At 72.1% G+C, this 53891-nt stretch carries 54 protein-coding genes (1 of these 54 running past the window's edge); 28 read left to right on the forward strand and 26 right to left on the reverse strand.

The features are described from left to right. Nucleotides 1–192, forward strand: partial view of a DUF397 domain-containing protein gene (locus ACIQK6_RS29050; protein ID WP_266599078.1) — the 3' portion only. The gene continues 30 nt to the left of window position 1, outside the view; only the last 192 of its 222 coding nucleotides appear in the window; the start codon falls outside the window, past its left edge; its stop codon occupies nt 190–192. An 80-nt stretch (nt 193–272) separates the two neighbouring features. On the opposite strand, the gene ACIQK6_RS29055 is transcribed toward ACIQK6_RS29050, so the two are convergent. Continuing rightward, entirely contained in the window at nt 273–1454 is a 1182-nt protein-coding gene (locus tag ACIQK6_RS29055) for an 8-amino-7-oxononanoate synthase (RefSeq protein ID WP_329104594.1), read from the reverse strand. Nucleotides 1455–1611: 157 nt separating this feature from the next. Between ACIQK6_RS29055 and bioB the strand changes: the two genes are divergently transcribed. Genes bioB through bioD form a run of 3 tightly spaced genes read left to right on the forward strand, consistent with a single transcriptional unit; the run spans nt 1612 to nt 4940 of the window. Further along, on the forward strand, nt 1612–2859 hold the full coding sequence (gene bioB, locus ACIQK6_RS29060; protein WP_329104592.1) for a biotin synthase BioB: 1248 nt from the start codon (nt 1612–1614) through the stop codon (nt 2857–2859). Then, the gene (locus ACIQK6_RS29065) at nt 2852–4174 is read left to right on the forward strand and encodes an adenosylmethionine--8-amino-7-oxononanoate transaminase (RefSeq protein ID WP_402695723.1); all 1323 of its coding nucleotides are present in this window, start codon (nt 2852–2854) and stop codon (nt 4172–4174) included. Before bioB ends, ACIQK6_RS29065 begins: the two co-directional genes overlap by 8 nt. Before the next feature lies 1 nt (nt 4175). After that, nucleotides 4176–4940, forward strand: coding sequence for a dethiobiotin synthase (gene bioD, locus ACIQK6_RS29070; RefSeq protein ID WP_329104588.1), 765 nt, complete (start codon nt 4176–4178; stop codon nt 4938–4940). Nucleotides 4941–5040: 100 nt separating this feature from the next. Here bioD and ACIQK6_RS29075 read toward each other — a convergent pair whose 3' ends face one another. After that, a complete protein-coding gene (locus ACIQK6_RS29075) occupies nt 5041–5463 on the reverse strand; it encodes a GNAT family N-acetyltransferase (RefSeq protein WP_329104586.1) in 423 nt (140 codons plus the stop codon). 206 nt (nt 5464–5669) lie between these two features. Here ACIQK6_RS29075 and ACIQK6_RS29080 point away from each other — a divergent pair, with 206 nt between their 5' ends. From ACIQK6_RS29080 to mug, 5 genes are all read left to right on the forward strand, one after another. Beyond that, nucleotides 5670–7004: a hemolysin family protein gene (locus tag ACIQK6_RS29080; protein WP_329104585.1), complete on the forward strand. Its 1335-nt coding sequence runs from the start codon at nt 5670–5672 to the stop codon at nt 7002–7004. Next, entirely contained in the window at nt 7001–8026 is a 1026-nt protein-coding gene (locus ACIQK6_RS29085) for a hemolysin family protein (protein WP_329104582.1), read from the forward strand. The genes ACIQK6_RS29080 and ACIQK6_RS29085 overlap by 4 nt, the downstream gene beginning before the upstream one ends. Before the next feature lie 65 nt (nt 8027–8091). Beyond that, the gene (locus ACIQK6_RS29090) at nt 8092–8874 is read left to right on the forward strand and encodes an SGNH/GDSL hydrolase family protein (protein ID WP_329104579.1); all 783 of its coding nucleotides are present in this window, start codon (nt 8092–8094) and stop codon (nt 8872–8874) included. A gap of 71 nt (nt 8875–8945) precedes the next feature. Then, on the forward strand, nt 8946–10379 hold the full coding sequence (gene purB / locus ACIQK6_RS29095) for an adenylosuccinate lyase (RefSeq protein WP_030008636.1): 1434 nt from the start codon (nt 8946–8948) through the stop codon (nt 10377–10379). After that, the gene (gene mug / locus ACIQK6_RS29100) at nt 10376–10975 is read left to right on the forward strand and encodes a G/U mismatch-specific DNA glycosylase (RefSeq protein ID WP_329108129.1); all 600 of its coding nucleotides are present in this window, start codon (nt 10376–10378) and stop codon (nt 10973–10975) included. Before purB ends, mug begins: the two co-directional genes overlap by 4 nt. Nucleotides 10976–11043: 68 nt before the next feature. Here mug and ACIQK6_RS29105 read toward each other — a convergent pair whose 3' ends face one another. From ACIQK6_RS29105 to ACIQK6_RS29115, 3 genes are read right to left on the reverse strand one after another with little or no spacing between them, the layout of a single operon-like run. After that, nucleotides 11044–11481 (reverse strand): hypothetical protein, encoded by a 438-nt coding sequence (locus ACIQK6_RS29105; protein WP_329104537.1) that lies wholly within the window; start codon nt 11479–11481, stop codon nt 11044–11046. A gap of 40 nt (nt 11482–11521) precedes the next feature. Then, complete coding sequence (locus ACIQK6_RS29110; protein ID WP_329104535.1) at nt 11522–12271, reverse strand: ABC transporter permease; 750 nt, start codon at nt 12269–12271, stop codon at nt 11522–11524. 37 nt (nt 12272–12308) lie between these two features. Then, entirely contained in the window at nt 12309–13220 is a 912-nt protein-coding gene (locus ACIQK6_RS29115) for an ATP-binding cassette domain-containing protein (RefSeq protein ID WP_402695724.1), read from the reverse strand. 108 nt (nt 13221–13328) lie between these two features. On the opposite strand from ACIQK6_RS29115, the gene ACIQK6_RS29120 reads away from it, so the two are divergent. The 3 genes from ACIQK6_RS29120 (at nt 13329) to ACIQK6_RS29130 (ending at nt 16414) form a co-directional block, all read left to right on the forward strand. Next, nucleotides 13329–14504: a histidine kinase gene (locus tag ACIQK6_RS29120; RefSeq protein WP_329104530.1), complete on the forward strand. Its 1176-nt coding sequence runs from the start codon at nt 13329–13331 to the stop codon at nt 14502–14504. 4 nt (nt 14505–14508) lie between these two features. Further along, nucleotides 14509–15159 carry a response regulator gene (locus tag ACIQK6_RS29125; protein ID WP_402695725.1) on the forward strand — a complete coding sequence of 217 codons (651 nt, stop codon included), beginning with the start codon at nt 14509–14511 and terminating at the stop codon, nt 15157–15159. A gap of 100 nt (nt 15160–15259) precedes the next feature. Beyond that, the gene (locus ACIQK6_RS29130; protein ID WP_329104526.1) at nt 15260–16414 is read left to right on the forward strand and encodes an ROK family transcriptional regulator; all 1155 of its coding nucleotides are present in this window, start codon (nt 15260–15262) and stop codon (nt 16412–16414) included. Nucleotides 16415–16573: 159 nt separating this feature from the next. On the opposite strand, the gene ACIQK6_RS29135 is transcribed toward ACIQK6_RS29130, so the two are convergent. Further along, complete coding sequence (locus tag ACIQK6_RS29135) at nt 16574–17344, reverse strand: GntR family transcriptional regulator (RefSeq protein ID WP_329104524.1); 771 nt, start codon at nt 17342–17344, stop codon at nt 16574–16576. Nucleotides 17345–17632: 288 nt separating this feature from the next. On the opposite strand from ACIQK6_RS29135, the gene ACIQK6_RS29140 reads away from it, so the two are divergent. The 4 genes from ACIQK6_RS29140 to ACIQK6_RS29155 all read left to right on the forward strand — a co-directional run bounded on the left by ACIQK6_RS29140 (nt 17633) and on the right by ACIQK6_RS29155 (nt 23853). Next, a complete protein-coding gene (locus tag ACIQK6_RS29140) occupies nt 17633–18484 on the forward strand; it encodes an alpha/beta fold hydrolase (protein ID WP_329104522.1) in 852 nt (283 codons plus the stop codon). Nucleotides 18485–18712: 228 nt separating this feature from the next. Then, nucleotides 18713–20281: an alkaline phosphatase D family protein gene (locus ACIQK6_RS29145; RefSeq protein ID WP_402695726.1), complete on the forward strand. Its 1569-nt coding sequence runs from the start codon at nt 18713–18715 to the stop codon at nt 20279–20281. 179 nt (nt 20282–20460) lie between these two features. Further along, entirely contained in the window at nt 20461–21921 is a 1461-nt protein-coding gene (locus ACIQK6_RS29150) for a GNAT family N-acetyltransferase (RefSeq protein ID WP_329104518.1), read from the forward strand. A 228-nt stretch (nt 21922–22149) separates the two neighbouring features. Next, nucleotides 22150–23853, forward strand: coding sequence for a DUF885 domain-containing protein (locus ACIQK6_RS29155; RefSeq protein ID WP_402695727.1), 1704 nt, complete (start codon nt 22150–22152; stop codon nt 23851–23853). A gap of 163 nt (nt 23854–24016) precedes the next feature. Here ACIQK6_RS29155 and ACIQK6_RS29160 read toward each other — a convergent pair whose 3' ends face one another. Next, nucleotides 24017–24547 (reverse strand): rhodanese-like domain-containing protein, encoded by a 531-nt coding sequence (locus tag ACIQK6_RS29160; RefSeq protein WP_402695728.1) that lies wholly within the window; start codon nt 24545–24547, stop codon nt 24017–24019. Between the two features lie 94 nt (nt 24548–24641). Here ACIQK6_RS29160 and ACIQK6_RS29165 point away from each other — a divergent pair, with 94 nt between their 5' ends. Next, complete coding sequence (locus ACIQK6_RS29165; RefSeq protein ID WP_329104511.1) at nt 24642–25088, forward strand: Lrp/AsnC family transcriptional regulator; 447 nt, start codon at nt 24642–24644, stop codon at nt 25086–25088. On the opposite strand, the gene ACIQK6_RS29170 is transcribed toward ACIQK6_RS29165, so the two are convergent. From ACIQK6_RS29170 to ACIQK6_RS29180, 3 genes are all read right to left on the reverse strand, one after another. After that, nucleotides 25078–28089: an AAA family ATPase gene (locus tag ACIQK6_RS29170; RefSeq protein ID WP_402695729.1), complete on the reverse strand. Its 3012-nt coding sequence runs from the start codon at nt 28087–28089 to the stop codon at nt 25078–25080. The two genes, ACIQK6_RS29165 and ACIQK6_RS29170, sit on opposite strands and share 11 nt — an antisense overlap. Continuing rightward, on the reverse strand, nt 28086–29255 hold the full coding sequence (locus tag ACIQK6_RS29175; RefSeq protein ID WP_329104508.1) for an exonuclease SbcCD subunit D: 1170 nt from the start codon (nt 29253–29255) through the stop codon (nt 28086–28088). Before ACIQK6_RS29175 ends, ACIQK6_RS29170 begins: the two co-directional genes overlap by 4 nt. 85 nt (nt 29256–29340) lie before the next feature. After that, complete coding sequence (locus tag ACIQK6_RS29180) at nt 29341–29967, reverse strand: YigZ family protein (protein WP_301372608.1); 627 nt, start codon at nt 29965–29967, stop codon at nt 29341–29343. A gap of 262 nt (nt 29968–30229) precedes the next feature. On the opposite strand from ACIQK6_RS29180, the gene ACIQK6_RS29185 reads away from it, so the two are divergent. Further along, nucleotides 30230–30754, forward strand: a complete 525-nt coding sequence (locus ACIQK6_RS29185) for a hypothetical protein (RefSeq protein WP_329104504.1) — start codon at nt 30230–30232, stop codon at nt 30752–30754. On the opposite strand, the gene ACIQK6_RS29190 is transcribed toward ACIQK6_RS29185, so the two are convergent. Beyond that, nucleotides 30743–31297 (reverse strand): hypothetical protein, encoded by a 555-nt coding sequence (locus tag ACIQK6_RS29190; protein ID WP_329104501.1) that lies wholly within the window; start codon nt 31295–31297, stop codon nt 30743–30745. The genes ACIQK6_RS29185 and ACIQK6_RS29190 overlap by 12 nt on opposite strands. 162 nt (nt 31298–31459) lie before the next feature. Between ACIQK6_RS29190 and ACIQK6_RS29195 the strand changes: the two genes are divergently transcribed. Beyond that, entirely contained in the window at nt 31460–31864 is a 405-nt protein-coding gene (locus ACIQK6_RS29195) for a CoA-binding protein (protein WP_327734403.1), read from the forward strand. Nucleotides 31865–31866: 2 nt separating this feature from the next. On the opposite strand, the gene ACIQK6_RS29200 is transcribed toward ACIQK6_RS29195, so the two are convergent. After that, complete coding sequence (locus tag ACIQK6_RS29200; RefSeq protein WP_329108127.1) at nt 31867–32490, reverse strand: XRE family transcriptional regulator; 624 nt, start codon at nt 32488–32490, stop codon at nt 31867–31869. Between the two features lie 107 nt (nt 32491–32597). On the opposite strand from ACIQK6_RS29200, the gene ACIQK6_RS29205 reads away from it, so the two are divergent. After that, entirely contained in the window at nt 32598–33464 is an 867-nt protein-coding gene (locus ACIQK6_RS29205; RefSeq protein ID WP_402695730.1) for an EamA family transporter, read from the forward strand. Between the two features lie 19 nt (nt 33465–33483). Here the strand turns inward: ACIQK6_RS29205 and ACIQK6_RS29210 are convergent, their stop codons facing one another. After that, nucleotides 33484–34275 (reverse strand): acyltransferase, encoded by a 792-nt coding sequence (locus tag ACIQK6_RS29210; RefSeq protein ID WP_329104497.1) that lies wholly within the window; start codon nt 34273–34275, stop codon nt 33484–33486. Nucleotides 34276–34413: 138 nt separating this feature from the next. Here ACIQK6_RS29210 and ACIQK6_RS29215 point away from each other — a divergent pair, with 138 nt between their 5' ends. Next, nucleotides 34414–34959 carry a gamma carbonic anhydrase family protein gene (locus ACIQK6_RS29215; RefSeq protein ID WP_329104495.1) on the forward strand — a complete coding sequence of 182 codons (546 nt, stop codon included), beginning with the start codon at nt 34414–34416 and terminating at the stop codon, nt 34957–34959. On the opposite strand, the gene ACIQK6_RS29220 is transcribed toward ACIQK6_RS29215, so the two are convergent. The 5 genes from ACIQK6_RS29220 to ACIQK6_RS29240 form a co-directional block, all read right to left on the reverse strand. After that, nucleotides 34956–35648, reverse strand: a complete 693-nt coding sequence (locus tag ACIQK6_RS29220) for an ankyrin repeat domain-containing protein (protein ID WP_329104493.1) — start codon at nt 35646–35648, stop codon at nt 34956–34958. The two genes, ACIQK6_RS29215 and ACIQK6_RS29220, sit on opposite strands and share 4 nt — an antisense overlap. Then, nucleotides 35645–36316, reverse strand: coding sequence for a DedA family protein (locus tag ACIQK6_RS29225; RefSeq protein WP_329104491.1), 672 nt, complete (start codon nt 36314–36316; stop codon nt 35645–35647). The genes ACIQK6_RS29220 and ACIQK6_RS29225 overlap by 4 nt, the downstream gene beginning before the upstream one ends. Before the next feature lie 58 nt (nt 36317–36374). Then, the gene (locus ACIQK6_RS29230; protein ID WP_329104489.1) at nt 36375–38885 is read right to left on the reverse strand and encodes a glycoside hydrolase family 3 C-terminal domain-containing protein; all 2511 of its coding nucleotides are present in this window, start codon (nt 38883–38885) and stop codon (nt 36375–36377) included. A 115-nt stretch (nt 38886–39000) separates the two neighbouring features. Next, a complete protein-coding gene (locus ACIQK6_RS29235) occupies nt 39001–39201 on the reverse strand; it encodes a DUF2191 domain-containing protein (RefSeq protein ID WP_329104487.1) in 201 nt (66 codons plus the stop codon). 78 nt (nt 39202–39279) lie between these two features. After that, the gene (locus ACIQK6_RS29240; RefSeq protein ID WP_329104485.1) at nt 39280–39732 is read right to left on the reverse strand and encodes a DUF4442 domain-containing protein; all 453 of its coding nucleotides are present in this window, start codon (nt 39730–39732) and stop codon (nt 39280–39282) included. Nucleotides 39733–39828: 96 nt separating this feature from the next. Here ACIQK6_RS29240 and ACIQK6_RS29245 point away from each other — a divergent pair, with 96 nt between their 5' ends. Then, a complete protein-coding gene (locus ACIQK6_RS29245; protein WP_329104483.1) occupies nt 39829–40866 on the forward strand; it encodes a hypothetical protein in 1038 nt (345 codons plus the stop codon). Nucleotides 40867–40932: 66 nt separating this feature from the next. Next, entirely contained in the window at nt 40933–42264 is a 1332-nt protein-coding gene (locus ACIQK6_RS29250; RefSeq protein ID WP_329104481.1) for an MFS transporter, read from the forward strand. A gap of 39 nt (nt 42265–42303) precedes the next feature. Here the strand turns inward: ACIQK6_RS29250 and ACIQK6_RS29255 are convergent, their stop codons facing one another. The 5 genes from ACIQK6_RS29255 to ACIQK6_RS29275 form a co-directional block, all read right to left on the reverse strand. Continuing rightward, nucleotides 42304–43095: a fused MFS/spermidine synthase gene (locus tag ACIQK6_RS29255; RefSeq protein ID WP_329108125.1), complete on the reverse strand. Its 792-nt coding sequence runs from the start codon at nt 43093–43095 to the stop codon at nt 42304–42306. A 100-nt stretch (nt 43096–43195) separates the two neighbouring features. Next, a complete protein-coding gene (locus tag ACIQK6_RS29260; protein ID WP_329104479.1) occupies nt 43196–44053 on the reverse strand; it encodes a patatin-like phospholipase family protein in 858 nt (285 codons plus the stop codon). A gap of 88 nt (nt 44054–44141) precedes the next feature. Next, nucleotides 44142–45323, reverse strand: a complete 1182-nt coding sequence (gene tuf, locus ACIQK6_RS29265; protein WP_329104476.1) for an elongation factor Tu — start codon at nt 45321–45323, stop codon at nt 44142–44144. A gap of 89 nt (nt 45324–45412) precedes the next feature. Continuing rightward, nucleotides 45413–45547, reverse strand: a complete 135-nt coding sequence (locus ACIQK6_RS29270; RefSeq protein ID WP_329104474.1) for a hypothetical protein — start codon at nt 45545–45547, stop codon at nt 45413–45415. A 52-nt stretch (nt 45548–45599) separates the two neighbouring features. Next, nucleotides 45600–46316, reverse strand: coding sequence for a DNA alkylation repair protein (locus tag ACIQK6_RS29275; RefSeq protein WP_329104472.1), 717 nt, complete (start codon nt 46314–46316; stop codon nt 45600–45602). Nucleotides 46317–46365: 49 nt separating this feature from the next. Here ACIQK6_RS29275 and ACIQK6_RS29280 point away from each other — a divergent pair, with 49 nt between their 5' ends. The 3 genes from ACIQK6_RS29280 (at nt 46366) to ACIQK6_RS29290 (ending at nt 48591) form a co-directional block, all read left to right on the forward strand. After that, nucleotides 46366–47094: a TVP38/TMEM64 family protein gene (locus ACIQK6_RS29280; RefSeq protein ID WP_329104470.1), complete on the forward strand. Its 729-nt coding sequence runs from the start codon at nt 46366–46368 to the stop codon at nt 47092–47094. Between the two features lie 47 nt (nt 47095–47141). Continuing rightward, the gene (locus tag ACIQK6_RS29285; protein WP_329104468.1) at nt 47142–48020 is read left to right on the forward strand and encodes an undecaprenyl-diphosphate phosphatase; all 879 of its coding nucleotides are present in this window, start codon (nt 47142–47144) and stop codon (nt 48018–48020) included. Between the two features lie 313 nt (nt 48021–48333). Continuing rightward, a complete protein-coding gene (locus tag ACIQK6_RS29290; protein WP_402695780.1) occupies nt 48334–48591 on the forward strand; it encodes a transposase in 258 nt (85 codons plus the stop codon). Nucleotides 48592–48604: 13 nt separating this feature from the next. Here the strand turns inward: ACIQK6_RS29290 and ACIQK6_RS29295 are convergent, their stop codons facing one another. The 3 genes from ACIQK6_RS29295 to ACIQK6_RS29305 form a co-directional block, all read right to left on the reverse strand. After that, the gene (locus ACIQK6_RS29295) at nt 48605–48940 is read right to left on the reverse strand and encodes a hypothetical protein (RefSeq protein WP_402695731.1); all 336 of its coding nucleotides are present in this window, start codon (nt 48938–48940) and stop codon (nt 48605–48607) included. Between the two features lie 1207 nt (nt 48941–50147). Next, nucleotides 50148–50309: a hypothetical protein gene (locus ACIQK6_RS29300; RefSeq protein ID WP_329104464.1), complete on the reverse strand. Its 162-nt coding sequence runs from the start codon at nt 50307–50309 to the stop codon at nt 50148–50150. Between the two features lie 397 nt (nt 50310–50706). Beyond that, nucleotides 50707–51216: a helix-turn-helix transcriptional regulator gene (locus ACIQK6_RS29305; RefSeq protein WP_329104461.1), complete on the reverse strand. Its 510-nt coding sequence runs from the start codon at nt 51214–51216 to the stop codon at nt 50707–50709. 424 nt (nt 51217–51640) lie between these two features. Between ACIQK6_RS29305 and ACIQK6_RS29310 the strand changes: the two genes are divergently transcribed. Next, complete coding sequence (locus tag ACIQK6_RS29310; RefSeq protein ID WP_329104459.1) at nt 51641–52033, forward strand: hypothetical protein; 393 nt, start codon at nt 51641–51643, stop codon at nt 52031–52033. Between the two features lie 138 nt (nt 52034–52171). Next, complete coding sequence (locus tag ACIQK6_RS29315; RefSeq protein WP_329104457.1) at nt 52172–53476, forward strand: hypothetical protein; 1305 nt, start codon at nt 52172–52174, stop codon at nt 53474–53476. Nucleotides 53477–53891 lie beyond the last annotated feature (415 nt).

The following is a 53891-nucleotide window of genomic DNA, read 5'->3' on the forward strand; positions in this document are numbered from 1 at the left end:
CTTCTGATCAGCGCGCGGTGGCGGCGGAGCAGCCGTAGCACCGGAATGAACAACTGCGTGGAAGCGGCCGTCCTGGACGGCGGTCTGCTGGCCGTCCGTGACTCCAAGCGGACGGACGGCCCGGCCGTGCTCTTCACCGGGCCCGCCTGGACCGGCTTCCTCGCCTCGGTAGGGGCTGACGCGCACGCATAAGCCCCGCCCGGAACCACTCGGGAACACCCGGCCCGGGGAAGGCCCAGGCCCGGGAATCCCCGGACCCCAGCCGATGTGCCCTACCGGCCCTGACCGTCCGTGGCTCCCGCGGGGGCGGTCGCCAGGATCGTCGCGACCGCCCGATCGATCTCGTCCCCCGTGAGATCGGCCCGGGCGGTCAACCTCAGCCGGGAGATGCCGTCCGGCACCGACGGCGGACGGAAGCACCCCACGGACAGACCTGCCTCGCGGCAGTCGGCGGCCCAGCGCAGTGCCGTCGACGCCGACGGGGCCCGTACCGACACCACGGCCGCGTCCGGCCGGGCCGCGGTCAGGCCGGACGCGGTGAGTCGCCCGTACAACTGGGCGGCCACCTCGCGGGCGCGGTGCGCGCGCTCCGGTTCCCGCTGGAGCAGGCGCAGGCTGGCCAGCGCCGCTCCGGCGGCCGCCGGAGCCAGTCCGGTGTCGAAGATGAAGGTGCGCGCGGTGTTGACCAGGTGCCTGATCACCTTGGCCGGGCCGAGCACGGCTCCGCCCTGGCTGCCCAGGGACTTCGAGAGGGTCAGGGTGGCGACCACGTACGGCGCGCCCGCGAGTCCGGCCGCGTGCAGTGCTCCGCGGCCGCCCTCGCCCAGCACGCCCAGCCCGTGGGCGTCGTCGACGACCAGGGCTGCGCCCTCGTCCCGGCAGGCGGCGGCGTGCGCGGCCAGAGGGGCGGCGTCCCCGTCGACGGAGAACACGGAGTCGCTGACCAGCAGCGCGCGGCCGTCGTGCGCGGCGAGCGTCTTGCGTGCGGTGTCCGGGTCGGCGTGCGGGACCACGGCCGTCTCGGCGCGCGAGAGCCGGCAGCCATCGACGATGGAGGCGTGGTTGCCGGCGTCGGACACGACCAGCGTGCCCCGGCCGCTGAGCGCGGTGACGGCGGCGAGGTTGGCCGCGTAGCCGGAGGACAGCACGAGCGCGGCCTCGAAACCGCAGAAGGCCGCGAGCTCCCGCTCCAGCTCGGTGTGGAGCTCGGTCGTACCCGTGACCAGCCGCGAACCGGTGGCTCCGGCGCCCCAGCGCGCGGCCGCCTCCTGCGCTCCCCGGACGGTCTCGGGGTGTCGGGACAGGCCGAGGTAGTCGTTGCTCGCGAGGTCCAGCAGCGGCGACACCTGCGGCCGGGGGCGCAGCGTGCGGACGAGGCCGGCCTCCTCCCGCGCGCGCTCCGCGTCGTCGATCCACGCGAAGACGTCCAGCGGTTCGGGAGTGAGCTCGGGCATCGGCACGTCCTCGTGTTTTGTCGGCAGTCCACAGACCTGCCCCGACCCTAGCTCGCGTGACCGCTGCGCCAGGTGTGGTGATACACACACACCCATCCGGCCATGTTGTGCGATCTCTCCTTGGCCGGGAGCGGGGGTGTGGTCCAGGATCGGGTCCATGGACCTGCTGAACACCCTGGTGGACAAGGGGCTGCGGCGCGAGCTGCCGACCCGCGAAGAAGCGCTCGCCGTACTGGCGACTTCTGACGACGAACTGCTCGACGTGGTGGCCGCGGCCGGCAAGGTGCGCCGCCAGTGGTTCGGCCGTCGGGTGAAGCTGAACTACCTGGTCAACCTGAAGTCGGGCCTGTGCCCGGAGGACTGCTCCTACTGTTCCCAGCGCCTGGGGTCGACGGCCGGCATCCTCAAGTACACGTGGCTGAAGCCGGAAGAGGCCTCCCAGGCCGCCGCCGCCGGTGTCGCGGGCGGCGCGAAGCGGGTCTGCCTGGTCGCGAGCGGCCGCGGGCCGACGGACCGGGACGTGGACCGCGTCGGCAAGACGATCGCGGCGATCAAGGAGCAGAACGAGGGCGTCGAGGTCTGCGCGTGCCTCGGCCTGCTCTCGGACGGCCAGGCCGAGCGGCTGCGGGACGCGGGCGCGGACGCCTACAACCACAACCTGAACACCTCCGAAGCGACGTACGGGCAGATCACCAAAACCCACACCTACGCGGACCGCGTCGACACCGTGCAGAAGGCGCACGGCGCCGGTCTGTCCGCGTGCTCGGGTCTGATCGCGGGCATGGGCGAGAGCGACGAGGACCTGGTCGACGTCGTCTTCTCGCTGCGCGAGCTCGACGCGGACTCGGTGCCGGTCAACTTCCTGATCCCGTTCGAGGGAACGCCGCTAGCGAAGGAATGGAACCTCACCCCGCAGCGCTGCCTGCGCATCCTGGCGATGGCGCGGTTCGTCTGCCCCGACGTCGAGGTCCGCCTCGCCGGCGGGCGCGAGGTGCACCTGCGCTCGATGCAGCCGCTGGCCCTGCACATCGTCAACTCGATCTTCCTCGGCGACTACCTGACCAGTGAGGGCCAGGCCGGCCAGGCCGACCTCGACATGATCGCGGACGCCGGTTTCGAGGTGGAGGGCGCCGGTACGTCGACCCTTCCCGCGCACCGCTCCGACGTCGCGGCCGCCGCCACCGGCGGGGGCTGCGGTTCGAGCGGCGGCGCCTCGCTCTGCGGTTCGAGCGCGCCGGCCGAGGGCGAGGCCGCGGGCTGCGGCTCTGCGTGCGGCGGTTGCTCCGGCCATGCGCCGGCGGACCGGACGCCCGCTCCGGTCCAGGCCGAGGCCGGCGAGGTCCGCCCGGAACTGGTCGCGGTCCGCCGACGGGGCGCGGGGACGGACGTCGCGCCCAATGCCTGATCAGCGTGGACCGCTGTCGGCCGGCGCGGAACTGCTCGCGCTGGACCGGCAGCACGTCTGGCACCCGTACGGCCCGATGCCCGGGCGGCAGGAGCCGCTGATCATCGCCTCCGCCTCGGGGGTGCGGCTGCGGCTCGCCGACCCGTCCCAGGGGCACGGTCACGAAGAGCTGGTCGACGGAATGTCCTCCTGGTGGTCGGCGATCCACGGCTACAACCACCCGGTGCTCAACGAGGCCGCCACGGCGCAGCTGGGCCTGATGTCGCACGTGATGTTCGGCGGGCTCACCCACGAGCCCGCCGTCAGGCTCGCCGCCAAGCTCGTCGAGATCACCCCGCCGGGGTTGGAGCACGTCTTCCTCTCCGACTCGGGCTCGGTGTCCGTCGAGGTCGCGGTCAAGATGTGCCTGCAGTACTGGCGTTCGCTGGGGTACACGGGCAAGACCCGGCTGCTGACCTGGCGCGGCGGCTACCACGGGGACACGTGGCAGCCGATGGCGGTCTGCGACCCGGACGGCGGGATGCACGAGCTGTGGCAGGGTCACCTGCCGCGGCAGGTCTTCGCGGACGCGCCGCCCGCCGGTTTCGACACGCCCGTGGACCCGGCGTACGCCGACCACCTGCGCGCCACGATCTCCGCTCACGCGGACGAGCTGGCCGCGGTCATCGTGGAGCCGGTGGTGCAGGGCGCCGGCGGCATGCGCTTCCACCACCCCGGCTACCTGCGGGTGCTGCGCGAGCTGTGCGACGAGTACGGGGTCCTGCTGATCCTGGACGAGATCGCCACGGGCTTCGGCCGTACGGGCGCGCTCTTCGCGGCCGACCATGCGGGGATCACCCCGGACGTGATGTGCCTGGGCAAGTCGCTGACCGGTGGTTACCTCACGCTGGCGGCCACCCTGTGCACGGAGCGGGTGGCGAGCGGCATCTCCCGGGGCGAGGTCCCGGTGCTGGCGCACGGGCCGACCTTCATGGGCAACCCGCTGGCCACGGCCGTGGCCCTGGCCTCCGTCGAGCTGTTGCTGGGCCAGGACTGGGCGACCGACGTCAAGCGGATCGAAGCGGGGCTGCGCGAGGGCCTGTCGGCCGCGACCGACATCCCCGGAGTGAAGGACGTACGCGTGCTGGGCGCCATCGGCGTGGTCCAGCTCGACCACGAGATCGACGTGGTGGCGGCCACCCGGGCGGCGGTGCGCGAGGGCGTGTGGGTGCGTCCGTTCCGGGACCTGATCTATGTGATGCCGCCGTTCGTGACCGGCGACGAGGACGTGGACCGGATCTGCCGTGCGGTGTGCGCGGCGGCGCAGGAAGGCTGAGATGTCCGTACTGATGGTGTCCGGGACGGGCACCGAGATCGGCAAGACGGTGGTCACGTCGGCGATCGCGGCCGCCGCGGTGGCCGCCGGCCGCTCGGTGGCGGTGCTCAAGCCCGCGCAGACGGGCGTCGGCCCGCTGGAGCCCGGGGACGCGGCGGAGGCGGTCCGGCTGGCCGGTCCCTCCGTCACGGCGGTGGAACTGGCCCGCTATCCGGAGCCCTTGGCCCCGGACACGGCGGCCCGCCGCTCGGGGCTGGCGACGCTGGCTCCGGCGCAGATCGCGGAGGCCGCGCAACGGCTCTCGCTGGACCACGACCTGGTCCTGGTGGAGGGTGCGGGCGGACTGCTCGTCCGGTTCGACGAGTCGGGGAACACCTTGGCCGACGCGGCCCGCCTGCTCGGCGCGCCGACGCTGATCGTCGCCCCGGCGGGTCTCGGCACGCTCAACTCCACCACCCTCACGGCGGAGGCCCTGCGGGCGCGGGAGCTGACCCCGCTGGGCGTGGTGGTCGGCAGCTGGCCGCAGAACCCGGACCTCGCGGCGCGCTGCAACCTGGCGGACCTCACGAAGTCCTCGGGCCTGCCGCTGCTGGGCGCCGTCCCGGAGGGCTCGGGGACCCTCGCGCCGGACCGGTTCCGCGCATCGGCCCCGTCCTGGCTGGCCCCGTCCCTATCGGGCACCTGGTCGGCGGAGTCCTTCCTGTCCACCTGGTCCCCGGCGCCCTTCACCCCCACCGGCGCCAACCCCAGCCCCGCCGGCGTTTGAGGCGCGGGGTCCGGGGCTGAGCCCCGAATCCTTGAGGCGCGGCCGCCCACCCACGGGCGGCCGCGCCCACCGGTGGAGCCACGGGCACCGGCAACGGCGGCTAGCCGAGCGGCTTGGCCCAGCGCGTCCACTGCTCCTGGGGCCCATAGCCCACCGCGGCCCACATCCGGTGCGCCCGCTCGTTGCGATCGAGCACCATCGCGTCCCCGCGCCGCCCGCCGAGCGCCACGAACCGCTCCTCGGCGGCGGCCAGCAGGGCGGCCCCGATGCCCTGCCTCCGGTACCCGGGGTGCACGGCGAGCCGGTAGAGGTGACAGCGCCACCCGTCGAAACCGGCGATCACCGTGCCGACGAGTTCGCCCTCACGGTGCGCGAGCAGCAACGCCTCGGGGTCGCGGTCGTGCAGTCGCTCGACCCCGGCGAGATCGTCGCTGATACTCGTTCCCTCTGCGGCGGTCTTCCAGAAGGCCAGGACCGCACCCAGGTCGGCGGCCGACGCGGAGCCGATATGAAGATCAGTCATGGCCGAATCCCACCATCCGGCCGCGCTCCGCCAAAAGAATGATCCGTTCCCTTTGCTCTTCCTTTACCATGTGGTGAAAGGTCCCTCTTGAGTGAAAGGTGTGAGCGTCCGCCCATGGGCGAGCCTCCCAGTCCCCGACATACGCGTTCGCGACATCGCGCGGTACCCCTCCTCCTGGCCGATCATGGGACGGAGGTGATCGACCGATGACCGAGGTGCTCCTGCTCATCGTGGCACTGCTGCTCTGCCTTGCCTGCGGAGTCTTCGTCGCGGCCGAGTTCTCGCTCACCACCGTCGAGCGCAGCGAGCTCGAACGGGCCGTCGAGCGCGGCGAGCGCGGGGCCGACAGCGCCCTGGCCGCCGTCCGCACCCTGACGTTCCAGCTCTCCGGTGCCCAGCTCGGCATCACCGTCACCGGCCTGGTCATCGGCATGATCTCCAAGCCGTCGATCTCCGCCCTGCTCCAGGGCCCCTTCGAGGCCATGGGCCTGTCGGCCGGCGCCGCATCCTCCACCGCCCTGATCCTCGGCACCGCGATCTCGACCGTCTTCCTGATGGTCGTCGGCGAGCTGGTGCCCAAGAACTGGGCGATCTCCTCCCCGCTGGCGATCGCCAAACGGGTGGCGACCACGCAGCGGGTCTTCAGCCGGGCCTTCAGGCCCCTGATCGGCCACCTCAACACCACTGCGAACCATCTGGTGCGCCGTTTCGGGATGGAACCGGCGGAGGAGCTGGCCTCCGCGCGCACCCCGCAGGAACTGGTCGCGCTCGCGCGTCACTCCGCGAAGGCGGGCGCCCTGGAGAAGGACACGGCCGAGCTGTTCGTCCGGACCCTGAACCTCGCCGACCTGACCGCGGAGAACGTGATGACCCCGCGCGTGCAGGTGACCGCCCTCGACGTGCAGACCACCGCGGAGGACGTGGCCAACGCGACGCTGGCCACCGGCCTGTCCCGCTTCCCGGTCTACCGGGGCAGCCTCGACACGGTCGTCGGCATCGTCCACATCAAGGACGTACTGGCCCTGCCGGCCGCCGAGCGCCGCCGCCGTCCCGTGTCGCAGCTGCTGCGCGAGCCCCTCCTCGTACCGGAGTCGCTGACCGTGGACCGGCTGTTGGACCGGCTGTCCGGCAAGCAGACGATGGCCGTGGTCATCGACGAGTACGGCGGCACGGCCGGGGTGGCCACGCTGGAGGACATCGTCGAGGAGGTCGTCGGCGAGGTCCGTGACGAGCACGACCCGCACGAAACCCCGGACCTGGCCCCGGCCGGTACGGACGACTCCGGGCGCCTGCTCTACTCCGCTGACGGCGCGGCGCGCACCGACCAGCTCCGGCGGATCGGCCTGCACGTGCCGGACGGTCCCTACGAGACCCTGGCCGGCCTGATAGCGACCGTGCTCGGCCGGATTCCGGCGGTCGGCGACCGCATGGAACTGAACGGCTGGCAGCTCGACGTGGTGGACGCCGGCGGGCGCCGAGCCGCGCGGGTGCTGCTACACGCCCCGATCGAGCCCGCCACAGGAACGGAGGAGGCCCGATGACCGTCATCCAGCTGCTGATCGGCCTGGCGACCCTGGTCGTCAACGCCTTCTTCGTCGGCGCGGAGTTCGCGCTGATCTCGGTCCGGCGCAGCCAGATCGAACCGTACGCCGAGCAGGGCGACCGGCGGGCCCGCGCCGTCCTGTGGGGGCTGGAGCACGTGTCGGCGCTGATGGCGGCGGCCCAGCTGGGCATCACGCTGTGCACCCTGGTGCTGGGCGTGGTGGCCGAGCCGGCCATCGCCCATCTGCTGACCCCGTTGTTCGACCTCGTCGGGGTACCGGCGGGCCTGACCCACGCGATCTCCTTCGTGGTGGCGCTGGCCCTGGCGACGTACCTGCACATGCTCTTCGGCGAGATGCTGCCGAAGAACGTGGCGCTGTCCGAGCCCGTACGCACCGCCCTGCTGCTGGGGCCGCCGCTGGTGACCCTCACGCAGGTACTGCGACCGGTGATCTTCACGATCAACGCCTTCGCCAACACCCTGCTGCGGCTGCTGCGGGTGGAGGTCAAGGACGAGGTCGCGGCGACCTTCTCCGACGACGAGCTGGCGCGGATGGTCAAGGACTCCAGTGATGCGGGGCTCCTCGACGACCGGGCGAGCGAGCGCCTGCACGACGCGCTGGAACTGGGCCGGCGGCCCGTGACCGATGTGGTGCTGCCCGAGGACCAGGTGGTCCCGGCCCGGGAGGGGATCACTCCGGCCGGGCTGGAGCTGCTGTCGGCCGAGTCCGGGTACTCCCGGTTCCCGGTGGTCGACGCCCAGCACAAGATCCTGGGCTACCTGCACGTGAAGGACGTCCTGGACGTGGACGACGAGGAGCGGGACGAGCCCTTCCCGGTGACGGCGCTGCGGCCGATCGCCCAGGTGCGGGCGGAGACCCCGCTGGACGACGTGCTGACGGCCATGCGGCGCAGCCGTACGCACCTGGCGGCGGTCCTCGGGGCGGACGGAGCCATGACGGGCCTGGTGACGATGGAGGACGTGCTGCGGGAGCTCTTCGGCAGGCCCGCGCCCATGTGATCGTTCGAGGTGCGCGGTCCCCGGCCCTGCAAGGCCGGGGTACCGCGCGGTAACATCACTCCGCCATGGAGATGAATGCCTCGTACACCAGTTTCGTCGCGATCGGTGACTCCTTCACCGAGGGCATGTCCGACCTGCTTCCGGACGGCTCCTACCGCGGCTGGGCCGATCTGCTGGCCGCCCGCCTCGCCGCCCGGGAACCGGGCTTCCGGTACGCGAACCTCGCGGTCCGCGGCAAGCTGATCGGCCAGATCGCCGAGGACCAGGTCCCGGCCGCCGCCGCAATGGGGGCCGACGTGGTGACCCTGGTGGGCGGACTCAACGACGCCCTGCGCCCCAAGGTGGACATGGGCCGGGTCCGCGATCACCTGGAGTCGGCGGTGGAACTCCTCGCCCCCTCCTGCAAGCGCCTCGTCCTGATGCGCTCCCCGGGGCGCAACGGGCCGGTGATGGAACGCTTCCGGCCGCGCATGGAGGAGCTCTTCGCCACCATCGAGGAGCTCGCCGCCCGGCACGGCGCCGTGGTGGTCGACCTGTACGGGGCCTCCGTGCTCGCGGACCCCCGGATGTGGGACGTCGACCGGCTGCACCTGACCGCCGAGGGCCACCGCCGGGTGGCGGAGGCCGTCTGGCAGGCACTGGGCCTGCCCGCCGAACAGGACTGGCGCACCGAACTGCCCGCCGCCGCTCCCCCGGGCTGGACCGTACGCCGGGCCCAGGACCTGAGCTTCGCCCGGCAGCACCTGCTCCCCTGGATCGGCCGCCGCCTGACGGGCCGCTCCTCCGGGGACGGCCGCCCGGCCAAGCGCCCCGAGCTGCTGCCGTACGGGGACTCTCCGCTCTCGTAGCAAGGCACAATCCCGAGTGGTGGCCCTACCTGCGTAAACACACAGCGGTGGCCCAAGTAGAATCCCTCCACGTGACTGCCAAGCCCCGCATCCCCAATGTCCTGGCCGGCCGCTACGCCTCCGCGGAGCTCGCCGTCCTGTGGTCCCCCGAGTACAAGGTGACGCTGGAGCGGCGGCTGTGGCTCGCCGTGCTGCGCGCCCAGAAGGACCTCGGTATCGAGGTCCCGGACGAGGCCCTCGCCGACTACGAGCGCGTCCTCGAGACCGTCGACCTCGCCTCCATCGCCGAGCGCGAGAAGGTCACCCGGCACGACGTGAAGGCCCGCATCGAGGAGTTCAACGCCCTCGCCGGTCACGAGCACGTCCACAAGGGCATGACCTCCCGCGACCTGACCGAGAACGTCGAGCAGCTGCAGATCCGGCTCTCGCTGGAGCTCGCCCGGGACCGCACGGTCGCCGTCCTCGCCCGCCTCGGCAAGCTGGCCGGCGAGCACGCCGAGCTGGTCATGGCCGGTCGCTCCCACAACGTGGCCGCGCAGGCCACCACCTTGGGCAAGCGCTTCGCGACCGCGGCCGACGAGCTGCTGGTGGCCTACGACCGCCTCGAGGACCTGCTGGGCCGCTACCCGCTGCGCGGCATCAAGGGCCCCGTCGGCACCGCCCAGGACATGCTCGACCTGCTGGGCGGCGACGCCGCCAAGCTGGCCGACCTGGAGCAGCGGATCGCCGCCCACCTCGGCTTCGCCCAGGCCTTCACCTCGGTCGGCCAGGTCTACCCGCGCTCGCTCGACTACGACGTGGTCACCGCACTGGTGCAGCTGGCCGCCGCCCCGTCGTCGATCGCCAAGACCATCCGCCTGATGGCCGGCCACGAGCTGGTGACCGAGGGCTTCAAGCCCGGCCAGGTCGGTTCCTCCGCGATGCCGCACAAGATGAACACCCGCTCCTGCGAGCGCGTGAACGGCCTGATGGTCATCCTGCGCGGCTACGCCTCGATGACCGGCGAGCTGGCCGGCGACCAGTGGAACGAGGGCGACGTCTCCTGCTCCGTGGTCCGCCGCGTGGCCCTGCCGGACGCCTTCTTCGCCTTCGACGGCCTGCTGGAAACCTTCCTGACGGTCCTCGACGAGTTCGGCGCCTTCCCGGCGGTCGTCGCCCGCGAGCTGGACCGCTACCTGCCCTTCCTCGCGACCACCAAGGTCCTGATGGGCGCGGTACGGGCCGGGGTGGGCCGCGAGGCCGCCCACGAGGTCATCAAGGAGCACGCAGTGGCCTCCGCGCTCGCGATGCGCGAGCAGGGCGCCGAGCGCAACGAGCTGCTGGACAAGCTGGCCGCCGACGAGCGGATGCCGCTCGACCGGGCCCAGCTCGACGCCCTGATGGCCGACAAGCTGTCCTTCACGGGTGCCGCGGGCGACCAGGTCGCGGTGGTGGTCTCCCGCATCGAGGCGATCGCCAAGCAGCACCCGGAGGCCGCCGGGTACGCGCCGGGGTCGATCCTCTGACCCCCGACGAGCTGAACGCCGCCCGCGACCGCGTCCTCCCGGACGTGGTCGCGGGCGGTCTGCGTGTGCTCTTCTGCGGAATCAACCCCGGACTCCTCTCCGCCGCGACGGGCCACCACTTCGCCCGCCCCGGCAACCGGTTCTGGCCCGTCCTACACCTCTCGGGCTTCACCCCGCGCCTCTTCGCCCCTGCGGAGCAGGAAGAACTGCTGGCCTACCGTCTCGGCATCACCAACGTCGTGGCCCGGGCCACGGCCCGCGCCGACGAGCTGAGCGCCGAGGAGTTCCGCGAGGGGGGCCGCATCCTGACGGCCAAGGTGGAACTGCTGCGCCCCCAGTGGCTGGCGGTGGTCGGCGTCACGGCCTACCGCACCGCCTTCGGCGACCGGAAGGCACAGATCGGCCCCCAGGAACTGACCATCGGCTCCACCCGCATCTGGGCCCTCCCGAACCCGAGCGGTCTCAACGCCCACTGGACCGCCAAGTCCATGGCCCAGGAGTACGCCCGCCTCCGCGCGGCCGCCGAAGCGGGCGAGGACCAACCGGACGCGTCCGATGACCGCCCCTCCGCCGGGCCGGGCGACCTCCGCAGCTGACGGAACGTCCCGCGCCTTCCCTGGTGGCGGTCGCTGAGGTCGCGCCACGGGCCAACCGAGAAGACCCCCTACGGCGGGTCGGTGACGGTGACCGCTGCCATCAACCGGTAGGGGTCCTCACCGTCCCACTGCGCCACGTAGACCACCAGCCAGTGGGCGCCGACCCGCCACAGGTGCACGTGGTCGGTGCTGCTACCCAGCTCGTCCCACGGCTGCGGTATCTCCTCCCCGGCGAATCCGCGGTCCCTCAGCGTTCCCAGGCTGAAGACCTGCGGCTCCCCCCACCGGTCGGTCGCGGCCTGGGCGAGCGCCCCGTACTCGGCACCGATCTGGTCGGCTGCCTCGATCCGCCCCGAACCGTCGTCGTCCCAGAACTCCCGCGTCAGGGCGAGCTGGACCAGGTGGAATCCCGGACCGCTGCTGTTCCCTCCGGCCCAGACCAGCTCGGTCGGGAACTCCTTCGCCCGGAGCCGGTCGATCGTGTCGAGATGGTCTGCCGTGGTCATACCGTCAGTATCCCGAGGGCCACTGACAACTGGCCCGTCGTCAAGCGTCCCGGCGGTGCACCGCCAGCCAGCCCCCCAGCGCCGCGGTGAGCGCCCACAGCGCCAGGACTCCCAGCCCGGCCCATGGACCGAGGTCACCGTACTGGTGGCTGCGCATCATCGCCTGCCCGGCTCGGTCCGGCATGAACTGCCCCACCCCGGTCGCTGCCGCGCCCACGATGAAGGACAGCATGACGACGAAGGGTATGAGGATGCTGAGGACGGCCACCCCGCTGCGCAGCACCGCCGTGAGCCCGGCCGCGAACAGCGTCATGAGCGTCAGGTAGAGGCCGCAGCCGACAACGGCCCGCACGGTGCCGGGGGCGCCCAGCACAAGAGCGTCCTGACCCATGAACGATTGGCCGGCCACGAAGGTGAGCAATCCCGCGAACTGGCCGGCCACGAGGGCGAGCGCGCCCAGCATCGAGAGCTTCGACCAGTAGAACCGCGTGCGACGGGGCACAGCGGTGAGGCTGGTACGCAGGGCTCCGTTGTGGAACTCGGCGGAAAAGGCGGTGGCCCCGAAGGCAATGGCCGCTATCTGGCCGAAGTTGACCCCGTAGAAGGCCGCGAGGAGCGGGTCGTCCCCCATGCCGCCCTCCTCGGACCGACCCAGGGCCGCAGCCGCCATCGTCTGGATGCCCACGGTGAGGACGAGGACGGATATCAGCGACCAGAAGGTACCCCGTAGAGACCTGATCTTGATCCATTCCGAGTGCAGTGCGGGGGTCGTGAGCCGTGCGGCGCTCATGGCGAAGCCTCCAGAGGGTACGGGAGCGGGTGGACGGTCAGTGGGCCGCGCTGAACTGCGCGTGATCGGCGGTGAGGTCGAGGTAGGCCTGCTCCAGCGAGGCGCGCTCGTCGGACAGTTCCAGCAGGGGAATCCCCTCACGGGCGGCCAGGGTGCCGAGCTGCTCGGCCCGTATGCCCTCGACGGTCCATCGCCCGTCGGCGGCGGCCACCAGCTCGACGTCGTGCCGGGCCAGCGCGGCCCGGAGCCGGACCGGGTCGGAGGTCCGCAGGCGCGCCCTCGGGGCGCTGCGGGCGTCGATGAACGATTCCATCGAAGTGTTGGCGAGCAGTTTGCCCTTGCCGAGCACGACCAGGTGGTCGGCGAGCGCCGAGGTTTCCGACATCAGATGGCTGGAGACCAGGACGGCACGTCCTTCGGCGGCGAGGGAGCGCATCAGCTCGCGGATCCAGATGATGCCCTCGGCGTCGAGGCCGTTGGTGGGCTCGTCCAGCAGGAGCACTCCGGGGTCGCCGATGAGTGCGGCGGCGATGCCGAGGCGCTGGCGCATGCCGAGCGAGAAGGACTTGATCCGCCGCCTCGCGACGGTGGCTATGCCGGTCTGTTCCAGGACCTCGCCCACCCGGCGCATCGGGATGCGGCCGGCCGCGGCGAGCAGGCGGAGGTGGTCGTGGGCGGTGCGCCCGCCGTGGGCCGCCTGGGCGTCGAGGAGAGCACCGACCCGGTGCAGCGGGTCCGTCAGGTCCAGGTACCGCCGACCACCGATCGTGGCCGTGCCGGATGTGGGCCGGTCCAGCCCCAGCAGCAGGCGCATCGTGGTGGACTTCCCCGCACCGTTCGGGCCCAGGAAGCCGGTCACCCGCCCGGGCAGGACATCGAAGGTGAGGCCGTCCACCGCACGGTGGGTGCCGTATCGCTTGGTGAGTTCTCGGATCTCGATGCTGTTCATGGCCCAAGACTCGCCGCCGGCCCCACCCCCTCTCCTCCCCCGTGCGGGGGTGGCGTCTCCCCCACGTGGGGGAGACGGCCGAGAACAGGGCGCTGCCACGATGGAGTCATGAACCGACTGCTGCGCGCCCCGTTCCAACCAGTGACCTATTCACGCTGGTTGCACCTCTGCGTGCCGCTGCTGCTGCTGGCGGTATGGATGTTCATCATGCCTTGGTGGCCCTGGGTGCCGCTGCTGCTCGTCCTGCCGTTCGGCCTGGTGCCCTGGGTGCGACTGGCGGAGGGGCTCCAAGCACAGTTCCTGCTCACCCCGTACGACCGCGACCCTTCCGACAGCGCCATAAGCCTCGCTCCGTCGGCCCACTGGGGGGACCGCTGGCGAACCGTGCTGTGGCTGGAGACGCGGATGGTCATCGCGGTCGGTGCGTTCGGCTCCACGGTCTGGCTGTCGGCGATGTCCGTGGAGCTCTTCGCGACGGCGATCGGGCACCCCTCGGGTCCGGACCACTTCCTGCCCTTCGTACCCGGGCGCTGGGCCGCCGCGCTGCTCGTTCCCGTGCCGTTGGTCGTGCTCATCGTCATCGTGGTCCTACTCGGCGAGTTGATCACCGCGGCTGCCACCCGCCTGCTGAGCCCGTCCGCTACCGAACGACTGACCGCGTTGGAAGCACGCACGGAGCAGCTGCTCGAGCGCACCCGCATCGCGCGGGAACTGCACGACTCCATCGGCCACGCGCTCACCGTGGCCGTCGTGCAGGCGGGGGCCGCGCGCGCCGCGGGTGATCCCGCCTTCACCGATCGGGCGCTGTGCGCGATCGAGGAGACGGGCCGGGCCGCGCTGGAGGATCTGGAGCGGGTATTGGGAGTGCTGCGGGAGTCGGGGCAGCCGCCGTCGCAGTGGCCGACGCTGGTGGAGGCCGACCGGCTCCTGGAGTCGGCCCGGGCCTCCGGCTCCACGGTGGACGCGCAACTGACGGGGCCGCTGGAGAAGTTGCCGGAGCCGGTCACCCGGGAGGGCTACCGGATCCTGCAGGAGGCGCTGACCAACGTACTGCGCCATTGCGGCCCGGTGCCGGTGCGCATTCGGGTGGAGATGACCGCGGACCGACTGGACCTGGAGGTGACGAATCCGCTTCCGGAACGCCCCGGTGTCACGGTTGGTGGCGGCAGCGGCCTGCGCGGGATCCGGGAGCGGGCCGCTCTGCTCGGCGGAGCGGCTGAAACCGGGCTGCACGAGGGCGGTTGGAGAGTGCGCGCCCGGCTGCCGCTGGAGCGAATACGCTGACCGGATGCCGGTTACCGTACTGCTCGTCGACGACGAACCCCTGGTGCGTGCGGGTCTGCGCGCCGTATTGGATTCCCAGCCCGACATCGAGGTGGTGGGTGAGGCGGCCGACGGGGCCTCCGTGATCCCGCTGGTCCGGCAGTTGCGGCCGGATGTGGTGGCGATGGACGTGCGGATGCCGCTCCTCGACGGGATCGAGGCGACCCGCGCGGTGCTGCGGACGGTGGACTCCCCGCCGAAGATCCTCGTGGTGACCACGTTCGAGAACGACGAGTATGTCTACCAGGCGCTGCGGGCGGGAGCGGACGGGTTCCTGCTGAAGCGGGCCCGGCCTTCGGAGATCGTGCACGCGGTACGGCTGGTGGCGGAGGGTGAGACGCTGCTCTTCCCGGCGGCCGTGCGGGCCCTGGCGGCGGAGTACGGGAACCGGCAGGCCCGGGCGGTGCTGGAGCGGGCCGCCCTGACCGAGCGGGAGGAGGCGGTCCTGCGGCTGCTGGCGCGGGGGCTCACGAACGTGGAGATCGCCGCCGAGTTGATCATCGGCACGGAGACGGTCAAGTCCCACGTCAGCGCGATCCTGGCGAAGCTGGGGGCGCGGGACCGGACGCAGGCGGTGATCACGGCGTACGAGTCGGGGTTCGTCTCCCCCGCATGAGGGAAGGTCTGCTTCCGGCCGATGGGGGGCTGCTTCTCGCCGACACACCGGGCGGGCAGTACGATCCGGCTGACAAGCTCGCTACCTGGGAGGACACACGTTGGGGCAGCTGACCGGCGGGGACCCCTCTCTGCTCCGGCGGATCAATTCCGCCGTGGTGCTGCGTGCACTGCGGACGGCCGGATCACCGACCCTCACCGACCTCACACGGCTGACGGGACTCTCCCGGCCGACCGTCGAGGGTGTCGTTGAGGGGCTGATCGCGACCGGGCTCGTCGTCGAGGCGGATGCGGAGGAGGGGGCGCGGCGGCAGGGCCGCCCGGCCAGGCGGTTCCGCTTCCGGACCGAGGCGGGACACCTGCTGGGCATCGAGATCGGCTCGCACCGGATCGCGGTGCTGCTGTCCGGCCTGGACGGCCGCGTCATCGGTGCCGGCACCAAGGACGTCGCGGAGACGGCGTCCGCCGATGAGCGGCTGGAGCGGGTACGGGCGGCGGTCGCCGATCTGCTGCGCCGCGCCGGGGTGCCACGGGACTCGCTGCGGGCGGTAGGCGTCGGTAGCCCCGGGATCGTCGAGGCCGACGGCACGGTCCGCCTCGGCACCGCACTGCCCGGCTGGACCGGGCTGCCGCTCGGGGAACGGCTGCGGCGCTCGTTCCGCTGCCCGGTCCAGGTGGAGAACGACGCCAATGCGGCAGCGGTCGCCGAGCACTGGAAGGGCGTCGCGCGGGACACCGGCGACATGGTGTTCGTGATGGCCGGGCTCAGTCCCGGCGCCGGCTCGCTGATCGGCGGCAGGCTGCACCGGGGCTTCGGCGGGGCGGCGGGCGAGATCGGCGCCCTGCACCTGCTGGGCCGTGAGGTCACGCCCGAGCGGTTGCTGTCGACCACGGGTGAGCCGCTGCATCCGCTGGACGAGGCCGCCGTCGCCGAGGTCTTCGCGATGGCCAAGCGGGGCGACGGGCAGGCGGTGGCCGCCGTGGAGCGGTTCCTGCAACGGCTGGTGCACGACGTGGCGGCGCTGGTCCTGGCGATGGACCCCGAGCTGGTGGTCGTCGGCGGCTGGGCGGCCGGCCTGGACGGGGTCCTGGAGCCCCTCCGCCAGGAGCTGGCGCGCTACTGCCTGCGCCCACCGAGGGTGGCCCAGTCCATGCTCGGCGAGGCCGCAGTGGCGACCGGCGCCCTCCGGCTCGCGCTGGACCACGTCGAAGAAGAGCTCTTCGCGGTGGAGAAGACCGTCACGGCCCGCCGCTGACCCCGCCGCCCGCCCCTCCCGTACGCGCAGCTACGGCCCGGCCCCGGCCCCGGCAAAAGGTGCCGGGGCCGGGGCCGGGCCGTAGCTGCGTCCAGACGCAGCCGCAGCTGCATCCGGACGCCCAGAAGGATCGGGGACCGGGGGCGCCCCCTGGCGGTGTCAGGAGGCGACGCGCGGCTCGTGGGTGATCTCGACGTTGCCCGAGTCGCCGAAGGTGAGGCGGCAGGTGTCCGCGCGGTAGGTGGCCACCGAGACCGCCGCCGTTCCCGCGGTGGTGAAGTAGCGCGTGGTGACCAGGAGCACCGGGGCGCCGGGCAGGCGGTCCAGTTCCTTGGCGTCGTCGGCGCGGGCGGAGCCGAGCTCCACCGAGCGGTCCTGGCCGTCGAGCACCAGCCGCTGCAGTTCGCGCAGGACGGCACGGGCACGGGCCGGGCCGGCCGGGGCCTCGATGGCGGGGAGTCCGGGCACCGAAGCGGCGGGGACGTAGATCAGTTCGGCTGCGACCGCCTGGCCGTGGGTGACCCGGGTCCGGCGCACCGTGTGCACCGGCTGGTCGGCGACGAAGGCGCCACCGGTACCGAGGAGTTTCAGCACTGCGGCCGTCGGCAGGGTCTCGGCCGCGTCGAGCGGCTCCCAGCCGTCGGCACTCTCGCCGGGCCAACTGTGCTGCGCGCCGCCCACGGCGACACCGACGCGCGGCGGGGCGACGGTGGTACCCACGCCACGACGGCGCTGCAGTCGGCCTTCGAGCTCCAACTGCTCGAGCGCCTGACGCAGGGTGGCGCGGGCGACACCGAAACGGGCCGCGAGCTCACGCTCGTTGGGCAGCACCTCGCCGACGGCGAAGTCCTGGTCGAGCGCCTCGCTGAGGACGGTCTTGAGGTGCCAGTACTTCGGCTCCGGTGCCGTTTCGAGCTGCGTGGTCCCCACCCTGACTCCTCCTGCCATCGCTGCACTCGCCGTGTGTTCCAGCGGCAGTTCCGCGCCTTTGTTTATTAAAGGTTCCTGCACTATCCCTGCGACGATAGGACGGCACACCCCCTTGGTCAAGACCAATGCTCATACCTTTGCCGGGCAGAACGGGCATACGTATCAAGCCGTTCACGGGATGTTCTCGCAGGCACGGAAGGCTTGTAGTCAAGGGCTACCGGACGGTAATCATGGCGGTAGGCACTACTGACATCCTGTCTCGCACGCGTCCAACCGACGAGGAGCAGCATGACCGCCACGGTCTCCTTCACGATCGATTCGCCGCTCGGCCCCCGCCCCACCACCCTCGCCTACGAGCGCAAGGGCGCTGGTGAACCACTTCTCCTGCTGCACGGCATAGGCCATCACCTCCAGGCCTGGCATCCGGTGATCGACATCCTGGCCGCCGAACACGACGTGATCGCCGTCGACCTACCCGGCTTCGGCGCCTCGGAGCCCCTTCCCCAGGGCGTTCCCTATGCGCTGGGGACCGTGGCTCCGGCCCTCGGGGCGCTCTGCACGGCCCTCGGGGTCGAGCGCCCGCACGTCGCGGGCAATTCGCTCGGCGGTCTGCTCGCCCTGGAAATGGGCCGGAGCAACCTCGTCCGCTCCGTCACCGCGCTCTCCCCCGCCGGGTTCTGGACCGAGGCCGAGCGCCGCTACGCGTTCGCCACCCTCCTCGCGATGCGCGCCGGCGCCAAGGCGCTGCCCCTGCCCGCCGTACGCCGGCTCGCCCGCAGCGCCCCCGGCCGCGCCGCGCTCACCGGCACCATCTACGCCCGCCCGTCCCGCCGCCCGGCCGAGGCGGTCGTCGCCGAGACGCTCGCCCTGCGCGATGCCACCGGTTTCGAGGACACGTTGGCCGCGGGCGGCTCGGTCCGGTTCACCGACGACGTGCCCGGCCTGCCGGTCACCATCGCCTGGGGCACCCGCGACCGGCTGCTGCTGCGCCGCCAGGGCATCCGCGCCAAGCACACCGTCCCCGGCGCCCGGCTGGTCCGGCTGCCGGGCTGCGGCCACGTCCCGATGAACGACGATCCGGCCCTCGTGTCCCGGGTGGTGCTCGACACGGCGCGCAGCGTGCGGCTCGTGGCCGCCTGATGGGGCAACCGGGCCGGCCCGGCCGGGCCGGGACCGCGGCTCACGGCTCACGGCTCTTCCGAGTCGGCGGGATCGACCGACCCGACTGAACCGGCCACGCACCTGAACAGCTGAACGAATGAGCGGCTGACGGTTGTTCATCCGCGGTTCGCGTGGGCGACGCGGCCGGGCCGGTGTGCGACGGCACGCTGGTCCGACCCGTCCTCGCCGCCCCCAGGAGACGTACCGATGGCATCGATTCCGCACACCCGACGGTCCCTCATCGGCGGTTCCCTCGCCCTGTCCTCCGCGCTGATCGCCGCCCCGGCACTCGCCGCGCCGGCCTTCGCCCGCTCCGGCCGGCCGGGCGCGCTGTGGGGCGTCCAGTCCGGCGAGATCACCGCCCACTCGGCCACCGTGTGGACCCGGTCCGACCGCCTGGCGCGGATGTACGTCGAGACCTCCCCGAGCGAGGCGTTCCGCTACGCCGTACGCCGCCACCGCGGCCCGCTGCTCGGCCCGTCGAGCGACTTCACCGGAACCACCGTGCTGCGCGATCTGCCGCCCGGCCAGGAAGTCCACTACCGGGTCGTCCTGACCGACCCCGACGACCCCCGCCGCAGCTCCCCGCCGGTCCACGGCACCTTCCGCACCACCCCCGTCTCCCGCCGCCACGACGTGCGCTTCCTGTGGTCCGGCGACCTGGCGGGCCAGGGCTGGGGCATCAACCCCGACCTCGGCGGCTACCGCGTCTTCGAGGAGATGCGGCTGCGCAACCCCGACTTCTTCCTCTTCAGCGGTGACACGATCTACGCCGACGGGCCGATCAAGGCCACCGCCCCGCTGCGCGACGGCAGCCTCTGGCGCAACGTCACGACCGAGGAGAAGGCGAAGGTCGCCGAGACGCTCGCCGAGTTCCGCGGGAACTTCCGCTACAACCTGCTCGATCGCAATCTGCTCGGCTTCAACGCCCAGGTCCCGGTCCTCGCCCAGTGGGACGACCACGAGGTGCGCAACAACTGGTACCCCGGCCAGCTCATCGACGACCCCCGCTACACCGTCAAGGACGCCGACACCCTCGCCGCCCGCGCCCGCCAGGCCTTCGGGGAGTACTTCCCCGTCACCGACCTGCGCGGCGGCCGCGCCGAGGGCCGGATGTACCGGGTGATGCGGTACGGCCCGCTGCTCGACGTCTTCGTGCTCGACATGCGCACCTACCGGAACGCCAACTCCCCCGACACCCAGGCCGAGGACCCCATCGGCATCCTCGGCCCCGAGCAGCTGGCCTGGATCAAGCGCGAGCTGTCCCGCTCGCGCGCCACCTGGAAGGTCATCGCCGCCGACATGCCCCTGGGCATCGTCGTCCCCGACGGGACCGCGAACTTCGAAGCCGTGGCCCAGGGCGACCCGGGCGCCCCACTGGGTCGCGAGCTCCAGATCGCCGAACTCCTGCGGCACATCAAGCACCAGCGCATCACGGGCACCCTCTGGGTCACGGCCGACGTCCACTACACCGCCGCGAACCACTACGCGCCGGAGCGGGCTGCCTTCACCGACTTCGCGCCGTTCTGGGAGTTCGTGTCGGGCCCGATCGGCGCCGGCGGCTTCCCGGCCGGGCGGCTCGACGCCACCTTCGGCCCGGAGGCGGCCTACGTGCAGTCGGCTCCCTTCGCCAACATGTCACCGTCCGAGAACCCTCCGTACTACGGCGAGGTCGACATCGACGGCGGCAGCGGGGACCTCACCGTCCGTCTGCGCCGCCAGGGAGGGGACGTACTCTTCACCCGGACGCTCCGGCCCGGACGCGTGGGCCAGTGACGCCCTGAAGCCACCGGAAGCCATCGGAAGCCCCCGTACCCCGCGGGGGCATCGGCCGCTCCGACCTTGTGATCCGGAAATGGCCCCGAAAACTGGGTGAAATCGGCCAGATGGACACTTAACCAGTCGGTCACAGATCGTTCGTGATCACGCAACACCCCTGCGCCACAGTGGTGCGCATGACTGACCGTAACCTCGCCTCCGCCCACCGTCCCCACCGTCACCACTGGCGCCGCGACGTCGTCGAACTCGCCGCAATGTTCTGCGCCGTCGCGGTCGCCGACGCCATCGCCAATCTCGTCGTGCACGGCCCCAGGGGCCCGGTCCTGCTCGTGGCCTCGGCCGTCGTGCTCCTGGTGACGGCGGCCTTCCACACCTGGTGGGCACGGCGCCACAGCCATGCGCCCCCGCCGCGGCACACGGACCTCGGCGATCCGGAGCAGCTCCCCGCGACGACCTCCGGCGCGGCAGCGAGTGCGCCCGCGGTCGCGAGCAGCACCGCCCTCTGGCGGATGCGCACGACCGTACGGGACGAGCCGGGCTCCCTGGCCGCCCTCTGCACCGCCCTCGCCCGCAACGGCGTCGACATCCTGACCCTCCAGACGCACCCGCTCCCCGAGGGCGGCACGGTCGACGAGTTCCTGCTGCGCGCCCCGCAGGAACTGCCCTCCGCCGACCTCGCCCGGGCGATCTCCCGGGCCGGCGGCCACAGCACCTGGATCGAGCGCGCCGACGCCCACGACCTGGTCGACACCCCGACGCGGGTCCTCGGCCTCGCCACCCGCACCGCCCTGGACGCCGCCGAGCTGCCCCTCGCCCTGCGCCAGCTGCTCGGCCGCTGCACGATCCACTCGATCCCGGCGACCACCCTCACCGGCCGCCCCAACGCCGGCGCGGACGCCCCCGTCGAGGGGGTCCTGGAGGCCACGGTCATGCGGCTGCGCGACCCGTCCGGCGGTGCGATCACCGTGGAGCGGCCCTACCTTCCCTTCACCCCGACCGAGTTCGCCCGGGCCCGCGCCCTCGTCGAGCTCGACGCCCGGCTCGGCCCCCGCGTCCCGCGCAGTCAGGACGTGCTGACCCTGCCCGAGGGCAACGAGATCACCGTGCGCCGCGCCGACGGCTCCGACCGGGCGGCGGCCCGGGCCATGCACGACCGCTGCTCCGAGCGCACGCTGTCGCTGCGCTACCACGGCCCCGTCAACGACGCCGACCGCTACCTCGGCCACCTGCTGAGCCCCCGCTTCGGCCGCACCCTCGCCGCGACCACCACCTCCGGCAAGCTCATCGCCCTCGGCCACCTGCTGTGGGACGGCGACGAGACCGAGGTCGCCCTGCTCATCGAAGACGACTGGCAGCGCCGCGGCATCGGTTCCGAGCTGCTGCGCCGGCTCCTCGCGATGGCCGTCGAGGCCGGGTGCGACAGCGTGTACGCCGTCACCCAGGCCTCCAACACCGGCATGGTCGCCGCCATGCGCGGCCTCGGCCTGCCCCTCGACTACCAGATCGAGGAGGGCACCCTGGTGATCACGGCCCGGCTGGACGCCACCCCGGTCAACTCCCGGCTGCCCTACGAACTTCCCCGCGAGCTCCCGCAGGAACTCCCGCACGAGCAGTCGGCTCCGCGGCGCCGCGCCTGACGATCCGTCCGGAGCCGGGACCCCGACCGGGTCCCGGCTCGGGCGGAATCCGGCCAAGCTGCGAGCGCCCCGTTCCCGAAGTTCTTTGCCCTCGGATCGTGAAGTGGCTTGTCCAGCACGGTGGTTGAAGATTCTTCGCACGCACGGCCGATCCCGCTCCGGCCCACGTCAGCAGTCCGACGGCAATCGGTGATGACGGGAACCCGTCCCACATACGAAGATGTCCGCATGTCAGAGACCCTCCACAACGGCAGTGCACCGCGGCTGCCCCGCCAGGTGGCCGACGCTTACGTCGACGACCTCATCGCCCTCGACCCGATCACGGGCACCTACCTCGGTGTCGCCTCGAGTTCGAGCAAGCTCCCGGACTACTCCCCGGCGGGCCGTGCGGCCGTAGCCGAGCTCATCCGCGAGACCCTGACCCGCCTCGACGCGGCCGAGTCGGAGGCCGGCGCCGACAGCGACGCCGAACGCCGCTGCGCCCGGCTGCTGCGCGAGCGCCTCAGCGCCGAGCTCGCCGTACTGGAGGCCGACGAGGACCTGTGCGCGGTCAGCAACATCCACAGCCCCGCGCACTCCGTCCGTGAGATCTTCTCCCTGACGCCCGCCGACACCGACGAGGACTGGGCGGCGATCGCCGAGCGCCTGCGCGCCGTACCGGCCGCCTTCGCCGGCTACCGCGAGAGCCTCGGGCTCGGCCTGGAGCGAGGCCTCTACGGCGGCCCCCGCGCCACCACCACCATGATCGGCCAGCTCACGACCTGGGTCGGCCAGGACGGCTCCGAGGCGCCCTTCTTCGAGGGCTTCGTCTCCGCCGGTCCTGACGCCCTGCGCGCCGAACTGGACGCCGCGGCCGCCGGCGCGACCGCCGCCGTCGTCGCACTGCGCGACTGGATGAGCTCGGTGTACGCCCCGGCCGTCGAGGGCAAGCCCGACACCGTGGGCCGCGAGCGCTACGCCCGCTGGGCCCGCTTCTTCAACGGCACCGACCTGGACCTGGAAGAGGCGTACGCCTACGGCTGGTCGGAGTACCACCGGCTGCTCGCCGAGATGAAGTCCGAGGCTGCCAAGATCCTTCCGGGCGCCGGCCCCTGGGAGGCGCTGAAGCACCTGGACGAGCACGGCACCCACATCGAGGGCGTGGACGAGGTCCAGGTCTGGCTGCAGGGCCTGATGGACGAGGCCATCGAGAACCTCGACGGCACGCACTTCGAACTCGCCGAGCGCGTCCGCAGGGTGGAGTCCCGCATCGCCCCGCCGGGCGGTCCCGCGGCCCCGTACTACACGTCCCCTTCCGAGGACTTCTCCCGCCCGGGCCGCACCTGGCTGCCCACCATGGGCCTGACCCGCTTCCCCGTGTACGACCTGGTGTCCACCTGGTACCACGAGGGCGTGCCGGGCCATCACCTGCAACTCGCGCAGTGGACGCACGTGGCGGACCAGCTCTCCCGCTACCAGGCCACCGTCGGCATGGTCAGCGCCAACGCCGAGGGCTGGGCGCTGTACGCGGAGCGGCTGATGGACGAACTGGGCTACCTCAAGGACGCCGAGCAGCGTCTGGGTTACCTGGACTGCCAGATGATGCGCGCGGCGCGGGTCATCGTGGACATCGGCATGCACGTGGACCTGGAGATCCCGGCGGACTCGCCGTTCCACCCGGGCGAACGGTGGACGGTTGACCTGGCGCAGGAGTTCTTCGGCCTGCACAGCGGCCGGCCGGCGGACTTCGTCGAGAGCGAGCTCACCCGCTACCTGTCCATGCCGGGACAGGCGATCGGCTACAAGCTGGGTGAGCGCGCCTGGCTCCTGGGCCGGGACAACGCGCGTGCCGCGCACGGCGGTTCCTTCGACCTGAAGGCCTGGCACATGGCTGCGCTGTCGCAGGGTTCGCTGGGGCTGGACGATCTGGTGGACGAGCTGTCGAAGCTCTGACGGACGGGCCGCTCATTCCCGGGGGGATGAGCGGCCCGTTCCCGTGATCCCGCACCGCCCCGTGAGCCCGCACCGCCCCGTGGGCCCGCACCGCCCCGTGGGCCCGCACCGCCCCGTGGGCCCGCACCGCCCCGTGGCACGTACGGCACGCACGGCACGTGCCTCAGCAGCCGCAGTCGTCCGAGTCGGTCGGCGCGGTCAGCGGGTCGGCCTCGGCACGCTGCTGGCTGCCCTGCCAGGTCTCGACCTCGAAGCCCTCCCGGATCCAGTACTCGATGCCGCCGAGCATCTCCTTCACCTGGAAGCCGAGTTCGGCCAGGGCGAGGGCGGAGCGGGTGCCTCCGTTGCAGCCGGGGCCCCAGCAGTACGTCACCACGGGGACGTTCTTGTCCAGGAGCCCCTCTGCCTGCTCGGGGATCAGGGCGGTGGGCAGGTGGACGGCGCCGGGCACGTGGGCCTGGTCCCAGGACGGGGTGGAGCGGGAGTCGACGAGCTGGAAGCCGAGCTCCGCGCCCTGCTCGCGGTGGGCCTTGAAGGCGGCGGCGACGTCCGACACGTCCGCGTGGAAGGCCAGGCTCGCGGCGAAGTACGCGGCGGCCGCGGCCGGGGAAGCCGGCGGCACCCGGAGCACGGGATTGGTGGTGGCGGGGGCGGCGGAGCCCGGCTGGTTCGTGTGCGTCTGCGTCGTCGTCATGGCAAGAAATCTATGATCCGTCGATCACCGTCGGAAGCGAGTATCCCCGGCCTTTTCCTTGTCTGACCGGGGAATCCCCTGCTAGACCTGCACCATGACCGACTATTCCCCTGATGCCACCGACTGGCGGATCCTCGAAGCCCTCCAGCGGGACGGCCGCGCCAGTTTCACCGAGCTCGCCCGCTCCGTGTCCATGTCCGCGAGCGCCGTCACCGAGCGGGTCCGCCGACTGGAGGAGACCGGCATCATCACCGGCTACACGGCGGTGGTGGACCCGGAAAGGCTCGGCAAGTCGATCCTCGCCCTGGTGCGGCTGCGCTACCCGCACGGCAACTACAAGCCCTTCCACGACTTCCTGGAGGCCACCCCGGAGATCCTGGAGGCCCACCACGTCACGGGCGACGACTGCTTCGTCCTCAAGGTCGCGACCCGCTCGATGTCACACCTGGAGGAGGTCACGGGCCGGATCTCGGGGCTCGGTTCGGTGACGACGAGCATCGTCTACTCCTCCCCGCTGCCCCGCCGGCCGCTCAGTCCGTGAGCGCCGCCGTACGGTGGCGCACCACGGAGCCGCCGCGCTGCTTGACGATCTCCAGCTGTGCCTGGACCCGGGTCCGCAGGTCGGCGACATGGCTGACGATGCCGACGCTCCGGTCCCGTTCGCGCAGCGAATCCAGGACGTCGAGCACCTCGTCCAGCGCCTGGTCGTCGAGGCTTCCGAAGCCCTCGTCGATGAAGAGGGTGTCCAGGCGCATCCCGCCCGCCTCCTCGGTGACCACGTCCGCGAGGCCCAGCGCCAGGGCCAGCGAGGCGAAGAAGGTCTCGCCGCCCGACAGGGTGGCCGTGTCCCGCTCGCTGCCGGTCCACGCGTCGACCACGTGCAGCCCGAGGCCGGAGCGCCCCCGTCCGCTCGCCCGCGCGTCGGAATGGACGAGGGTGTAGCGGCCGCCGGACATGCGCAGCAGCCGTACCGTAGCGGCGGCGGCCACCTGCTCCAGGCGGGCGGCCAGTACGTAGGCCTCCAGGCGCATCTTGCGCTCGTTGTCGGCGGAGGTGCCGGCGGTGAGTCCGGCCAATCGGGCGACCCGGTCGTAGGCCTCCCGCAGGGGACCGAGCGCCCGCAGTTCCTGCTCGGCCCGGAGGGAGAGCCGGTCGAGCTCCGTGCAGCGAACCCGGGCCGCGTCGGCCGCCGACCCCGCCGTACGAAGCTTCGCGGCAGCGGTGGCCGCGTACGCGTCGGCCGCGTCCGGTGCGGCCGGGGGCAGGGCTGCCGCTTCAGCGGCGCCGGTCTCGCGGCGGCGCTCCGCCAGCAGGGCGTCTTCCGCCTGCCAGGCGTCCAGCCGGTGTTGGAGGGCGGTGCGTTCGTACTCGGGGAGCACCGCGTCGGCGGCGGCCTCGATGGTGTCGAAGCCGGCCTTGAACGCGGCGTCGGCGAGCTGGTCGTCGGCCTCCTTCAACCGGGCCGCGGTGGTCTCGGCCCGGCGCAGCGAGGTGGCCGCGGTGGAGACCATCCGGACCCGGTCCTCCAGGGTGCGGGCGCGGGCCGCGACGGTGGGCGCGCCGTCCCGTACGAGGGCGAGTTCGGCCTCCAGCCCGGCCTGTTCGCGGTCCAGGGCCTCGCGCCGGGAGGACCTGGCGGCAGCCCGGGTCTCGGCGCCCTGCCGGTCGGCGCTGCGCGTGGCGTGCTCCTGCTCGGCCCGGGCGAGCTGCTCCCGGGCGGCGTGGAGGCAGGCGGCCGCGGCGTGGGCGGCGGCATGGCGGTCGCTCAGGTCGGCTGTCAGGTCCAGGAGTTCGGCGGTGGATGCCTCCCCGGCGGCGGCCGCGGCTTCGGCACGGGCCTCCTGCGCGGCGGCGTGCCGGCGCTCCACGGCGGCCCGGGCCTGCTCGGCCCGTTCGAAGTGGGCGTGGGCCGCGTCCTCGGCGGCGCGGTCCACGTGGCCGGGGGCCGGGCGGGCCGGAGCAGGGTGTTCCGCGGACCCGCACACGGTGCAGGCCTCTCCGGCCACCAGCGCCTCGGCGAGCTCGGCGGCGATCCCGCGCAGCCGGTCCTCCTTGAGCTCCAGCCAGCGTTCCCGGGCGGCGGCCGACTCCTCGCGCAGGGTGAGCAGTTCGCCCGCGGCGCGCGCCGCGTCGGCGTCGAGCTCGTCCCGCCGGCGGGCGGCGTTCAGCTGCATGCGGGCGGGTTCCAGTCGGCCCGCGAGCTGCTCGGCCAGCGTCGCGGCCTGCTGGGCGGCGTCCACCCGCTCCTGCAGTGCCGTTCGGGTTGCCTCCCAGCGCTCCAGCCACTCGGCGGACTCCTGGTGCTGCTCCTCGGCGGCCCGGGACTCCCGTTCCAAGTCGGCCCGTTCCCGGCCGATCTCGGCGCTGCGCTGTTCGGCCCGCTGTGCCGCGCCGAGCGCGCCGAGGGCCTCGCGCAGCCGCTGCTCCACAGCGGCCAGCTGCTCGGTTCCCGCCTCCTTCAGTGCTGGCGGGAGCTGCGTCCGGGCGGAGGTTTCGGCGTGGGCGGCGGCAAGGTGCGCGGCGGAGGCGGCGCCGCGCAGTTCCAGGGCGGGGGCCACCAGGGCGCCGCGCCGGGCCCGGTCCAGCAGGCCGCGCACGCGGTCCCGCTCGGGCGCCGCCCCGTCGAGCAGGGCGGCCCGGCGGAGGGTCTCCGCGTGCCGGCGCTGCAGCCGGTCGAGCTCCCGCGCGTCCTCGGCGGCCCGCCGGGCGGCGGCGTGCCGGCTCTCGACGGCGGCCAGGGCGTACTCGGCGACGTCGAGGCGCTCGCGGGCCGCGCACCGGGCGACGGCCGCCCAGGCCCGGACGGCCTCGGCGAGCCCGGGGTCGCCCGGCTGGTGTCCGGGCATCGGCCAGGCCCGCAGGTCGGCGCTGTCGCCGGCGGCCTGGGCGAGCCTCTGGGCGGTGTGCAGGACCTTCTCGTCGCCGGCCCGGACCTTGGCCTCGGCGGCCCGGCGGCGCTCCCCGAGCAGGGCCTCGACGGCGGCGAAGCGGCGGGTGTCGAAGAGCCGGCCGAGGAGACGGCCGCGGGCGGCCTCGTCGGCGCGCAGGAAGCGTGCGAACTCTCCTTGAGGCAGCAGGACGACCTGGCAGAACTGCTCGCGGCTCATGCCGAGCAGCTGCTCGATCTCCTCGCCGATCTCCTGGTGGGAACGGCTGAGCGGCTCCCAGCCCGCACCGGTGTGCTCGCGCAGCCAGCTCTGGGCCTTGTCCTTGGTGGTGCCCGTGCCGCGCTTCTTCGGGCGCTCCTGTTCGGGCCGCCGGGTGAGCTCGAGGCGGCGGCCGCCCGCGGTGAGTTCGAGGGTGACCTCGGTCGGGGTGCGGGCGGCGGCGTGGTCGCTGCGCAGGCTCGTGCCGGGGGCCTGGCGGGGGCCGGGCACGGAACCGTAGAGCGCGTAGCAGACGGCGTCGAGCACGGAGGTCTTCCCGGCGCCAGTGGGTCCGTGCAGCAGGAAGATGCCGGCGCCGGACAGGGCGTCGAAATCGATCTCCTGGGGCTCGGCGAACGGTCCGAAGGCTGTCACGGCCAGCCGGTGCAGCCTCATCGGTGAGCCTCCCGGTGGCTGTCGTCGGCCCGTACGTCGTCGAAGGCGCCCTGGAGAACGGCCCGTTCGGCCTCGTCCGGGTGGCCGCCGCCGCGTACGTGGGCGACGAAGTCCTCGGCGATCTCCTGGTCGCTGCGGCCCTTGAGGCGCTGGGCGTAGGAGGCGCCGGTCTCCTCCTGCCGGCCCTCGGGGTCGAACGCGAGGGTGAGGGTGTGCGGGAAGCGGGCGGCGAGGCGGGCCATGGGGTCGTCGGGGCGGACCGGGTCGGTGAGGGTGGCTTCGACCCAGGCGTCCTCATGGGCCTGGTGCGCAGGATCCTGCAGCAGGTCCTCCAGCCGTCCGCGGAGCCGGGCGAGGGTGCGCGGGACGGGGGTGTCGATCCGCTCGGCGCCGGTGATCTCGCCCTGTGCGCCGAGTTCGATCAGCCACATGCTCTTGCGGTGGTCGGCCTCGGAGAAGGAGTAGGCGAGCGGGGAACCGGAGTAGCGGACCCGTTCGTCGATGGTCTGGCTGCCGTGGAGGTGGCCCAGGGCGGCGTAGTCCACGCCGGCGAAGACGGAGGCGGGTACGGCTTCGACCCCGCCGACGGTGATGTCGCGCTCGCTGTCACTGGCCCGGCCGCCCGTGACGAAGGCGTGTGCGAGGACGATCGAGCGGGTGCCGGGCGCACGGGTGGCCAGGTCGGCCCGGATCCGGTCCATGGCGGCGCCGAGGACCGCCTCGTGGCTGACCTTCTCCGCGCGGAACTGGTCCTTGACCAGGGCGGGCTCCAGGTACGGCAGGCCGTACAGCGCCACGTCACCGTGTACGTCGGTCAGGACGACGGGGTCGGCGCAGCCGGCCGGGTCGGTCCGCAGGTGGATCCCGGCCCGACCGATCAGTCCGGCGCCGACTCCGAGGCGGCGGGCCGAGTCGTGGTTGCCGGAGATCATCACGGTGGGGACGCCGAGGTCGGCGAGGCGGTGCAGGGCCCGGTCGTACAGCTCGACGGCGGGCAGCGGGGGCACGGCCCGGTCGTAGACGTCACCGGCGACGAGGACGGCGTCGACCTCGCGCTCGCGCACGGTCTCGATGAGGTGGTCGATGAAGACGGCCTGGGCGCCGAGCAGGTTGACCCGGTGGAAGGCCCGGCCGAGGTGCCAGTCGGAGGTGTGCAGGAACTTCACTCGCCGGCCCCGCCGCACATGCCGTCTCCCCCTGGTCGTGTCCCGCTCGCTGAACCCCTCTACGCTAACCCGTCCCCGGGGGCGCTCAGGGCGCGTACGTCTCTCCGCCGAGGGTGAGGCCGGCGCTGCCCGCGGTGGTGTCGGCGAGCCAGGCCTCGAAGGCGGGCAGGTCGGCCTCGGGGAGGGCCACCTCGATCTCCACCTCGGCCCCGTAGCGCAGGTCCACCACGGTCCGGCCGGTGGAGCGCAGGTCGTTCTGGGTCTTGCCGGCCCGCTGGTGGTCGACGGTGACGGTGGCCAGCCGGTAGCGGCGCCGGGTGACGGTGCCGAGCTCGTCGAGGGCCTCGCCGACGACCCCGCCGTAGGCCCTGATCAGGCCGCCGGCGCCGAGCTTCACGCCGCCGTAGTACCGGGTGACGACGGCGACCGCGTAGCGGATGTCGCGGCGCATGAGCATCTGCAGCATGGGCACCCCGGCGGTGCCGCCGGGCTCGCCGTCGTCGCTGGCCTTCTGCACGGAGGCGTCCGCGCCGACGACGTAGGCGAAGCAGTTGTGCGTGGCGGTGGGGTGCTCCTTGCGGATGCGCGCGACGAAGTCCTGGGCCTCCTGCTCGGTCGCGGCGGGCGCGAGCGAGCACAGGAAGCGCGAGCGGTTGATCTCGGACTCGTGCACGCCCTCACGGGCCACCGTCACGTACTGGTCTGCCTTCACCTCACCACCCTAAGCGGTGCAGAACGGGCCCCCGCCCGTCCGTGGGAGGGCACGGCACTAAGGGCTGTCCCGTAATCCGCGGTGGGTCAGCGCGCGGCGTCAGATGCGGTGCATCTCCCCCAGCTACCGCTGGGAGGGGCCCCCGGGCGGAGGGCAGTCCTCATACTGGGCGTATTCGGGCGATCCCGACAACGCGGCGAGGTGCCGTAGCTGGCGCCGCGCGCCCGCCGGGGATTGCGGGACAGCCCTTAGGTTGGTGGCCATGGGGGAACAGGGGCGGGAGTACCGGTACGTGGGACCAGCCGAGCTGAGGGTGCTCGTCCGGCCGGAGGGCGAGGGGCGGAGCATCCGCTCGGCCGCGGAGTTCGAGGACTGGGCCGCGGGCCCGGCGGCGGCCGAGCTGGCCGAGCCCGTCACGTTCGTCGTGGACCGCGCCGGTGTGCTGCGGCTCGCGCCGCGGCGCAGCGAGCACGTGGTCTGCGCGGGTGGCGGCACGGTGCTGAGCGCCGGGGAGATCGCTTTCGGGCGGGAGTCCGGGCGGTGGGTGGTGTGGGCGGTGAGCAACCAGTCGACCGGATACTGCCCGGACACCGGCTCGTGGCCGGCGGTCGCGCAGGCCCTGGACGCGGCGGGGATCGGGCACCCGTCCGGCTTCACCCACGAGGTGGTCTTCCGCCGCTGCCCGGTCTGCGCGCAGTTGAACGTCGTCCGGGACGAGCACTTCGTCTGCGTCTTCTGCGACGCGTCCCTGCCGCTCGCCTGGAACGTGGACCGGTCAGCGGGGTAGGCAGCCCAGCACGGCCCGGAACCTCTCGCGCCCCGACGCGACGCTCGCTTCCCACAGACCCGCGGCATCACCGCTGGCCGAGCGGGCCTGCAGGGCTTTCTCCTCGGCCCGGAAGCCGGCGCCGCCGGGCAGGTTCTGGTCCAGCAGACCCATCGCGGTGAGCGCGACGTGCCCGCAGGACAGCGCGTGGTCGGCGTCCGCCGAGGCGTTGGCCAGCAGTGCGTACCGCAGGACGAGGACGCCGAAGAAGGCGTACGTCCCGGCGACATCGGTGATGCCGTCCTCGTACGGCCGCAGTTCCGGCAAGTCCTCCAGCGCGCGCACGCGCTCGGCGGCGTCGGGCAGGGGCCGGTCCGCGTACCAGAGGCCGCGCAGGGACTCCACGCAGAGGTCCACATCGGCCTCGCGGTCCGGCGTGGCCCCCCGCATGCCGATGAACAGGGGCACCGCGCGTTCGGCGCAGGCGGCCGCGTACAGGCGGACCGCCCCGTCGTCGCCCGTGCGCAGGGCCTCCGCGACGGCCCCCTCCACCAGCCTGTCCACGTCCCACCCCTCGCACCGTTCGAACGGATCGACAGACTACAGAGCGGACCCGGGGAATCGCGCCCGGGAGTTTTCGGTTGATGCGGCTGAGCGCCGGTCCGACGCGGTGGAGACGCAGCGGACGGGGTCGGCGGGTTCGTAGCGCATCAGGAGGCGGCACACGTGTACGGCGATCCGGCAACCATCCGCAAGATCCTCACCGAGCTGGGCGACACCTGGGCCGTGGTGGGGCTCTCGAACAACCAGGACCGCGCGGCCTACGGGGTGGCCCGCGTACTGCAGCGGTTCGGCAAGCGCGTGATCCCCGTGCACCCCAAGGCCGAGACGGTGCACGGTGAGCCCGGGTACGCCTCGCTGGCGGACATCCCGTTCAAGGTGGACGTGGTGGACGTCTTCGTGAACAGCGAGCTGGCCGGGCCGGTGGCCGACCAGGCCGTCGCCGTCGGCGCCGAGGCCGTCTGGTTCCAGCTGGGCGTGATCGACGAGGCCGCATACGCCCGTACCCGCGAGACGGGGCTGACGATGGTCATGGACCGCTGCCCCGCGATCGAGATCCCGGCGCTGTAGGCCTAACCGGCGGACGCCGCCGGGCCGCCGCCGTGGGCATGGGCGGACGGCGGCGTCGAGACCGGTGGGACGGACACCGCGAGGGTCATCTCCATCGGCGCGGAACCGTCGTTGCGGTAGGAGTGCGGGACGTTGGCCTCGAAGGCGGCCGCGGCCCCGGCCGGTACGCGGAACTCCTCCTCGCCGACCACCAGGGTCAGCTCACCGGCCGTGACGTGCAGCATCTCGATGGTGCCGGACGGGTGCGGGACGGAGTCCGTCCCCTCGCCCGGCACCAGGTGCCAGGTCCACAGCTCCATCGGCCCGCGCTCGTCCGTGCCGATCAGCATCGTCGTCGAACTGCCCGCCTCGCTGGACCAGATCCGGACGGCCTGGTCCGGCGGGACGATGCGGACCTGCGGGCCGCGGTCGTGGTCGAGGAGCGCGGAGATGCTGACGCCCAGCGCGTCGGCGAGCCTGACCGTGGTGCCCAGGCTGGGATTCGTACGGGCCTGCTCGATCTGGATGATCATCCCGCGGCTCACTCCCGCGCGGGCCGCCAGGGAATCCAAGGTGAAACCGCGTTCGCCGCGCCACCGCTTGAGGTTCTGGGCGAGCGCCTGGGTGAGCTCTTCGAGGTCCGACACCATTCCGTCCAATATTCTGGATGACACAGTCCAACAGAGTGCACTAACGTGTTCTGTATTAGATGCTGCACTCCCACGTTCACCGCACTGTACTGCGAGGCCCGCCCATGACCGCCCTCTTCGCCCTGGCCACAGCCGTGCTGTGGGGGCTCGCCGACTTCGGCGGCGGGCTGCTGACCCGCCGGATCCCGGCGCTCACCGTGGTCGTCGTCTCGCAGGTCGTCGCCGTGGTCGTACTCGGCGCGGTGGTCCTCGGCACCGGCGCCTGGCGGGAGGCCGGTCCGCAGCTGTGGTTCGCGGTCGGCGCGGGCCTCGTCGGGCCGGTCGCCATGCTCAGCTTCTACAAGGCGCTGGCCCTCGGCCCGATGGGCGTGGTCTCGCCGCTGGGCTCCCTCGGCGTGGTCGTGCCCGTGACCGCGGGGCTGATGTTGGGCGAGCGGCCCGGCCTCAGCCAGTTCGCGGGGATAGCGGTGGCCGTCGTCGGCATCGTGCTCGCGGGCGGCCCCGAGCTGCGGGGCGCGCCCGTCCAGCGGCAGGCCGTCGTCCTCACCCTGGTCGCGGCCTTCGGCTTCGGTGCGGTGATGGCCCTGATCGCGGAGGCGTCCAGCACCCTCACCGGACTGTTCCTCGCACTGTTCGTGCAGCGGGTCACCAATGTCGCCGCGGGCGGCGCCGCCCTGTGGGCGCAGACCCGGCGCGGCATACCCGCCCTTCCGGCCGGCGCCGGCCCGAAGCTCCTGTGGGGGCTGCTGCCCGCTCTGGCCTTCGTCGGCCTCGCGGACGTCGCGGCGAACGGCACGTACTCCATAGCCGCCCAGAACGGCCCGGTGACCATGGCCGCCGTACTGTCCTCGCTCTACCCGGTGATCACCGCGCTCGCCGCCTTCGCCGTATTCAAGGAACGGCTGCGCACGGTCCAGGCCGCGGGCGCCGGCCTGGCCCTCGCCGGAACGGTTCTTCTGGCCGCGGGCTGAGCGGCTCCGTCGCCGGGCCCTACGAGTGCTCGGCCTCCGCGAGCTCCGTCTCCGTGAGCCCCGCCTCCGCGAGCTCGGCCTCCGTCAGCTCGGCCAGTCCGCGCAGTTGCTCGGGGGTCATCCCGTCCGGGATCGGCACCGGCGTCGGCGTACGCAGCGGCGGCTGCCAGCCCGTCTCCGGCTCCCAGCGCCGTACGATGCGCGCCGGCGCCCCCGCCACCACGGCGTGGTCCGGGACCTCGCCCCGTACGACGGCGCCCGCGGCCACCACCACGTTGCGGCCGAGGCGGGCGCCCGGCAGGATCACCGCGCCGGTGCCGAGCCAGCACCCCGGACCGATCTCCACGGGTGCGCTGCGCGGCCACTGCCGGCCGATCGGCTCGTGCGGGTCGTCGTAGCTGTGGTTGGTGGACGTGATGTAGACCCCGGGTCCGCAGAAGGTGTTCGAGCCGATGGTGATCCGGGCGTCGGCGATGACATGACTGTTGCGACCTATGACCACCCCGTCGCCGAGCACCAGCATCGGCTCGGACCCCAGGTCGAGGTCCGGCATCATCCCGGCGGTGAGGGTGACCTGCTCGCCGATGATGCAGTGCCCGCCGAGCCGGATCCACCGCTCGCCGAAGACGGTGCCCTGCGGGAAGGCGAGCCGGGTTCCGTCCCCGATCGCACCAAACCTGAGCCGCCCAGGGGTCTGCGCGGTGACCGCGCCGGCCTGCTGCATCCAGCGCCAGCCGGTGTGGACCACGCGGCTCGCCAGCCGGCGGCGCGCGGCCGTCAGCGATGAGAACGTGTTCTGTTTCTTCGGCACCCGGCCACGGTAGTGCGCCGGGTGCCGCTCGCCCCGGCCACACTCCTGTGATCTTCACCCCATCGCCGGTACGGCGGCCCGCGTGGCCTACGGTGCTGTGAGCGCGGCAACCGGACGACGGACGCAGAGGAAGAGAACATGACGCACCAGGTGGCCCAGGCACTCGTGGCGGGTGTCGGCGGCAAGAACCCAGACATCGACCCGACGGCCTTCACGGCTCCGACCTCGGTCGTGGTCGGCGATGTCACCCTCGCCGCGGGCGCGAGCATCTGGTACTCGGCGGTGCTGCGCGCCGACTGCGGCCCGATCACGCTCGGCGCCGACAGCAACGTGCAGGACAACTGCACGGTGCACGTGGACCCCGGCTTCCCGGTCTCGATCGGCGAGCGCGTCTCCATCGGCCACAACGCCGTCGTGCACGGCTGCACCGTCGAGGACGACTGTCTGATCGGCATGGGTGCGACCGTGCTGAACGGCGCGGTGATCGGCGCCGGTTCGCTGGTGGCCGCGCAGGCCCTGGTCCCGCAGGGCATGGTCGTCCCGCCCGGCTCGCTGGTGGCGGGCGTGCCCGCCAAGGTGCGCCGCGAACTGACCGACGAGGAGCGCGAGGGCATCAAGGTCAACGCCCTGATGTACGGGGAACTGGCCAAGCAGCACCGCGCCTCGGTAACGCCGGAAGGCTAGTTCCGGGCCTCCCACGCGGCCACGAGCAGCGCCCTGACGGCCTCGTACTCGGCGTGGCGCGTGCCGGGGCCCGGACTCGTGCTGCCGGTGGACCTCTGTCCCGTGGCCCCTTCCCGGAAGGTCCGCTCGGTAAGGGTGGCGCCCCGCTCGAGGAGCCGTTCCACCGTGGCCGGGCAGCCTTGGCGGGCGGCCCAGTCGAGTGCCGTGCAACCCCGCTTCATCTCCTCGATGTCGGCGCCCCGGTCCAGCAGCAGGTCCACGGTCTCCGGGCTCCCACCCTCCCAGGAGGCGGCCGCCAGGATCAGCGGCACGTAGCGCAGCCCGCCCGCGGCGCCGCCCGGTGGGGCGCCGGCGTCGAGGAGGGCTCGGGCGACGTCCGTGTACCCGTGCATCGCGGCCAGGGCCAGCGGCGTCGCCTCGCCGTAGGGGCCGGCGTCGAGCCGGGGGTCGGCGCCGGCCGCGAGGAGGAGCCTGACGGCTTCCACCTGTCCGGCGCACACGGCCAGGTCCAGGGCCCGCCGTCCGCCGGGGACCCAGGCGTCGGCCTCGGCCCCCTCGGCCAGCAGGCGCCGCATCAGGTCCGTGTCCCCGGCCTCGGCGGCGCGCCCCAGGCCGTTCGCCAGCGGGTTGTAGTGGTCCTCCCGGCCCTCGTCCGACCAATCCGGCTCCGGTCGCTCCGCTGCCGTCATTCGCCGACGGCGGCCCGAGCCGTCTGCTGCGCGGGGATCTCCGCGTCGGCGGCCCCGGCGGCCGCGGCCGCCTTCTTCATCCGGCTGCGCACCACGAGCGTCACGGCGAGCCCGAACAGCACGGCGAGCGCCAGGGCCAGCCAGGAGAACCGCTTCAGCCACGGCTCGGCGACGATCCCCACCGAGTAGATGACGGCCGTGGTGCCGCCGGCCCAGAGGATGCCGCCGAGGACGTTCGCGACCAGGAAGCGCCAGTAGGGCATGTGCAGCACGCCCGCCAGCGGCCCGGCGAAGATCCGCAGCAGGGCCACGAACCGTCCGAAGAAGACGGCCCACATGCCCCACTTCTCGAAGGAGCGTTCCGCCAGCGCCACCTGCTGGGGTCCGAAGTGCTTGGGGAAGCGCCGGCCCAGCTTGTCCAGCAGCGGCTTGCCGCCCCGGCGGCCGATGGCGTAGCCGATCGAGTCGCCCACGATCGCCCCGGTGATCGCGCAGAGTCCGAGGACCACGGGGTCGATCTCCCCGTGCTGCGAGGCCAGCAGCGCCGAGCTGACCAGGATGATCTCTCCCGGCAGCGGGATGCCGAGGCTTTCCAGCCCGATGACCAGACCCACCAGGAGATAGATGCTGACCGCCGGAATCGTCTCCAGCCATTCCTGGATGTGCACCGGTACGTCCTCCCGTGTCGTCCTCGGCGCGCCCCCTGTGACACGCCGAACGGGCAGCCTATCGGCTCGCCACGACCGCCCTGGACCTCAGTGGCAGTTCGCGCGACGAACGGCCCACGAACACCTGCCGTCGGCCGGAACCCAGCACCCAGGCGTGCCGCTCCGGGTCCCACGACGACAGCGCCCGCTCGCTGATGTGGACGGTGACGCGCTCCGCCTCGCCCGGCGCCAGGACCAGTCGCCGGTAGCCGGCCAGCGCGCGCACCGGCTGGTCGAGCTCCAGTTCCGCGGACGGCCCCACGTACACCTGGGCCACCTCGGTGCCCTTGCGGCGCCCGGTGTTGCGGACGGTGAACTCCGCGCGCAGCCCGGCCCGCTCCGGACGGACGGTGAGCTTCTCGTACTGCCAGGTGGTGTAGGAGAGCCCGTGCCCGAAGGGGAACAGCGGAGTCACCCGCTGGGCGTCGTACCAGCGGTGGCCGACGTGGATGCCCTCGGAGTACTCCTGCCGGCCGCCCACGCCCGGGTAGCGCAGCGGGTCGCCGCCGACCGGGGTGGCCTGCGCGTCGGCCGGGAAGGTTTGGGTGAGGCGCCCTCCGGGGTCCGCGTCCCCGAAGAGGAGGTCTGCGGTGGCTCCTGCGCCCTCCTGGCCCGGGTAGTACATCTGGAGGACCGCCGCGGTACGGGAGAGCCACGGCATCGTCGTACTGGAGGAGGTGTTGAGCACGACGGTCGTACGGGGGTTGGCGGCGGTCACCGCTTCGATCAGCCGCTCCTGCCCGCCGGGGAGGGCCAGGGAGGTCCGGTCCCGACCCTCGGTGGCGTCCTCGTAGGCGAACAGCACCACGCTGTGGGCCGATTTGGCGGCCTTCACGGCCTCGGCGAGGTCCGCGGCGCGGATCGCCGCGGTGGTGCGCCGGAGCCGGAAGCGCTGGCCCTTGTCCCCGCCCTCGGCGGTCACGGCGAGCCGGTGGGCGCCCGCCTTGAGGGCGAGGGTGGTGCGGCGGATGCTCATCCCGTCGGGTGCGGAGCCGAGCAGTCCGCCGGCGAAGTACTCGGCCACGCCCTGCCGGACGGGGAACAGTTCCTCCCCGTCGAGGCGTACGACGGGCCGCTTCCCGGTGTAGTGGACGAGCAGGGTCCACTCGTCGTCGGCCTCGAGGCGGAACTCTCCCTCGTGGCTCCAGACGCGCCCGGGGTCCACGACCCGCTCCTCCAGGTCGGCGGCCGGGGTCAGCAGCTTCGCGGGGAGCCGCCGCCCGTACAGGTCCTCGCCGAGGGCGTAGCGGACGGTCGAGCCGTCGCCGGCCCGTCGCCGGATGGCGGTGAGCGGGGCGGCCGCCCCGTCGGGGACCACGTGGGCGCTGCCACCACCGCTGACGAAGGGCACCCGGCCGGTCGGTCCGATCACCGCGATCGAGCGGGCGGCGGCTCCGCTCAGGGGCAGGGTGCCGTGTTCGTTGCGCAGGAGCACCGCTCCGGCGGTGGCCACCTTGCGGGCGGTGCGCGCTCCGGCGGCGGCGTCGCGCGAGGGCCGGGCGGCGGGCGGGGCCGTGAGCAGTCCGAAGCGGTCCATGGTGGTCAGGATCCGGTGGACGGCGAGGTCGACGGCGGCCTCCGGTACGGAGCCGCCGCGCACCGCCTCGCGCAGCGGTCCGCCGAAGTGGGTGCCGCCGGGCATCTCCATGTCGAGTCCGGCGCCGATGGCGGCGACCGTGCTGTGGGTGGCGTCCCAGTCGGACATCACCCAGCCGTCGAACCCCCAGCTGCCGCGCAACAGTTCGTCGAGCAGCGCCTTGCTCTCGCAGGCGTGGACGCCGTTGACCTTGTTGTAGGCGCCCATGACGGCGCCCGCGCCGGCCGCCACGGCGGCTTCGAAGCCCCGTAGCTCGGTCTCGTGGAGGGTCTGCTCGGTGGCGATCGCGTCGACGGTGTCGCGGCCGTGCTCCTGGTTGTTGAGGGCGAAGTGCTTGACGGTGGCGATGAGGCCCTCGTCCTGGATGCCGCGGATCATCTCGGCCACCAGGTCGGCGGTCAGGTGCGGGTCCTCGGCGAAGGTCTCGAAGTTCCGGCCCGCGTACGGGGTGCGGATGAGGTTGACCATGGGCGACAGCAGGACGTCCTGGCCGAGCGCGCGGCCCTCGCGGCCGATGACACGGCCGTACTCGCGGGCCAGGGCCGGGTCGAAGGCGGAGGCGAGCAGGACCGGCGCGGGCAACGCGGTGGCGGGTCTGGCGACCCGTACCCCGGCGGGCCCGTCGGCGAGGCGCAGCGCCGGGATGCCCAGGCGCGGTACGCCGGGCACGTAACCCGCCTGGCCGAGGGGGGCGGGATCGGGGGCGCCGTGCAGCAGGGCGGTCTTCTCGTCGAGCGTGAGCCGCTGCAGCAGGGCGTCGATGCGCGCGGCGCCCGTGGCCTCGGCGGCGGCCGGTGCGGCGGGCGGCGCCTTACGGGCTCCCGCGCCCGGCGGCACCCCGGGCGCACAGGCGCCCGCTCCGATGGCCGTGCCCGCCGTGCCCGCCGCCGCGAGCAGTCGCATCGCGGAACGTCTCGACACGGCCTCGCTCATGGGCGCTCCCTGCGGCGTGGGTCGGCGGGAGCGGCCCGCGCCGGACCGCTCCCGCGCCCACTGTGCGTCGCGCGCCCGCCGGGTCGGTCGGGACGCGCCATCGCGGCGCCGAGGTTCAGCCCTCCGGCAGTGGCGGTGCGCCGTCGGTGCCGCGCAGGGTCTCGTCCCGGCGCCGCACCCGTGCCCCGGTGCGGTGGCCGCGCGCGTCGTGGTGCCGTACGAGGGCCTCCACCGGGTCCTGAGTCGAGCCGACTCCGGCGAGCACCGTCACCTCCACCACGAGCTCGGCGTCGAGGCCGATGTCGACCTTCGCCACGGGCGTTCCGTCCGTCGTCGTGCGACGGACCCTAGAAGGTGCCGGCCCGTGGCCGCAGGGGTTGGCGTCCGCCGGTCGTCACGCGTTGGGACGCAAGGTCCAGACGACCGTCATTTCGCCGGTCACGGCCTCGTCCTCGCGCTGGATGGCGATGGTCACGGGGAACTCGGGGCGGCCTCCGGCGTCGAGTTCGGCGATGACATCCGCGGCCGGGCGGCCGAGGGTGGCGGTGGCGGTCACGACGCCCTTGGCGAGCTTCTTGTAGCCGATCTCGGCCTTCACGGCGAGCGGGACGGCGCGCGAGAGCTGGTCGCCGAAGGCGGCCAGGACGATCGCGCCGCTCGCGGACTCGGCGAGGGTGAACATCGCGCCGGCGTGCGGGCCACCGACGTGGTTGTGGTAGTCGGGCTGGTCCGGGAGCCGGACGACCGCGCGCTCGGGGGTGGTCTCCAGGAACTGGAGGTTCAGGGTCCGGGCCATCGGTACGGTCGCGGCGAGCAGTTCGCCCACGTTCATCTGATCTGCGCTCATGGAACGCGATGTTACCCGCGAGTAGTCCTCGTTGACCAGGGCTCGCAAGGGGGCGGCCGTGGCTCCCCACGGCCACGGCCACTATCGTTACCGGCCATGTGGCCAGGACAGCAGCAGCCGCCCGGGGGCGAACAGAACCCTCAGGACGCGCAACAGAACCCGTACCAGCAGCAGCCGGGACAGCCGGGACAGCCGAACCCGTACCAGCAGCAGCCCGGTTACGGATACCCGCAGCAGCCGGGGTACCAGCAGCCCCAGGGCGTTCCCGGCCAGCAATGGGGCCCGCCCCAGATGCCCCAGCAGCCCCAGCCCACCGCCGCAGCCGGCGGCGGCGGTAGTTCGTACTCGACCAAGACCGTGGCGATCGTCGCCGCGGCCGCCGTCGTCGTGGTGGCCGCCGCGACCGGCGCGTTCGTGCTGACCCGAGACGACAAGAAGACCGAGGCCGACGGCAAGCCGGCGGCCAGCCCCTCGGCGCCGGCCTCCGAGTCACCCGCCCCGGCCGGCAGCAGCCCGAACCCGCGGGCCGGCGGCAACGCCCAGCCCGTCATCCCGGGCTGGAAGGTCGTGGTCAACACGAAGTACAACGTCAGCTACGACGTGCCCCCCGAGTGGAACGTCCACGAATCCGGCGGGATCCTCTCCATCTCCGACGAGGTGAAGAAGGATGGCAGTCCGATCATCACGATGACCGGCACCGCCACCCTCAAGGAGGAGTGGTGCACGGTCGACAAGGACGCGGACGGCAGGGTCGAGAAGTTCTCGGTCGCGGACACCGGCGTCAAGGGCGGCCAGGGCGCCAAGGACACCGCGCAGGTGGCGACCGACAACACCGGCGCCTGGGTCTGGGCGGCCTTCGCCCAGAAGGAGCCCAAGGGGACGGTGAAGGTGGAGGCCGCCAAGGAGTTCACGACCGCCTCCGGGATAAAGGGCCACACGGTGGTGGCGACCGCTCCGAACCTGAAGAAGGAGCACAAGTGCTCCACCGACGGCAAGGCGGTCGGCTTCGGCTTCAAGAACGCCGTCGGTGACTTCGCCAGCTTCGTGCTCATCACCGCGGCCGGCGTGAAGGACGAGGTTCCGACCGAGATCTCCGACAAGGTCCTCAGCTCCATCCGGCTCACCACCCCGTGATCCCGCGTCCCGCCCCGAGCCGGCAATCCGTTTGGATTCTCGGCCCGGGGCGGGGATAGTCCCTGGGTGAGCTCTCCCCGCACCGCAGCACCCCGTACGCCCGCGAACCGCCGCCGACCCGACTGGGCCGGCCGCAACTACAGCCTGCTCACGGGTGCGGCGATCATCACGAACCTGGGGAGCCACGGAGCGCACATCGCGGCCGCCTTCGCGGTCATGGACGCCGGCGGGTCCGTCGGCGACGTGGGCCTGATCGCGGCCGCCCGCACGCTGCCGCTCGTCCTCTTCCTGCTCATCGGCGGCGCCCTCGCCGACCGGCTGCCCCGCCACCGGGTGATGGTCGCGGCCAATGTCGTGAACTGCCTCTCGCAGGCCGCCTTCGCCGTCCTCGTCCTCACGGGCGAACCCCAGCTGTGGCAGATGATGCTGCTCACCGCGCTGTGCGGCACCGGTACGGCCTTCTTCAATCCCGCGGCCGAGGGCATGCTGCTCTCCACCGTCTCCGGCGAACACTCCAACCGGGCCTTCGCGCTCTTCCGCATGGCGATGAACGGCGCCGGCATCGGCGGCGCGGCCCTCGGCGGAGCGATGATCGCCGTGGTGGGCCCGGGCTGGGTCCTGGCCGCCGACGCGGCGGCCTTCGCCGTCGCCGGCGCCCTCCGGGCCTTCCTCGACGTCAGCCACGTGCCCGCCCGGGTCCCCGGCGGCGGCCTGCTGTCCGATCTGCGCGAGGGCTGGGTGGAGGTCCGCAGCCGCCCCTGGCTGTGGAGCATCGTGCTCCAGTTCTCCGTCGTGGTGGCCGTCGTCGGCGCCGCCGACGCGGTCTACGGACCACTGGTCGCCCGGGAGCAACTGGGCGGGCCCGCACCCTGGGGCGTGGCCCTGGCCTTCTTCGGCGTCGGCACCATCGCCGGAGCGGTCCTGATGATGGCGTGGAAACCGCGCCGGCTGCTGCTCGTCGGCACCCTGTGCGTGTTCCCGCTGGCACTGCCTTCGGCGGGACTCGCCGTGCCGCTGCCCGTATGGGGGCTGTGCGCGGTGATGTTCGTCAGCGGCGCCGCGATCGAGGTCTTCGGCGTGAACTGGATGACCGCGATGCACCAGGAGATCCCGGAGGAGAAGTTCTCCCGGGTCACCGCCTACGACTGGTTCGGCTCGGTGTCGATGCTTCCCGTCGCCACCGCCCTGGCCGGGCCCGCCGAAGCGGCCTTCGGGCGCACCCAGGCCCTGTGGGGCTGCGCGGTCCTGGTCATCGTGCCCACCGCGCTCGTCCTGCTGGTCCCCGACGTCCGCCGCATGACGCGCAGGGCACACGGCAAACCCGTCGCCGGAGCGGCCTCGGCCCCTACGGCCGCGGCCCCGGCCGAGCAGACGCCCGCCGGCGCCGTCGGCCACTGACGCGCCGTCGGCCACTGGCGCACCGTTGACCCCGGCCGCTCACCCCAGGCTGAACGCACCCTCCGGCGGCGCCGGGGAAGGGGCCGCGTCCGCGTCGGCCACCGGCGCCGCACCCTTCCTGAACCGGGCCAGACCGTCCCCGTACTCCACCCTGGCGGGAAACGCGTCGGCCGCGCACCTCCGGGCCAGCGCCCCCACCTCCAGCGGGGCGTCGGAGGCCAGCAGTACGGCGTTCCCGAACCGCCTCCCCCGCAGCACCGCCGGTTCTGCGAGCAGCGCCAGCTCCGTGAACGCCTCGGAGAAGTTGGCCACCTGCGCCCGCAGGAAGTCGAAGGGCGCGCCGTCGGCCAGGTTCGCCGCGTACAACCCGCCGGGCCGCAGCACCCGCGCGGCCGCCCGGGCGTACTCCACCGACGTCAGCTGCGCCGGCACCCGCGAGCCGCCGAACACATCGGCCACCACCACGTCCGCGCTCGCCGCGGGCGCGGCCTCCAGCCAGGCGCGGGCGTCGGCGGTGTGCACGGTGACCCCGGAGTCCACCGCGAGCGGCAGGTGCCCGGCCACCAGGTCGACCAGGCCCGCATCGAACTCGACGACCGTCTGCCGGGAGCCGGCCCGGGTGGCCGCGGCGTAGCGCGGCAGGGTGAGCGCGCCGCCGCCGAGGTGCAGGAGGTCCAGCGCGAGCCCCGGCTCGGCGGCGCAGTCCAGTACGTGCGCGAGGCGGCGCACGTACTCGAACTCCAGGTGCTGCGGATCGTCCAGGTCCACGTACGACTGCGGGGCCCCGTCGACGGTCAGCAGCCAGGCCCGGTCCCGGTCCACGTCCGGCATCAGTTTGGCGGTGCCCTGGCCCACGTCCCGGACGACCGGGATCTGTTCGTCGCTCACCGCTCCATTGTCCGACAGCGGTCGGACGGGTTTCGAACAGCCGTCAGGCAGCCCCGACCGACCAGACCGCCGCCGCCTCCGCCGCGTGCTCCTCGGCCTGTGCCAGGCCCGCCCGGGCCGCCGGGTCCCGCCGCGCCGGATCCAGCACGTTGCGCCCGAAGGCCTTGCGGGCCGCCGGCGACGGGGTGATCAGCAGGACCCGCGCCCCCGCCGCCCGCAGACGGTCGGCCTGCACGGACGGCGAGGGCACCAGTGCGGAACCGAGCGAGATCGGGGCGAGGATCGCCACCCGGTCGTAACCGGCGGCGAGGTCGGCATTGGTGGCGGAGCGGATCCCGCCGTCGATGAAGCGACGACCCGCGACCGTCACCGGCGGCCACACCCCCGGTACCGCGCAGCTCGCCGAGACCGCGTCGAGCAGCCCGCAGCCGCTGCCCCGCTCGAACGCCTCGAGCTCACCGGTGAGCGCGTCCACCGCGGTGACCACCAGCCGCCGCTCGGGCCATTCGTGGGAGACCAGCCGGGCGGCCAGGACCTTGCGGCGTTCCGCCTCCGAGCCGGTGTCCGCGGCCAGGGCCATGGCTCCCACCCGCCTGCGGTAGGCGGCGGCGTCGCTGCGCGAGCGCGCCATCGCCAGGGCGTACCGGGCGATGACGGCCGCCCCCAGCTTCGCCACGGGTTCCGCCGAGGCGTCGCCCAGCTGGCGCTCGTACAGCTCCTGCACGCTGAGCAGTCCGGAGGTGAGCTGGGCACCGACCACCGAGCCGGCGGAAGTGCCGACCACCAGGTCCGCGGTGGTCAGGTCCACGCCCGCGCGGGCGAGCCCGTGGAGCATTCCGCACTCCCAGCCGACGCCGGTCAGTCCGCCGCCGCCGAGCACCAGTGCCGTGTCGCCGCCCATCTCCGCCCGCCCCTTCGCGCATGCCTGTGGTGACGGCAGTCTGGCCGAGCCGTCCTGCCGCCACCACAGTGGGGTGCCGATCGGGCGTTCAGCCCAGTACGGCCGTCACCGTCCCCGCGCCCACGGTCCGCCCGCCCTCTCGGATCGCGAAGCCGAGCCCGGACTCCAGCGGGACGTCACGGCCGAGCTCGACGGTCATGGTGACCGTCTCCCCGGGCCGGGCCACGGCGACCTCCCCCAGGTCCACGTCCCCCACCACGTCGGCGGTGCGGATGTAGAACTGCGGCCGGTAGCCGCTGGCGACCGGTGTGGTACGGCCGCCCTCGCGCCCGGAGAGCACGTACACCTGAGCGGTGAAGCGGCGCTGCGGCGTCACGCTGCCGGGCGCGGCCACCACGTGCCCGCGGCGCACGCCGTCGCGCGGCACGCCGCGCAGCAGCAGCGCGACGTTGTCCCCGGCTTCGGCGGACTCCATCGGCTTCCCGAAGGTCTCCAGCCCGGTGACGACCGTCTCGGCCGGCTCGCCGTCGCCGCCGAGGACCGCCACGCGGTCCCCGAGGCGTACGGTGCCGCGCTCGACGGCGCCGGTCACGACGGTCCCGCGTCCGGTGATGGTCAGCACGTTCTCCACCGGCAGCAGGAACGGCGCGTCCGTGTAGCGCACCGGGGTCGGTACGTAGGTGTCCACCGCGTCCAGCAGCGCCTGGATCGCCTCCGTCCACCGCGGGTCGCCCTCCAGCGCCCCGAGTCCGGAGACCCGTACGACCGGCGCGCCGTCACCGCCGTATCCGTGCGCGGTGAGCAGCTCGCGGACCTCCAGCTCGACCAGGTCGGTCAGCTCGGGGTCGCCGGCGTCGGCCTTGTTGAGCGCCACGACGATGTGGTCGACGCCGACCTGCCGGGCGAGGAGCACGTGCTCGGCGGTTTGTGGCATGACCCCGTCGAGCGCGGAGACGACGAGGATCGCGCCGTCGAGTTGGGCGGCGCCCGTGACCATGTTCTTGATGTAGTCGGCGTGACCGGGCATGTCCACGTGGGCGTAGTGCCGGGTCTCCGTCTCGTACTCGACGTGCGTGAGGTTGATGGTGATGCCGCGCCGGGACTCCTCGGGGGCCCGGTCGATGCGGTCGAAGGGCACGAAGGAGGCGCCGCCGTGCTCGGCGAGGACCTTGGTAATGGCGGCGGTGAGGGTGGTCTTGCCGTGGTCGACGTGACCCATGGTGCCGATGTTGAGGTGCGGCTTGGTGCGCACGAAGGCCGTCTTGGCCATGGTTGATTCCCGTGTCTGGAAGCTGGAACGGGACCCCGAGGTCGAGCCGACCCTCCCCCTGTGGGGTCCGCCGGACGATCCGGGAAGGGTCAGCTTCGTGCGCCGTCGAACGCGGCGAGGACGGGTGCGTGGGCGGGTGCGCCTGCCGGTGCGCCCGCGTTGACGGCAGCCTTCGGCGCGTCCGCGACTGCGGACCGCACTGCGAGGAAGGCGTACCGGTTCATGCCCCTGATCCTGCCGGACGGTCCGGGGCGCGTCGAACGAATTACGGCGCGGTCAGATGTTCTTGAGCGCCTCTCGCACGGACAGGGGGGCCAGGGAGCCGCGTTCGGCCTCGACGAAGGCGCGGACCGCTTCGGGGTCCGTCTTCGCGTACTCGCGCAGGGCCCAGCCGATGGCCTTGCGCACGAAGAAGTCCGGGTGGTCGGCCCGGCGGCGGCAGTAGGCGAAGAGCCGTCCGGTGTCGGTGGCGGACTTGAAGCGGAGCTGGTGGAGCAGCGCGGTGCGGGCGAGCCAGAGGTCGTCGTCCTCGATCCACTCGTCCATCACGTCCGCGAGTTCCGGGTCGGCGGCCACCAGGGGGCCGACCGTGTGCGCGGCCAGCAGGTCGACGGTGTCCCACCAGGGGACGGTGACGACCAGGTGCCGGGCCACCTGCAGGAAGCCGGCGGAGCAGCGGGAGACGTGGCGGCGCAGGTAGTCCACCGCGAAGTAGTGGTACTCGCGTTCCGGGAGCTGCCAGCAGCGCAGCGCGAGCGCCGCACAGTCCGCCTCGGAGGGTCGTGGAGTGTCCTTGGTCACGGTCTTCGACAGGTCCCGGCGCAGCGGGGTGGGGATGCCGAGGAAGGGCGCGACGTCCTTCATGTACGCGGCCATGGACCGGGCCCGCACGGGATCGGCGGCCGCCGCGTACGCCCCGGTCAGTCGCTCCACCAGGGTGTCCGCGAGGGCGCTGCGGGGAACCCGCGGGGGTCGCCGGTCGTTCGACAGCATGAGGCCCAGATTACGGCGCACCGCCGTATACGTGGGCTAGTCTCCCGGGATGTCCCTCCTCCTCGCGCCGCGGACCCGGCTGGCGGTGCTCGTCGTGCTGCTCGTCGCGGCCGGCGTGTGCGTGCTGCTGTACGAACCCCAGCGCATCCTCTCGGAGGGCTGGCCCCCGGGGCTCCCGGTGGGCACGGCGGTCCTGCTGTTCGCAGCCGCGTACGGTGTGTGCACCGCTGCCTTCGTGCCGCGCCCCCTGCTCAATCTGGCCGCGGGAGCCGTCTTCGGCACCCAGTTCGGCCTTGTCGCGGCGGTCGGCGGCACGGTCCTCGGCGGCGCGATCTCCTTCGGTCTGGCCCGGATCCTGGGCCAGGAGGCTTTGCGACCGTTCCTGCGCGGGCGCTGGCTCCAGGCGGCCGACGGCCAGCTCAGCCGGCACGGTTTCCGCTCGATGCTCGCCGTCCGGATCTTCCCCGGACTGCCCTTCCAGGTGGCCAACTACTGCGCCGCGGTGTCGCGGTGCGGCTGGGTCCCCTTCCTCCTCGCCACGGCGATCGGTGTCGTCCCGAACACGGCCGCGTACGTGGTCGCGGGGGCCAGCGCCGCCTCCCCCGGATCGCCCGCGTTCCTCGTCTCCTTCGGTTTCATCGTGGTCACCGTGGTGGGCGGCGCGGTCGTCGGATGGCGCAAGCGGCACCGCCTGGTACCCCCTCGGACACCGGCTCCGGTGCCCGAGCCGACGCCCGAGCACCCCCCTGTGGTCAGTGGCGCTTCGCACGGGCCATAGCATCGGACGGAACTGCCCGACGATCACAAGGACGAGCGCACCCCGACATGAGCTGGTTCGAATCCCTAATCCTCGGTCTCGTCCAGGGGCTTACGGAGTTCCTCCCGATCTCCTCCAGCGCCCACCTGCGGCTGACCGCGGCGTTCGCCGGCTGGCACGACCCAGGAGCGGCCTTCACCGCCATCACCCAGATCGGCACCGAAGCCGCCGTGCTGATCTACTTCCGCAAGGACATCGCGCGGATCGTCTCCACCTGGTTCCGCTCGCTCTACACGAAGGCCCTGCGCTCCGAACAGGACGCCAAGATGGGCTGGCTGGTGATCGTCGGCTCGCTCCCGATCGGCGTCCTCGGCCTCGTCTTCAAGGACGCGATCGTGGGCCCGGCGCGTGACCTGCGCCTGACGGCCACCACCCTGATCCTGATGGGCATCGTGCTCGGCGTCGCCGACCGACTGGCCGCCCGCGACGAGGAGGGCGGCCGCCACCGCGCCATCCGCGAGCGCAAGACGCTCCAGCAGCTGGGCGTCAAGGACGGTCTGATCTTCGGCGTCTGCCAGGCGATGGCCCTGATCCCGGGCGTTTCCCGGTCCGGCGCGACGATCTCCGGCGGTCTGCTGCTCGGCTTCACCCGCGAGGCCGCCGCCCGTTACTCCTTCCTCCTCGCGATCCCGGCCGTGCTGGCCTCGGGGGCGTTCGAGATCAAGGACGTGGCGGAGAACCCGGGTCACATCTCCTGGGGTCCGACGATCTTCGCGACGGTGATCGCCTTCTTCGTGGGCTACGCCGTGATCGCCTGGTTCATGAAGTTCATCTCGACCAAGAGCTTCATGCCCTTCGTGATCTACCGGATCCTCCTGGGCATCGTGCTGTTCGTGCTGATCGGCACGGACGTGCTGAGCCCGCACGCGGGTGAGTCCGGGTCCTGATCCCGGGCCGCGCATGGAGCACCATCCAGCATTTCCCAGCGCCTGACCGCATCACCACGCCATGATCATCCCCCTCTCGTCTCCCACCTGGGAGGCAGGACGCACTCCCCCGACGGCGTGCGCGTCCGCAAGTCGAGGGATGACACGGAAGGGCCCGCACGGCAAGCCGTGCGGGCCCTTCCGTACGACGTGCGCCTCCGTCTGCTCCCGCGGGACGGCACGTACGCCCCGAGGGCCTCCAGGGGTCCCGTGGCGGTTTCCACGGTCACGGTGGCCACCCGGGCTCGGAAGGTGGTCCAACGGCTAGTAGTGCCTGGGCCGCTCGCGCGGCGGGTTCACGACCAAGCTCCACCTGAGCGCGGATGGCCGCGGCCGTCCGCTGTCCCTGATCGTCACACCAGGGCAGCGAGCGGACTGCACCCAGTTCAAACCGGTGCTGGAGAAGATCCGCGCACCTCGGCTCGGGACGGGTAGGCCCCGTAAGAAGCCGGACAGCCTCGCCGCGGACAAGGCCTACGTCTTCCTCGGCACGGTCACGGCAGCGAGCCTCGTCATCTGGCTCCGTCCGTGACCGACGACAGCTCCTAGGAACTCTCCTCTGTCGGTCGGATGTTGTGGGCCACTATGAGCTGAGCCATCCGTTGCAACCGATGCCAGACCTGAGGGTTGTCATCCTCAGCGAGCTCGGGAAGGACCTTCTCAAGCTGGTTGAGGATGAGCCTCACAGTGGCCATCCCCTTCTCGTGGAGGGAACCGTCGTTGGCGACCCACGTGTACGTGCAGCCCTCCAGCCTGGTGTCGAGCGACACCAGATCGACGCCCATCACCTCAAGGTCGTTCCACCTGGGGTTCCACGGCTCGTTCCGATGTTCCTCCCGCAGACACGCAACCATGGCTACAGGGTCTTCAGCAGCATCCATGCGTCACATCATCGCGCGAGGCGGGACACGATCATCACTCCCCGCTCCCGAGTGCCCTGGGGAGGCCACGGGAAGGTCACCGTGTAGCCGGCCCGCTCGAACTGCTTGGCCTGGAACTCATACCCCACGCTCCGCGCCGTCTCTGCGAGCCCGTCCACGCCCTCGCCGGAACCACCCCGCCGAGGAGTCGGCCGAGTTGCGCCATCGAGGGCGGAGCTCGGTGGCCGTTGTCGGTGCGGGCCCGTGCGATTCATCCATGCCCTCGCCCGCCAGGCACCTCACGGTCGGCTGCGCCCTGCTGCCGCGCGGATCAACACGGCGATCCGACGACTCATGGAGGAGCCCAACACACCCCGGCGCGCGGCGGAGTACCAACGGCTCCCGGTTGAACGGTAGAAGGCCACCCGGGTCGACATGGTCAAGGCGGCGCAACGCACGAGCACCCGCCGAGGCGTGGGCACAGCCATCGGCGGGGAACTTCTCGGCAGAGGGTTTGGGCTGATGGAACTGCACCGGATCCATGCGCCCTGCGATCCTCGCGACGTCGCATCGGGGCGTCGGTGGTCAGGCTCCGGCAGCCGCCCTGGTGTCCGAGAGTTGGCCGGGCCGTGGACCGCAGCCCGAGAGTCTGAGCTGACCGAACGGCGTGGCCATGGCCGATTGCGGGCGGCCGGGGCTGGTCCGGATCACCAACTGGTCTTCGTGGACCGGGTGCTGGTGATCTTGGTGGTGTTGCGCTGGGCGCTGTCGCACGGGGTGCTCGCGGCGCTGTTCGGAGTCTCGCCCTCCACGAGCGAGGAGCAGGGTCGGGAGCGGTGGCCCGGGGCGATCCGCCCAGGCCGGGTGCACGATGTCACTACAGTACGCACCGAGGGCACAGCCGAGGAAGAACTGACCGCGAGGGCAAGGCCCATCGGCTGCCGAGGTCACGAATAGCGAGCCGAACGCATGGGCCCAGTCCTGGGAGACCGGGGCTGCGCTCCGGGTACGCAGGCCCAGGTGGCCGTCTCCTCATCCCTTGGATTGACTACATCTCTGATCGCTACCCGTGGCGCGCTCATCCGGACGGCGAGGCGAGGTTGCCGATGTCACGCTTGACCACCGGTTCGCTCCGGGGCAGAAGCCTCTGATCCCCAATGCCCGTCAAAGCGGACCAAGCCCAACAAGAACCCCGGCTCATCGGGCAGTTGCTGTGTGTGACCTCAGGTCAGCGCAGGCCATCCGTGTCGTCGAACTCTTCGCCGATTGGGAGTGTCCGATCGTCGTCCCCCGGGTCCTCGCTATAGACGACCGAGGAGACCGCACTGTCGTATGCCTCGTCGAGGCCGTTCCCGCTTGCGCCGAGTATGTTTTCCCAGTCAATTCCCATACCTACGATCCTATCCGCACCGCCCGACGGTCTCGGCGATGCAAGACACTGCGGCCGTGCGGCTGCACGGCCTTGAGCTACATCTGATCGACGGATCCATGGGCCCGTGGCCGGCCGAAGGCCAACCAGGACGATGCGCGTCGGCGGACGGTCATGCGGCAGCCGTACGAGGGCCAACTCGACGCGCACGTCTTCGGCGCCGCCGGCCACGCGGGGCTGATCAGCAGCGCGGACCTTGGTCGTCCACTCCTTGCTGCGGGCGACGCCCCCACGGTCATGTCGCCCAGGTAAGGCGGAACACGCGAGCACCGGGGAGATCACGCAGTCCGGCCGATGGCGGAAACCGAGACGGTGAACGTCTGCGACCGGAGGTTCAACCCGACCGCCCGCAACAGCGTCATGTGCCTAGGCCTGCACCCTCTCCGGCCGGCTTGTTGCGGACAACACGCATCCGGACGTCGAGAGAGGCCTGGGGCGCAGGGCCGAGCTCGTGGTCGCCGGCGGTTTCAGGGTTGACGCTCCGCGCGTGAGAGCGGAAGGCCTCCCGCTCGGCGGAGAGTTGCTGGATGGTCTGGGTGATCCGGTGGATCTTCTGCCGCAGCCTCTCCTGCTCCTGCTCGGCGATGGCGAGCTCGGCGAGCTGTTTCTGGATCTCAGCCTCGTTTGCCCGGGCGTAGTTGTCGCTGACCAGTGTGATCAGCGGAACCCCGAGAGCCTCGGCAGCGGTGACCGCCTCGTCGAGTCTGACCGCACGGGTCTGCTGCTCGATGCGCGTGATGGCGGTGGAGTCAACGTTCGTGCCGAGCAGTGCGGCCATACGGCGCGCTAGCTCTGCCTGGCTGATGCCGAGGCGTTCGCGCTCTTGACGAAGCCGGCGGGCGAAAAGGTCACCGGGCAGTGGGTTCATGGCGGTTTGGCACTTCCTGGTCAAGATCGCGATCGACGGGGGTAGGTGGGGGCGGCCCACCTCGGAATCGAGCTGGCCAGCGTCGCGGCAGTGCTAGATCAGCACATCATACATCTCGCACTGCGGATTCCACAGGCGCCCGCCGCACCTCCACGGCCACGCGCCGCAACGTCGACCCACCCCACTTCCGGGCCTCTTTCGGCAGTCTATCGATAGACCCTAGCGCGCCCCTACGCCCTACCATTCGAATGGTGTAGATTGACCACTCAAGATGCACACGTATACGAGTCAGCAAGAGGAGTCGACGGATCCCGTCGATGACTTCAGCTCCTATCGCCACCTGCCGTGGTAGGCAGTCCGAGCTTGCTGCCTTGCGACTCGACGTCACGTCACTGAATGAATCGAAAGGCGAGAGGAAAGAAGTATGCCGAACACCTACGGGGCAGCCGTCCTCACACAGGCATCCCTGCCGAGCGCCGCCTGGGACCTGACCAGCTTCCTGACGAACGCCAAGTCCCAGGTCCAGCTCTGGGGAGGCTCTGTACTCATGCTGCTCGGTGTTGTCGGCCTGGTCTGGGGCGGCGTGCTCTTGATCAAGAAGCTGATGGCCAACCCGCAGTCCGCTGGCCAACAGCAGGGCTGGGGCACGATCGCGCTCCTCATCCTCGTCGGCGGAGCTTTGAGCACCGGCGGGTGGACGCTGATCTCGACGATCGGCTCCGGCGGCCAGAAGACCATCACGGATCTCGGCGGCGCCACGGTGATCGTGCAGACCGTCGACCAGCTCAGCGGATTCCTGAGCGGCCCTTCCAAGTAGGAGGCCGTCACGGACTGCGCACACGAACGGTGACAAAGGCATCGAGCGAACCGGGTCGGTTGAGGCGCCAGGCCTCTTCCGACCCGGTTCGCCATATCCGGGCTCACGGCACGGTGCACGCGCGAAAGAGAGCAGAACATGGGGATCAAGGACAAGGCGCTGGCCTTCAGTAGGAAGTTCAAGCTTGACTCGCACCACGCGATCGAGCGTTTCGGGGTGTTCTTCAGCATCTTCGCGGTCACGGGCGCGATCACGATCAGCGCATCAGGGGTCTCGGCATACCAGGCGGAGCGTGACTCGCTGTCGCAGACGGCGCTGTACACCAGCGACTTCAAAACGTCGAAGACGAATCTCGAAGGCACCGTAGACGGGGTCTACACCAACGAGAGCGGCAACAAGGCGCTCGTGATGATGCACTTCAGCCCGACCGCTCAGATCTCGTACAACGCCGCGGACTACAGGGCGTTCCTGCTCGGGTCGGACACCTCGCTCAACACCGAGCCGGTCAGCACCAGCGGGATCAAGGGCTCCCTCTACGCCTTCGGCTCGACCGGCTACATCGGGGTCCTCCTGAACGCCGACCGGCCCTTCGACCGCCAGGTGTTGAATCTGACGGTCCGTGCGAATGCCGAACTCACCACGCCCAAAGCGGAGCAGAAGCAGAGCAGCGGAAAGCTGGCCGGCGACGAGACCTTCTCCAAGTACGACCAGTGGCGGGTCTTCTTCAACCCCGGCGCGTCCGGGGTCCAGAAGATCGCGGCGCTCAACGCTCCGACCTTCGATCCCGCGCAGGCCTACTACGGGGTCGCACTCAAGGCGAAGGAGACCGAGGCCAGGAACGCCCTGGACCAGAAGCTCGTCGAGATGCGCGCGAATCTGACGCAGATCCGGTCTTATACGTCCGACCTGCAGACGACGAAGATCGACGGGTTGTTCCTGCGTCCGCCGACCGTTCCGGCCTCGATCGCCGCCGACAAGATCACGGGTGCCTCCGCAACCGAGGCAAAGGACGGCGTCTCGACGCTGGCGCTGCAGACCAAGCACGTCGCCCCCGGCGGCTTCGACCTCAACTGGCGTACGGGCAACGTCTACGACGGCTACCTCGATGCCCTGACGCCAGCCGGACAGAGCTACGCCCAGCTCTTCACCAAGAAGCGTGACGAGGGCTCAGATCCGACGAGCCAGCAGATCTCGGACATGCAGTGGATTCTCTCGGACGGCACCAGCCTCACCAAGGACTACCAGTCCTCTGACGTGACGATGCGTCCGCTCATGAACATCATGAACAACCTTTCACAGGCCTATCAGAACTACTCAGGGAACAAGTCCAAGTACCAGTCGGATCTCTCCCTCGACCTACTCCGACTGGACGTGAGCCTGCGAGACGTGCAGTCCAACAGCACCATTCGCGACGACAAGGACTTCCTCACAACGCTCCACTGAGTGCGGCGGGGAAGTGTCGCACCCTGCTACCTGGATTGAGCCGGAAAGGAAAACAGCATGGCCGCCGACCAACCGAATCGGAGCTCCAAGAAGGGGACGACGAAGGACCGGCCGGACACGTCGGTGAGTCAGGGGGTACCTCGGCAGGGTCGCGGGGCCAAGAGCCTCGGCCACAAGGAGGGCATCAGGAAGCCTCCGGAGGGCAAGGCCACCGGGCTCAAGCAGCTCCCGGGGCGGGAAGCTGATCCTTCCGGTCCTTCCGACCCTTCCAATCCTTCCGGTCCTTCCAGTCCTTCCGACCCTTCCAATCCTTCCGATCCTTCCAGTCCTTCCGGTCCTTCCGGCGCGGCGAACATTGCGCCGAAGATCCCGGAGGCTGGGCCGAAGACGTCGGGGGCTGGGCCGAAGACACCGG

The organism is Streptomyces sp. NPDC091682, from assembly GCF_044756625.1.
Taxonomy (GTDB): Bacteria; Actinomycetota; Actinomycetes; order Streptomycetales; family Streptomycetaceae; genus Streptomyces.

Bases quoted from the DNA above. Each gene is read 5' to 3' on its own strand.
- ACIQK6_RS29155 (WP_402695727.1), top strand. From the start codon at position 22,150: ATGTCAGAGACCCTCCACAACGGCAGTGCACCGCGGCTGCCCCGCCAG.
- ACIQK6_RS29080 (WP_329104585.1), top strand. From the start codon at position 5,670: ATGACCGAGGTGCTCCTGCTCATCGTGGCACTGCTGCTCTGCCTTGCC.
- bioB (WP_329104592.1), top strand. From the start codon at position 1,612: ATGGACCTGCTGAACACCCTGGTGGACAAGGGGCTGCGGCGCGAGCTG.
- ACIQK6_RS29065 (WP_402695723.1), top strand. From the start codon at position 2,852: ATGCCTGATCAGCGTGGACCGCTGTCGGCCGGCGCGGAACTGCTCGCG.
- bioD (WP_329104588.1), top strand. From the start codon at position 4,176: ATGTCCGTACTGATGGTGTCCGGGACGGGCACCGAGATCGGCAAGACG.
- ACIQK6_RS29280 (WP_329104470.1), top strand. From the start codon at position 46,366: ATGTCCCTCCTCCTCGCGCCGCGGACCCGGCTGGCGGTGCTCGTCGTG.
- ACIQK6_RS29255 (WP_329108125.1), bottom strand. From the start codon at position 43,095: ATGCCGGACGTGGACCGGGACCGGGCCTGGCTGCTGACCGTCGACGGG.
- tuf (WP_329104476.1), bottom strand. From the start codon at position 45,323: ATGGCCAAGACGGCCTTCGTGCGCACCAAGCCGCACCTCAACATCGGC.
- ACIQK6_RS29240 (WP_329104485.1), bottom strand. From the start codon at position 39,732: ATGAGCGCAGATCAGATGAACGTGGGCGAACTGCTCGCCGCGACCGTA.
- ACIQK6_RS29115 (WP_402695724.1), bottom strand. From the start codon at position 13,220: ATGAACAGCATCGAGATCCGAGAACTCACCAAGCGATACGGCACCCAC.
- ACIQK6_RS29170 (WP_402695729.1), bottom strand. From the start codon at position 28,089: ATGAGGCTGCACCGGCTGGCCGTGACAGCCTTCGGACCGTTCGCCGAG.
- ACIQK6_RS29315 (WP_329104457.1), top strand. From the start codon at position 52,172: ATGGGGATCAAGGACAAGGCGCTGGCCTTCAGTAGGAAGTTCAAGCTT.
- ACIQK6_RS29245 (WP_329104483.1), top strand. From the start codon at position 39,829: ATGTGGCCAGGACAGCAGCAGCCGCCCGGGGGCGAACAGAACCCTCAG.
- ACIQK6_RS29085 (WP_329104582.1), top strand. From the start codon at position 7,001: ATGACCGTCATCCAGCTGCTGATCGGCCTGGCGACCCTGGTCGTCAAC.
- ACIQK6_RS29305 (WP_329104461.1), bottom strand. From the start codon at position 51,216: ATGAACCCACTGCCCGGTGACCTTTTCGCCCGCCGGCTTCGTCAAGAG.
- ACIQK6_RS29285 (WP_329104468.1), top strand. From the start codon at position 47,142: ATGAGCTGGTTCGAATCCCTAATCCTCGGTCTCGTCCAGGGGCTTACG.
- ACIQK6_RS29140 (WP_329104522.1), top strand. From the start codon at position 17,633: ATGACCGCCACGGTCTCCTTCACGATCGATTCGCCGCTCGGCCCCCGC.
- ACIQK6_RS29185 (WP_329104504.1), top strand. From the start codon at position 30,230: ATGGGGGAACAGGGGCGGGAGTACCGGTACGTGGGACCAGCCGAGCTG.
- ACIQK6_RS29120 (WP_329104530.1), top strand. From the start codon at position 13,329: ATGAACCGACTGCTGCGCGCCCCGTTCCAACCAGTGACCTATTCACGC.
- ACIQK6_RS29110 (WP_329104535.1), bottom strand. From the start codon at position 12,271: ATGAGCGCCGCACGGCTCACGACCCCCGCACTGCACTCGGAATGGATC.
- ACIQK6_RS29150 (WP_329104518.1), top strand. From the start codon at position 20,461: ATGACTGACCGTAACCTCGCCTCCGCCCACCGTCCCCACCGTCACCAC.
- ACIQK6_RS29260 (WP_329104479.1), bottom strand. From the start codon at position 44,053: ATGGGCGGCGACACGGCACTGGTGCTCGGCGGCGGCGGACTGACCGGC.
- ACIQK6_RS29300 (WP_329104464.1), bottom strand. From the start codon at position 50,309: ATGGGAATTGACTGGGAAAACATACTCGGCGCAAGCGGGAACGGCCTC.
- ACIQK6_RS29105 (WP_329104537.1), bottom strand. From the start codon at position 11,481: ATGACCACGGCAGACCATCTCGACACGATCGACCGGCTCCGGGCGAAG.
- ACIQK6_RS29275 (WP_329104472.1), bottom strand. From the start codon at position 46,316: ATGCTGTCGAACGACCGGCGACCCCCGCGGGTTCCCCGCAGCGCCCTC.
- ACIQK6_RS29310 (WP_329104459.1), top strand. From the start codon at position 51,641: ATGCCGAACACCTACGGGGCAGCCGTCCTCACACAGGCATCCCTGCCG.
- ACIQK6_RS29215 (WP_329104495.1), top strand. From the start codon at position 34,414: ATGACGCACCAGGTGGCCCAGGCACTCGTGGCGGGTGTCGGCGGCAAG.
- ACIQK6_RS29145 (WP_402695726.1), top strand. From the start codon at position 18,713: ATGGCATCGATTCCGCACACCCGACGGTCCCTCATCGGCGGTTCCCTC.
- ACIQK6_RS29220 (WP_329104493.1), bottom strand. From the start codon at position 35,648: ATGACGGCAGCGGAGCGACCGGAGCCGGATTGGTCGGACGAGGGCCGG.
- ACIQK6_RS29165 (WP_329104511.1), top strand. From the start codon at position 24,642: ATGACCGACTATTCCCCTGATGCCACCGACTGGCGGATCCTCGAAGCC.
- ACIQK6_RS29075 (WP_329104586.1), bottom strand. From the start codon at position 5,463: ATGACTGATCTTCATATCGGCTCCGCGTCGGCCGCCGACCTGGGTGCG.
- ACIQK6_RS29055 (WP_329104594.1), bottom strand. From the start codon at position 1,454: ATGCCCGAGCTCACTCCCGAACCGCTGGACGTCTTCGCGTGGATCGAC.
- ACIQK6_RS29270 (WP_329104474.1), bottom strand. From the start codon at position 45,547: ATGAACCGGTACGCCTTCCTCGCAGTGCGGTCCGCAGTCGCGGACGCG.
- ACIQK6_RS29090 (WP_329104579.1), top strand. From the start codon at position 8,092: ATGGAGATGAATGCCTCGTACACCAGTTTCGTCGCGATCGGTGACTCC.
- ACIQK6_RS29230 (WP_329104489.1), bottom strand. From the start codon at position 38,885: ATGAGCGAGGCCGTGTCGAGACGTTCCGCGATGCGACTGCTCGCGGCG.
- ACIQK6_RS29205 (WP_402695730.1), top strand. From the start codon at position 32,598: ATGACCGCCCTCTTCGCCCTGGCCACAGCCGTGCTGTGGGGGCTCGCC.
- ACIQK6_RS29160 (WP_402695728.1), bottom strand. From the start codon at position 24,547: ATGACGACGACGCAGACGCACACGAACCAGCCGGGCTCCGCCGCCCCC.
- ACIQK6_RS29125 (WP_402695725.1), top strand. From the start codon at position 14,509: ATGCCGGTTACCGTACTGCTCGTCGACGACGAACCCCTGGTGCGTGCG.
- ACIQK6_RS29295 (WP_402695731.1), bottom strand. From the start codon at position 48,940: ATGGATGCTGCTGAAGACCCTGTAGCCATGGTTGCGTGTCTGCGGGAG.